We start from the raw sequence: 55648 nt of genomic DNA on the forward strand, positions 1-55648 counted from the left end.
AAACTCGTCCTCGTCCCTGTCGACGTGCTGGCTTGGGTGGCCGGGACCAATGTTCTCAGCGGTGGTCCGTCCGCTCCCCCCGGGGGGGGGGGGAGGGTGTGGGGGGCCGCGCGCGGCCCACCGGTTCCCAGGCGCTGTGTGAGGCGGGCCCGGATGCGGATTCGCCGTGCGCACGGTCCGTCACCGGGCGCCGCCGGGTACGGGCCGTGCCGTTGCGCGGAGCCGAATCAGGGTGGAAGGGTGGAGTCAGGCACCGGCTCGGGGGACGCCCGGGGCTCCGGGGAACCGGGGTGCGGGTGATGCCAGTGCCCCGTGCGGGCGCCGGCCCGCAGCGGGCCACGGCGGGAACGGGCCCGTCCCCACCCCCTGGAGGTCCCCGTGAACAGAGCCGGCGGTTGGGGAGACGATGTCTACCAGCCCGATGGATCCGAGGTCCAGGACGACGCCGGACTGCTCGACGCCGAGGACACCCTCGAGAACGACGGCGTCGACGATCCCCTCGACCGGGGCTGGTCCCCTCCCGAACGGCCGTGGGCCGTGGAGCACCGCGGAGTGACGGCGTCGGAGCGCAGGGCGGGCGAGACCCTGGACCAGCGGCTCGCCGAGGAGCTGCCCGAGACCGTCGCCTTTGACGGTGACGGTCTCGGCGACAGCGAGAGCACCGACGGCGAGCTCCTGGACAACGAGGTCGGCGCCGCGCGCTCCGGTCGGCTCGTGGCTCCCGACGAGGGGGCGCACGAGGACGAGGAGACCGCCCTGGTCGCCACGGACGTCGGCATCGACGGGGCGGCGGCCTCGGCCGAGGAGGCCGCCATGCATGTCGTCGACGAGGACAACCTGCCCGGCTGACGCCACTGTTTCCCGGCCGTTTCGGCCGTCCGGGCCGGCGGGGCCGATCACCTCGCACGTGCCGCACGTATCGCCCACGTCGCACGAGGAGCATCCATGCAGCAGGACAAGCACCCCGACTACCACCCCGTGGTCTTCCGCGACCGGGCGGCCGGATACGCGTTCCTGACCCGTTCCACCGCGACCAGCGAGCAGACGATCGAGTGGGACGACGGCGAGACCTACCCGGTCGTGGAGGTGGAAATCTCCTCGGAGAGCCACCCCTTTTACACGGGAAAGGCACGGACCGTGGACACGGAAGGACGCGTGGCCCGCTTCGAACGCCGCTACGGCGGTGAAAGTTCCGACTGAGCCGGTGACGGCGCCGGCGGCCGAACGGGGCACGGCCTCTTCGTCCGCGCCTCAGATCACGTTGAGCGCGGCCGCGCAGCCCACGCCGCCGAGCAGCATGAACCCTGGCATCAGTACCTTGATCTCCACCCAGCTGCCCGCCCGGAACCGCATCGCCTTCGGCGGACCGAGGGGGTACCAGCGCTTGCGTCCCACCGGTATGGGCCACAGGATCGGGCAGCCTGAGATGGTCAGGGCATCACCGATGTCGTGCACCAGCGCGCCCAGGACGATCGGCAGCCCCAGCCACAGGTACTCCTGGCCCGGTGCCGTGAACAGCCATGCGGCGCCGTTGCCCGGCTCGTCCAGGATGTCCGCGAGGATCCAGGCGCTGGTCGCGGCGAGCAGCCACACCAGGACATCGCTGCTGGCGCCCCGGGTCGCCCGCCACAGCAGGCCCTCGATGGCCAGCACCATGTGGACGAAGAGGAGCGCCAGCACCGCCCACCGGCCGCCCGTGATCGCGAGGACGGACGCGCCCCCTCCGATCAGGGCCGCCCACAGCCAGGTGTGGGTGAGGGTGCGGTGGCCACCGGAGCGGCGCGGGTCGCCCGGTTTCCGGGTGGCCTTGTAGACGGAGTACGAGAGCTTGTCGACGATTTCGCACAGTCCCCGGGACACCGGCCCGAAGGCCCGCGAGATCGTCGCCGCCTTGTGGTCCAGATCCGGGGCGAGGGCGGCGCCGGCGCATATCAGTGCGCCGACCAGAAGCACCGGCCAGGGCATCGGCTTTCCCGCGGCGGCCATCGCCGCGCCCACCCCTAGCCATGCCGCGGCACCCGACAGTGAGTGTGCTGGTCCCATCATCCCCGTGGCCCGCCCCGTTCTTCCTGTGCCGCTGTCCAGTTGACCGGGTGCGCTGCCACCCCTTCGGCGACACAGCGTAGCGTTCGCGATCTTCGTAACCGAATCCGATTCCCGCGCGGGGCCCGGCGGCAGGCAAGATGGGGGCGTGACCCTCATCGATCAGCTGCCGCCGACCGCCGACCCCGACGCCCTGTACGAAGCCTTCGAGTCGTGGGCCGGGGAGCGCGGTCTCACGCTCTATCCCCACCAGGAGGAGGCGCTGATCGAGGTGGTCTCCGGGGCGAACGTGATCGTCTCGACACCCACCGGCTCCGGCAAGAGCATGATCGCGGCCGCCGCGCACTTCGCCGCGCTGGCGCGGGACGAGGTCACCTTCTACACGGCGCCGATCAAGGCGCTGGTGTCGGAGAAGTTCTTCGAACTGTGCAAGATCTTCGGCACGGAGAACGTCGGCATGCTGACCGGCGACGCGTCCGTGAACGCCGATGCCCCGGTCATCTGCTGCACCGCCGAGGTGCTGGCGTCGATCGCGCTGCGCGACGGCAGGAACGCCGATGTCGGCCAGGTCGTCATGGACGAGTTCCACTTCTACGCGGAGCAGGACCGGGGCTGGGCCTGGCAGATTCCGTTGCTGGAACTGCCGCAGGCGCAGTTCGTGCTGATGTCGGCGACGCTCGGTGACGTCTCCTTCTTCGAGAAGGACCTCGCCCGCCGCACCGGCCGCCCCACGTCGGTGGTCCGTTCGGCGACCCGGCCGGTTCCGCTGTCCTACGAGTACCGCTACACGCCGCTCACCGAGACGCTCACGGACCTGCTGGCGGCCCGGCAGGCACCGGTCTACATCGTGCACTTCACGCAGGCCCAGGCGGTGGAGCGGGCGCAGGCGCTGATGAGCATCAACATGTGCACCCGCGAGGAGAAGGAAAAGATCGCCGATCTGATCGGCGGCTTCCGCTTCACCACCAAGTTCGGCCGCAACCTGTCCCGTTACGTGCGGCACGGCATCGGTGTGCACCACGCCGGCATGCTGCCCAAGTACCGGCGGCTGGTGGAGAAGCTCGCCCAGGCCGGTCTGCTGAAGGTCATCTGCGGTACGGACACGCTGGGCGTGGGGGTCAACGTCCCGATCCGCACGGTGCTGTTCACCGCCCTGACCAAGTACGACGGGAACCGGGTACGCACGCTGCGGGCCCGCGAGTTCCACCAGATCGCGGGCCGGGCCGGACGGGCCGGCTTCGACACCGAGGGGTTCGTCGTCGCGCAGGCCCCCGAGCACGTCGTCGAGAACGAGAAGGCGCTGGCCAAGGCGGGCGACGACCCGAAGAAGCGCCGCAAGGTGGTCCGCAAGAAGGCACCGGAGGGGTTCGTCGCCTGGTCGGAGCAGACCTTCGAGAAGCTCATCGGTTCCGATCCCGAGCCGCTGACCTCGCGTTTCCGGGTGACGCACACGATGCTGCTGTCGGTGATCGCCCGGCCCGGCAACGCCTTCGAGGCGATGCGGCACCTCCTCGAGGACAACCACGAGCCGCGCAAGCAGCAGCTCCGGCACATCCGGCGGGCGATCGCCATCCACCGTTCGCTGCTGGACGGCGGCATCGTCGAGAAGCTGGACAGCCCGGACGCCGAGGGGCGGATCGTCCGGCTCACCGTGGATCTGCAGCAGGACTTCGCGCTGAACCAGCCGCTGTCCACCTTCGCGCTGGCCGCGTTCGAGCTGCTGGACCCCGAGTCGCCGTCCTACGCGCTCGACATGGTGTCCGTGGTGGAGTCCACGCTGGACGACCCGCGCCAGATCCTCGCCGCACAGCAGAACAAGGCGCGCGGCGAGGCGGTCGCCCTGATGAAGGCGGACGGCGTCGAGTACGAGGAGCGCATGGAGCGCCTTCAGGACATCACGTACCCGAAGCCGTTGGAGGAGCTGCTCTTCCATGCGTACGACACCTACCGCAAGAGCCACCCGTGGGTCGGTGACCATCCGCTGTCGCCGAAGTCCGTGGTGCGGGACATGTACGAACGGGCCATGTCCTTCACCGAGTTGGTGTCCCATTACGAACTGGCCCGGACCGAGGGCATTGTGCTGCGCTACCTGGCCAGCGCCTACAAGGCCCTGGAGCACACCGTCCCGGACGATCTGAAGTCGGAGGATCTCCAGGATCTGATCGCCTGGCTGGGCGAGATGGTGCGTCAGGTCGACTCGAGTCTGCTGGACGAGTGGGAGCAGCTGGCCAACCCCGCGGAGATGACCGCCGAGGAGGCCCAGGAGAAGGCCGACCAGGTCAAGCCGGTCACCGCCAACGCGCGTGCCTTCCGTGTCCTGGTCCGCAACGCCATGTTCCGCCGTGTCGAACTGGCCGCGCTGGACCAGGTGGACGCGCTGGGCGAGCTGGACGCCGAGGCCGGCTGGGACGCCGGCGCCTGGGGCGAGGCGATGGACAAGTACTGGGACGAGTACGAGGAGCTCGGCACCGGCCCCGACGCCCGCGGTCCCAAGCTGCTGCTGATCGACGAGGAGCCGGACAACGCACTGTGGCGGGTCCGGCAGATCTTCGACGACCCGAACGGCGACCACGACTGGGGGGTCAGCGCCCAGGTCGACCTCACCGCCTCCGACGCGGAGGGCCGTGCGGTCCTCCGGGTCACCGCTGTCGGCCAGCTGTGAACGCGGGAGCAATGTGCCCATGACGAACCCGACCGAGAGCCTCGTCGCCCTGCTCGACCTGGAGCAGATCGAGGTCAACATTTTCCGTGGCCGCAGCCCGCAGGAGTCCCTGCAGCGGGTCTTCGGCGGCCAGGTGGCCGGCCAGGCGCTCGTCGCCGCGGGCCGTACCACGGAGGGCGACCGCCCCGTGCACTCGCTGCACGCGTACTTCCTGCGCCCCGGCCGGCCCGGGGTTCCGATCGTGTACCAGGTCGAACGGGTGCGGGACGGCCGGTCGTTCACGACCCGCCGGGTCACCGCCGTGCAGCAGGGCCGCACGATCTTCACTCTCACCGCCTCCTTCCACAAGCCTGAACAGGGGAGTTTCGAGCACCAGCTGCCGCCGGCCCGCGAGGTCCCGGATCCGGAGTCGCTGCCGACGGTCACGGAGGAGATCCGCGAGCATCTGGGCGAGCTGCCGGAGCAGTTGGAGCGGATGGCCCGCCGTCAGCCCTTCGACATCCGCTACGCGGACCGGCTGCGCTGGGACCCGGACGACGTCAAGAACGCCGAACCGCGCAGCGCCGTGTGGATGCGCGCGATGGGCCCGCTCGGCGACGATCCGCTGGTGCACACCTGCGCCCTGACCTACGCCAGTGACATGACGCTGCTGGACGCCGTCCGGCTCCCGGTGGAACCCCTGTGGGGTCCGCGCGGCTTCGACATGGCGTCACTCGACCACGCGATGTGGTTCCACCGCCCGTTCCGCGCGGACGAGTGGTTCCTGTACGACCAGGAGTCACCGATCGCCGTGGGCGGGCGCGGTCTGGCCCGGGGGCGGATCTACGACCGCGAGGGGCGGATGCTGGTCTCCGTCGTCCAGGAGGGACTGTTCCGGGCGCTGTAGGTCACCGGGCGGATCACCCGGGCCGACGGGACAGCGGGTCGTCGGCCCGGCGGGGCGGCCGTCGTCGGGCGCCCGGTCCACGGTTTGCGCCGCGCCACCGGGCGGGCAGCGCACGGAACGCCCCGCGTGGGCGCTCCGGCCCCCGGGGCGTCGGCCCCGCCGGTGCGGGGCGGCGAGGCTCAAAAGCCGGGTGGGGCGCCGGCCGGTGTTCGCGGGCCTGTGCCGGCAGCCGTGCCAGGTCCGCCTGGAGACGGGCGATCTCGTCGGGGTCCTGAGCGGTCATGAGGGTATCCGTGAGAACGGCTGCGGGTGGGCCCGGGACGCCGTGGGAGGGCCGCTCGGGGCAGAACCGGCTCAGGTGGTAACGCTCGTAGGGGTCCCCGACCACCTCGGCGACGTGCGGCGGGTCGAGCAGGGACGCGAGGGCTCCGGCGCGTGACCGCGGGTCGGCGGCCCTTCGGAGCACAACGGCCAGACGGCGGGTGCGCCAGTTACGGGCCCGCAGGTCGAGGCCGGTGTCGAGCTGTCCCCTGAGATTGCCGGGCGTGCGGCCTCTCAGCAGCACGGTGTTCTTCTCGTCCGCCGTGAACTGTCTCAGCTCCTCGGCGAGATGGAACCAGACCACGGCACGGTAGCGGTCGAGGCAGAACCCCGTGGGGACCAGCAGTCCCAGCCGGGCCAGGTGCGTGAACCGGTCCTTCGTCACCCCCATGAGCAGCGCGCCCTCTGTGGTGCCCACGGTCCTGACGCTCTCGCGCAGGGACTCCGGGTGACCCGGACGGGCCTGCAGCCGTTGGAGTTCGCCACAGTCGACGCGGCGGCCGGCGCCCCGTTCGCCGGAGGTGACGTGGATCCGGCCGAGGTCCACGGCGAGGTCGAACTCGCTCGGCTCGAGCCGAGCTCCCGTGCCGCGCGGCCTGCCGTGACCCAGGAACCGACGGTCGTGACGTCGTGCGTGACGGTGTTTTTGGACATGCTCGTCTCCCCCGTGGAGTGCGTGCGGCCGGCGACGTGTACGCCGCCCGGAGAAAAACGTAGCCGATCCGTCACCCTTCGTGACGATCCTGTGGATAACTCCGCGGGGGTCGACGGACGTGCAGGTCAGCCGCCCGTGGGGTCCTCGGGCTCCGGTCGGCGGGCGTCCACGTCCAGATGTTCGCCGACCCGGTTGACCAGCAGGGTCATCTCGTACGCGATCCGGCCGATGTCGGCCTCGGCCCCGCTGAGCACGCACAGGCAGCTGCCGGTGCCGGCCGCGGTGACGAAGAGCACCGCGTCGTCGAACTCGATCATCGTCTGGCGCATCCCACCCGCGCCGAAATGCTGTCCGGAACCCTTGGCCAGGCTGTGCAGTCCGGACGACACGGCGGCTAAGTACTCCGCGTCCTCGTTTCGCAGGCCCGTGCTCGTCCCGGTCACCAGTCCGTCGTTGGACAGGACCAGCGCGTGCCGTACCTCCTCGACTCTCTGGGTCAGGTCGTCCAGCAGCCAGTCGAGTCCCCGGTTTTGCGTCATGTCGCGAATCTCCCCCTTGCTCTGCCCCGTACGGATTCCTCCGCCAGCCTTCCCCACCACCGGGCGCCGGACAAGGAGGATAGGAGCCATGGGACAGAGGATGACCGACGAGGGATGGCGGGAGTTCGTCTCGTACGGAACCCGGACCGCCAAGCTTTCCACCGTGCGCGCCGACGGCAGTCCGCACGTGGCGCCGGTCTGGTTCGTGCTCGACGGGGACGACATCGTGTTCAACACCGGCGAGGCGACGGTGAAGGGACGCAACCTGGCCCGTGACGGGCGGGTCGCCCTGTGCGTCGACGACGACCGGCCGCCGTTCGCCTTCGTGGTGCTGCGGGGCCGGGCGCGGATCTCCGAGGACGCCGGGGACCTGGTGCGCTGGGCCACACGGATCGCCGCGCGGTACATGGGCGAGGACCGTGCCGCGGAGTTCGGGGAGCGCAACGGCGTACCGGGCGAACTCCTCGTCCGTGTCGCCGTCGAGAAGGTCCTGGCGGAGAAGAACGTCGCGGACTGACCGCCGGACCGGTGGCCGGATCCGGTGGCTCGGCGGCGCGCGGTCGCGTACGGATGACGGGGGTACGGGGGTACGGGGGGCGGGGGCGAGCCGCCGCGGGGTGCTGGGGTCCGGGCCGCCAGGTGGGGGATCATGCCGGGCATGAGCGACGACCACACACACGTCCAGGAGTTCTTCACCGCGCGCGCCGCCGACTGGGAACGCCGCTTCCCCGACGACGGTCCCGTCTACGCGGCCGCGATCGCCGGGCTCGGGCTGCGCGAGGGTGACCGGGTCCTCGACGCGGGCTGCGGCACCGGGCGTGCCCTGCCCCCGCTGCGTGCGGCCGTGGGTCCCTCCGGGACGGTCCTCGGTGCGGATCTGACCCCGGCCATGCTGCGGGAGGCCGCGCGGGCGGGACGGGACCGTGACGGCACGCTGCTGCTCACCGACGTCGCCGCACTGCCGCTGCGTCCGGGGTCGCTCGACGCCGTGTTCGCGGCGGGTCTGATCGCGCACCTGCCCCACCCGGCCGTGAATCTCGGGGAGCTGGCTCGGGTGGTGCGTCCCGGTGGGGTGCTCGCGTTGTTCCACCCGGTCGGCAGGGCGGCGCTCGCTGCCCGCCAGGGCCGCACGATCACGCCGGACGACCTCCGCGCGGAACCCAACCTCCGTCCGCTGCTGGCCGGTTCGGGCTGGCGCATGACGTCGTACACCGACGAGGACACACGGTTCCTGGCGCTGGCCGTCCGGGAGGGCTGACCTCGTCGGCCGGGCGTCGCCGTGTGATCCACGCGGTGGCGGGTCGGCGATCGGGGGGGTGATTCGCCCCGGCCGGGGTGGAGAACCGCAGGACCAGGACCAGGTACGGGTCCGGGGTCGTGGCAAAGGGCTCGGGGTCGGATTGGGGTGCGCGCCGGTGGACGAAGCCGACGGGGAGGCTGCGACGGCCGGGACGGACGAGGAAGCCGTCGCCGCCGCGGACGACGCGCTCCATGTGCTGACGACGGCGGCGCTGCTGACGCCGGCGAAGTTCCCGAGCGTGCTCGGCGACGACTCCCCGGAGGCGTGCGCTGCGCTCGGCCTCCCCCCGCTCGCCGACGGGTACGGGCTGGTGCTCGGCCAGGACGGCGAGGGCGCCCCGGCCGACGGCCCGGACGGGCAGCGGGCCGGCCACAGCGGCATTCGGCGGGCTCCGGCGGAGGCACATGCCTACGTCTCCTCGCCGCCCCCGCTCGGTCGGATCCGCTCGTCCTTCGCACCGGGCGACGCCCGCACGCTGCGTGCCGGCGGACCCGGCTGGTCCCTGGTGGCCAGGACCGACGACATGGCGTTCGTCCTGCTCGACGACGAACCCGGTGAGGTCCTCCCGGTGGGCAGGGGGCCGGAACTGCCGGGTCTCCTGGAGGGCCTGGACAGGATCGCCGTACGGCCGCTCCGAACCGCGCCCGGTAAGGGCGCCTGTCTCCGCATGAAGTGTGCGCCTGTCTCGCCGTAATGGAGTGAACCTCCATGCGCAGGCGCCGTTCCATAGGGCGCCAACCCATCGATGACGGCAGGGTGGGGCCCACACCATGGGGCAGCTTCGCGCTCGACGCTCCATACCGTGCCCTCTTCCGCTCCCCGTCCTTCCCGGAGGCCGTCACATGCGCCTGTCCCTCGGCGTTCCGTTGCTCGCCGTCGCCCTCGCGGCGGCGGCCCTCACCGCTCCGACTCCGGCCGACGCGGCCGGGGACGACCACTGTGCGCGCCAGGAGCGGGTGCGGGTGCCGGGCGCGGCCCACCAGCGCACCGCCTGTCTGGCCGATCTGACCACCACGGGACTGGCCGGCACTCCGTACACCGACATGGCGGACCAGGCGGGGCTGGCCGCGGCCGCCACCCGGTCGCCGTCCTCAGTGCCCGGCGTTCAGGTCGACGGATACTTCCCGGACTCCTCCCGCTTCAACACGACGCACGGCTGGGCGCACGACGCGCAGTTCGTGATCCGGCTGCCCGACCGGTGGAACGGCGGACTGGTCGTCACGGGCGCACCCGGCACCCGCAAGCAGTACGCGACCGACAAGGCCATCTCCGACCAGGTACTGGCCCAGGGATACGCGTACGCCTCGACGGACAAGGGCAACAACGGGGTCGACTTCTACCGTGACGGGGTCCGGCCCGGTGACGCGGTGGCCGAGTGGAACACCCGGACCACGCAGCTCGCCCGGGCGGCCCGGCGCGCCGTGGCCCACCGCTACGGACACGCCCCGCGCCGGACGTACATGACCGGCATCTCCAACGGCGGCTATCTCACCCGCTGGCAGCTGGAGAACCACCCGGAGCTGTACGACGGCGGCGTGGACTGGGAGGGCGCGCTGTGGACCGCCGGCGGGACCGGTCTGTTCACCACCCTGCCGGTGACGGTGGCCCGGATGCACGGCACGGCACGGGACGAGGACCTGCACGCGGCGGGCTTCGCACCGGGCTCCGAGTTCCTGTGGCCGTACCACGAGAAGGCCTACTGGGGTGTCACGCAGAAGATCTACCGCGCCGAGTTCGACCCGGCCTACGATCCCGCTTGCCCGGGGCCCTCGGCCGGGACCACGGTGGAACGGATCCTTGCGCCGTGCGCGTCCGACGCCACGTACGACTACGCCTCGCGTCCCGCCTCCGTGCACCGCGCCGCGGCCCGGGTGGCACTGACCGGGCGTATCGGCCGGCCGCTGATCACACTGCACGGTGACCTGGACGCGCTGCTGCCGAAGGCCGCCCACTCCGATGTGTACGCCCGCATGATCGACACGAGGGGCCGGGGGCCGCTGCACCGCTACTACACGGTGCAGGGCGGCACCCACGTCGACGGGCTGTACGACGCCCATCCGGACCGGCTTCGGCCGATCCTGCCCTGCTACCGCTCGGCGTTCGACACTCTGACCGCATGGGTGGAGCGCGGCGTCAGGCCGCCCGCGGACCGGACGATCGGCAGGCCCGCCGACGGTGACGTGGTCAACTCCTGCGCCCTGGACGGTGCCGGGGCGGCGGCGCGGTAGCAGCGCCCGGCAGGGGCCCGGTCCTCCGGGCCGGGCCCCTGTGTCTCAGCGGCCCAGCTCCTTGCGCGAAACGCGGCGCAGCCTGCTCCGCTGCGAGGGGTCCAGGGCGAGGTACGCGGCGGCCGGGACTCCCAGGATGATCAGGAGCGCCGCCCACCAGGGCAGCCAGATGAGCAGGATGAGCCCGGCCGCCACACCTCCTGCGGCGATCTTGGCGTTCTTCGACATGGTGTCGCCTCCTTCGCGGCCACTGCCGCTCTCTGTCGTGAAAACGGCCCCGCGCTCCCGGCGGTTCCGACCGCGCCCCTGAGACGTCCCTGAGGTTCGCCCCCTAGGGTTTCCCTCGGAGGGCCGTCGTCGGCTCGCCGGAGCTCGGCTCGCCGACTGCTGGGGACGGAGCACGACCGTGTGTCCATGGTGTCCCAGTTCACATCCCAGGCATACCCGGCCGACTGCGTCCGTGCTGTAACCTCGGCGATTCCGCCTCCACTAGTCAAGTTTGATGAATCAAGGATTCCGTGATCGCCGCGCAGACGACTCCCGTGCCTCCCTCCCCCGCCCGGTACGCCGACCTGGCCCGCTGCTCCGCCGTGTTCGTACCCGGTGACCCCGCCCGCACCGGCCGCATGGCCTTCTGGCGGCCCGACGGGTCGGCTCCCCCTGCCGTGGACACGGCACAGGTCGAGGACCTGACCGTCGTCGTGCCCGGCGGCGAGGGCGTGGCGGCGGTGGGCGTCCGTGCGGTCGTGCTGCCGTTGCGTGCCGCCCTGCCCGTCCTCACGCGCGCACGGGCCGGCGGTGACGGGCACCCGGCCGCCGTGTTCTGGGGTGCCGCCGCCCTGCACGCGCTGCGTCTGGTGGCGCGCGGACTGCTGCTGCCGGGACTGTCCCCGGCCGGCCACGACGCCTGGCGCGCGGGTCCGCTGGACGCGGAGGACGTCGAGGCGGTGCGCCGGCTCGCCGCCGCGATGCCGCCCCAGGCGCACGCCCGGCCGCTGAACCGCCCCGGACCCCTGCGGCTGCCCGACCCCGAACGGCTGCTGCGCGCCTTCCTCGACGCGGTCGCCGACACCCTGCCCCGCTCCCCCGCCGCGTCCCTGGTGACCGGCTCCCCCGCCTTCGCCGTGCCCGAGCCCCGGCACCTGCCCGAACTGCGCGACTGGGCCGCCGACGTGGCCGCGGGCCACGACGCGGGCGTACGCCTGTCACTGCGCATCGAGGTGCACGGCCTCACCGACGCGCCGGAGACCTGGGACGCACCGCAGACGCCGGGCGCCACGGACCACGCCGCCCATCCCACCGACGACAGCATCGGCGCCACGTTCCGGGCCGTGCTCCAGGTGCACGCCGTAAGCGATCCCGCGCTCGTCGCGGACGCCACCGACGTGTGGGCCGGGGCCGCGGAAGACCGGCACGGCCCGGTCGGTTCGGCCGGCCCGGACGACGGCTTCGGGCCGCGGGCCCGGATGGACACGCTGCTCGCGCTGCGCCGGGCCGCCCGGGCCTGGGCCCCGCTCACGCCCCTGCTGTCGGCGGCGGTGCCCGACGCGGTCGAACTCGCCGACGAGGAGGTCACCGAACTCCTCGGCACGGCGGCGAGGGCCCTCGCCGCCGCGGGCGTCGACGTGCACTGGCCCAAGGAGCTGACCCGCGAACTGACCACCCGCGCGGAGATCGGTCCCGCCGACGGGGAGCGGCCACCCGGCCGGGCGGGCTTCAAGGGTGCCTCCCGGCAACCGTCCTCCCTGTCGGCCGACGCACTGCTCGCCTTCGACTGGTCGTTCGCCCTGGGGGACCGGACGCTCACCCGCGCGGAGCTGGACCGGCTCGCGGAGACCAAGCGTCCCGTCGTACGGCTGCGTGACCAGTGGGTACTGATCGACCCCCAGGAGGTGGTCCGCGCCCGCGCGCGCCAGGACCACGAGGTCACGCCCGTCGACGCGCTCGGGGCGGCCCTGACCGGCTCGGTGGAGGTGGACGGCCGCCGGTTCGAGGTGCGGCCCACCGGCTGGCTGGCGGTCCTGCGGGACCGGCTCGCGGACCCCGAGTCCCAGGAGCCCGTCCCGCAGCCCGCGGCCCTCGCCGCCACGCTGCGGGACTACCAGCGGCGCGGGCTGAACTGGCTGGCCCACATGACGTCCGTGGGCCTGGGCTGCTGTCTCGCCGACGACATGGGCCTCGGCAAGACGATCACCCTGATCGCCCTGCATCTGCACCGGCAGTCCGACCCCGCGTCCGCCGGGCCCACCCTCGTGGTCTGCCCGACCTCCCTGATGGGCAACTGGCAGCGGGAGATCGAACGGTTCGCGCCGGGCACTCGGGTGCGCCGCTTCCACAGTGCGCGCCGCTCGCTGGACGGTCTGGCCGACGGCGAGTTCGTGCTCACCACGTACGGCACCATGCGTCTGGACGCTCCCCGGCTCGCCGAGGTGTCCTGGGGGATGGTCGTCGCCGACGAGGCGCAGCACGTGAAGAACCCGTACGCGGCGACGGCCCGGCAGCTGCGGTCCATCGGCGCACGCGCGCGCGTGGCGCTCACCGGCACTCCGGTGGAGAACAATCTGTCGGAGCTGTGGGCCGTCCTCGACTGGACGACGCCCGGCCTGCTGGGCCGGCTCGGCACCTTCCGCCGGCAGTACGCGGACGCCGTGGAGGGCGGACAGGACCCTGCCGCGGCGGAGCGGCTGGCCCGGCTGGTACGGCCGTTCCTGCTGCGCCGCCGCAAGGCGGACCCGGGGATCGCGCCCGAGCTGCCGCCGAAGACGGAGACCGATCACGCGGTGTCCCTCACACAGGAGCAGACTGCGCTGTACGAGGCCGTGGTGCGTGAGGCCCTGGCCGAGATCTCCGGCGCCTCCGGCGTCCTTGGGCCCGACGGCATGGCGCGGCGGGGAATGATCGTGAAGCTGCTGACCGGGCTGAAGCAGATCTGCAACCACCCGGCGCAGTTCCTCAAGGAGGAGCGTCCGGTGATCGCGGGACGGTCCGGGAAGCTCGAACTGCTCGACGAACTCCTCGACACCGTGCTCGCCGAACAGGCCTGTGTGCTGGTCTTCACGCAGTACGTGCAGATGGCGCGGCTGCTGGAGCGGCACCTCGCCGGGCGGGGTGTGCCGTCGCAGTTCCTGCACGGCGGCACGCCGGTCGCCGAGCGCGAGGCGATGGTGCGGCGCTTCCAGGACGGCGAGGTCCCGGTCTTCCTGCTGTCGCTCAAGGCGGCGGGCACGGGGCTGAACCTCACCCGTGCCGAGCATGTCGTGCACTACGACCGCTGGTGGAACCCCGCGGTGGAGGCGCAGGCCACGGACCGCGCGTACCGGATCGGACAGACCCGCCCGGTGCAGGTGCACCGGCTGATCGCCGAGGGCACCATCGAGGACCGCATCGCCGAACTGCTGGTCCGCAAGAGCGAGCTGGCGGACGCGGTGCTCGGCTCCGGCGAGACGGCGCTCACGGAGCTGACGGACACGGAACTGGCGGACCTGGTGGCACTGCGGAGGGGACAGCGATGACCCGGTACGACGGTGACGGAGCCGGCGGGGAAGACACCGACGACTGGTACGAGCCGGAGGGGGCCCGGGGGGACGGGACCGGCCCGGACGAAACCGGCCGGAAGGGGGCCGACGGCGGGGCCGGCGCGGAGCGGACGTTCGCCGCGCTGCCTCCCGCGCGGGGGCGTGGTTTCGCGCAGACCTGGTGGGGCCGGGCCTGGCTGACGGCGCTGGAGGGCACGGCGCTGGACGCCCAGCAGCTCGCGGCGGGCCGGCGGCTCGCCCGCGCGGGAGCGGTCGGTGCCGTGTCCGTACGACCGGGGCGGATCACGGCCGTGGTGCAGGACCGTGACCGCACGGCGCACCGCGCGGACGTGCTGTTGCAGGAACTGTCCGACGAACAGTGGGACCGCTTCCTGGACATGGCCGTCGAGCGGGCCGGGCATGTGGCGGCGCTGCTCGACCGGGAGATGCCCCCGCATCTGGTGGAGGACGCGGAGCTGGCCGGGGTCGAACTGCTGCCGGGCCTGGGCGATCTGGAACCGGAGTGCGGCTGCGGGGCATGGGACCACTGCGGTCACACGGCGGCGCTCTGCTATCAGGTGGCCCGGCTGCTGGACCAGGACCCGTTCGTCCTGCTCCTGGTACGGGGGCGCGGTGAACGCGTCCTGCTGGACGCGCTCCAGGCGCGTGGCGGGCCGTCACCCGCGTCCGCCTCCGGGGAGCGGTCCCGGCCGGAGGGCGTGGACGCGGCCGAGGCGTTCGCGGCCGGGGGCATCCGGCCCGCGCTGCCCGGCGTTCCCCCGCTCCCCGCGGAGCCGGGGGTCCCGCCGTCGCTGGACACGGACGAGCCTCCCGCCGCCGGGATCGACCCGTCCGCTCTGGAGTTCCTCGCCTCGCGGACGGCCGCGCAGGCCCGCCGTCTGCTGGCGGAGGCGCTCCGGGACGGGCATGAGCGGCAGCCGGTGGCGCCGGAGCCGACGGTGGCGCGGGACGCGGTGCGGCTGGCCGCCGGTGAGCCCCCGCGTGCCGTGACGGACCGGCTCGCCGACGGTTCGGGCCGTGGCCGGGAAGGGCTGGCGGTGGCGGTACGGGCCTGGCGCCAGGGCGGGGCGGCGGCGCTGGCCGTGCTCGACGAGGAGTGGGCGGGGGACGCCGAGGTCTTCGCACGCGCGCGTGCCGCCCTGCAGTCGGCCTGGGCCGAGAGCGACGAGGCACAGCGGCCGGTGTTCCGGGTCCGCGCCAACCGCTGGACCCTCGACGGCGGTCTGATCCAGCTGCGCCTCGGACGCGACGGCCGCTGGTGGCCGTACCGCAAGGAGCGTGGCCGTTGGGTCCCGGCCGGAGCCGCCGCCCAGGACCCGGCGACGGCCCTGGCCACAGCGGACACTGAGGCTCCGGCGGTGCCGGGTACGGAGACCTGGGCGGGCGCGGGGACGGATGCGGGGCGGTTCTCCGGGCCGTAGTCCTCCCGGAGGGCCGTGCCGCCGGCCTCGTACGTCCTCGTGCTTCCGCTCGGTTCAGCGGTGCAGCGCGGCCTCTCCCAGGGACGGCGGGAGCGATTCGAGGCCGCTCGGCAGGTTGCTGGGTACGTTGCTCGGCAGTTCGGTGGGCAGATCCGGCAGCTCGGTCGGCAGCAGGCTCTCCAGACCGCTGGGCAGCTCGCTCGGGAGGTCCGAGGGCAGTTCGGTGGGGAAGCCGGACGGCAGCAGGCTCTCCAGGTCACTGGGGAGTTCGGACGGGATGCCCGGGGACGGCTCCGGCGAGCCGTCGGTGCTGCTCCCGGTGGGCTGGTCGTCCGGCGAGTCGTCGTCTCCCGACGCCATCAGCACGATCATGGTGACGGCCACCACGGCCACGACCGTCGCGAGCACGATGAGCAGGAGATTCCGGCGCCCGCCGGGGCCGCGCCCCGAGCCGCCCCCGTCGTCGGGCGGGCCCGTCGGCGGAGGGGGACCCTGTGGCGGCGGTGCGCCGCCGTACGAGGGAGGTCCGAAGCCGCCGCCCGGAGGCGGCGTGTCGCCCGGCGTGCCGGGCGGCTGGGGCGGTACCGGTGGCGTGGCCATACCGACCATGGTCGCCTCGGACGCCCCTTTGTGCGAGCATCCCGCACGGAGTGCGCCATGGAGTCCGCCATCGGTTTCCGGGTCGGAGCCGAGGATCGGCGTCGGACATCGGCATCGGCCGGTCTCCGCGCGGTGCCGGACCGTCTCCGTCCGGTCACCGCGCGGTGAGGCACAGCCCCGGGAACTCAGCCCCGGGCACCCAGCAGGTGGTCCATCGCCAGCTGGTCGAGGCGCTCGAAGCCCATGCCGCGCGCGGCGGCCGTGTCGGCGTCGAAGTCCTCGAAGGCGGAACGGTCGCCGAGCAGCGCCTGGAGGCCGTCGGCCGCCGTGGGCTCGGCCAGCTGGTCCAGGCGGGCCGCGCGCAGCGCCTCCTGCACCTCGGGGTCGGAACGGAAGGCGGCCGCGCGGTCCTTGAGGATCAGGTAGTTGCGCATGCAGCCGGCCGCCGAGGCCCACACCCCGTCGAGGTCCTCGGTCCGCGGCGGCTTGAAGTCGAAGTGCTTCGGTCCGCTGTAGCCGGCCGATTCCAGCAGGTCCACCAGCCAGAACGCGGCACGCAGGTCACCGGCGCCGAACCGGAGGTCCTGGTCGTACTTGATGCCGGACTGGCCGTTGAGGTCGATGTGGAACAGCTTGCCGGCCCACAGTGCCTGCGCGATGCCGTGCGGGAAGTTCAGCCCGGCCATCTGTTCGTGGCCGACCTCGGGGTTGACGCCGTAGAGCTCGGGCCGCTCCAGGCGCTCGATGAACGCCAGGGCGTGGCCGACGGTGGGCAGCAGGATGTCGCCGCGCGGCTCGTTCGGCTTGGGTTCGATGGCGAAGCGGATGTCGTAGCCCTGGGCGGTGACGTACTCACCGAGCAGGTCGAAGGCCTCCTTCATCCGGTCCAGGGCGACCCGTACGTCCTTGGCGGCACCCGACTCGGCGCCCTCACGGCCGCCCCAGGCCACGTACACCTCGGCGCCGAGCTCGACCGCGAGGTCGATGTTGCGGACGGTCTTGCGCAGCGCGTAGCGGCGCACGTCCCGGTCGTTGGCGGTGAACGCGCCGTCCTTGAACACCGGGTGGGTGAACAGGTTGGTCGTCGCCATCGGCACCTTCATGCCGGTGGAGTCCAGCGCCTGCCTGAAGCGCTTGATGTGCCCCTCGCGCTCGCTGTCGCTCGAGCCGAACGGGATCAGGTCGTCGTCGTGGAAGGTGACGCCGTGGGCGCCCAGCTCGGACAGGCGCTGCACCGACTCGACCGGGTCGAGGGCACGTCGGGTGGCGTCACCGAACGGGTCCCGTCCCTGCCAGCCGACGGTCCACAGGCCGAAGGTGAACCTGTCCTCGGGGGTGGGCTGGTAGTTCATGCCGTGGCTCCTTGCTCGCTGAGACTATTTCGTCATGGCGATTTACAAATTAGTATGCAGCACCATCTCTGGGAAGATGGTCAGCCCACCGAGCCGTGCAAGAGGGAGAGATCGATGTCAGCAGCCGAGGGTCCGCTCGTCGTCGGCGTGGACACGTCCACCCAGTCCACCAAGGCGCTGGTCGTCGACGTGGCCACCGGACGGGTCGTCGCGAGCGGCCAGGCACCGCACACGGTGACCTCGGGGGCGGGCCGGGAGAGCGATCCGCGTCAGTGGTGGGAGGCCCTGACGGAGGCGCTGCACCAGTGCGGTCAGGCGGCACACGAGGCCGCTGCGGTGTCGATCGGCGGCCAGCAGCACGGGCTGGTCACCCTGGACGCGCGGGGCGAGCCGGTGCGCCCGGCACTGTTGTGGAACGACGTGCGCTCCGCGCCCCAGACCCATCGGCTGACCGAGGAACTGGGCGGCGCGAAGTTCTGGGCCGAGCGCACCGGAAGCGTGCCGGCCGCCTCCTTCACGGTCACCAAGTGGGCCTGGCTGGCGGAGCACGAGCCGGAGGCGGTCCGCGCCACCAGGGCCGTCCGGCTCCCCCACGACTATCTGACCGAGCGGCTCACCGGGCAGGGCACGACCGACCGCGGCGACGCCTCCGGCACCGGCTGGTGGGCGTCCGGGACCGAGGCGTACGACGAGGAGATCCTCGCGCACGTGGGGCTGGACCCGGTACTGCTCCCCCGTGTCGTGCGCCCCGGCGAGGTGGCCGGGACCGTGCGCGAGGGTCATGACCTGCCGTTCTCCAAGGGCACCCTGGTGGCGTGCGGCACCGGGGACAACGCGGCCGCCGCGCTGGGCCTCGGCGTACGGCCCGGCACGCCGGTGATGAGTCTCGGCACCTCGGGCACGGTGTACGCGGTGTCGCGGCGACGGCCCGCCGACCCGACCGGCACAGTGGCGGGCTTCGCCGACGCGCGCGGCGACTGGCTGCCGCTCGCCTGCACGCTCAACTGCACACTCGCCGTGGACCGGGTCGCGACGCTGCTGGGCCTGGACCGCGAGGCCGTCGAGTCGGGCGACGGCGTCACACTCCTGCCCTTCCTCGACGGCGAGCGCACCCCGAACCTGCCGAACGCCTCCGGTCTGCTGCACGGGCTGCGCCACGACACGACCGGCGGCCAGCTTCTCCAGGCCGCCTACGACGGTGCCGTGCACTCACTGCTGGGCGCGCTGGACCGCGTGGTCGACGAGGACGCGGACCCGTCGGCGCCCCTGCTGCTGATCGGCGGCGGCGCACGGGGCACCGCCTGGCAGCAGACCGTACGGCGGCTGTCGGGGCGGCCCGTGCAGGTGCCCGAGGCACGGGAGCTGGTCGCGCTGGGAGCGGCGGCACAGGCGGCCGGTCTGCTCACCGGCGAGGACCCGGCCGCGGTCGCCCGCCGCTGGGAAACGGCGGCGGGACCGGTGCTGGAGGCGGTGGAGCGGGACGAGGAGACGCTGGCCAGGATCGCCGGGGTACTCTCCGACGCGGCCCCGCTCCTGGAGCGCGGCACGGACACCGCCTGACGGCCAGGGCCTTTTCAGGACCGGGCCAGGACCGGTTCAGGACCCACTCACGACCGACCGGGAACAACCGAGCACGCCCCGGACCGACCGAGGACTGACGGAGGCATGAGCGCACCGCTGCACGAGGCCCGTCCGGCCGCTCCGGGGCGGGGCCTGCCTTCGGCCGGTCCCGGGCGCGCACTGCCCGACACCCAGCAGGGCATGCGCCGCCGCAACCTCTCGCGGGTCATGCACACCGTCAGCGCCGAGGGGCCCCTGTCCCGGGCCGCCGTCGCCTCGCGCATCGGCCTGACCAGGGCGGCGGTGTCCACCCTGGTCGACGAGCTGATCCGATCGGGCCTGCTGGAGGAGCTGGGCCCCGAACGGCCCGGACGCGTGGGCCGGCCGGGCTCGGCCCTCGCCGTCAGCGGGCGCGGTCCGTCCGGGATCGGCGCCGAGGTCGGCGTCGACCATCTCGCGGTCTGCGCGGTCGACCTGCGCGGGGAGGTCCGGACGCGGGCTGTGCGGCACGTCCCGAACCGCGGCCGTTCCCCCCAGGAGGTAACCGGGGAGCTGACCGCACTGCTGCTCCGGGCAGTCGCCGCGATCGAGGACGAGGGTCTGTGGCCGGCCGGGCTGGCCGTGGCCGTACCGGGCCTGGTGGCACGCGACGCGCGGACCGTCGTCCGCGCGCCGAACCTCGGCTGGCACGACACCGACCTCGGCGCCCTGCTCCCGGCACGGTTCCCGCTGACCGTGGCCAACGAGGCCAACTGCGGCGCGCTGGCCGAGCTCTGGCTCGGCGGCGACACCCCACGCGACTTCCTCCATGTGTCGGCCGAGATCGGCATCGGCGCCGCGGTGGTCGTGGACGGGCGGCTGCTGCTCGGAAACCGGGGCTTCGCGGGCGAGTTGGGTCATGTGCCGGTCCGGCCCGACGGCCCTCAGTGCGCGTGCGGCGGCCGCGGCTGCCTGGAGCAGTACGCCGGCGAGGAGGCCGTGCTGCACGCCGCCGGCCTGGAGCCCGGCGAAGACCGTGTGGGCCTGCTCGCGGGCCGCGCCGAGCAGGGCGACCCCGCCGTACGGCGTGCCCTGCACGACGCGGGAACGGCGCTGGGCATCGCACTGACCGGGGCGGTCAATCTCCTGGACCCCGAGAGTGTGGTCCTGGGCGGCGCGCTGTCCGGGCTCGCCCCCTGGCTGCTGCCCTCGCTCCGCTCCGAGCTGGCCCGGCGCACGGCGGGCCCGGCCTGCCCCGTCTCGGTGTCCGCCCTGGGCCCGGAGGGTCCCCTCCTGGGCGCGGCGCACTCGGTGATCCGGGGAGTCCTGGACGACCCGGCGTCCGTCGCCGAACCGGCATGAGCCCGCCGGGCGGGTCAGGCCGTCCACCGCTCACCATTCGCCGGCGGGCTTCCTCTTCCACCGCCTGCCGTCGTGGAGCCCCGGCCTCAGCCCCGCGTCCGCGCGGAACCCGATCGCCTGCGCACCGGTCGTAGGCCTGTGCGTCGCCGTCGCACGGGCTCCGGCGCTGCCGCGCTCATCGTGACTCCCCCGATGCCGGCCGGCCGCGCCGACTGCCGGCACCTGGGCGCGTGCGAGAGCCTGCGCGCGCATGCCTCCCGGTGAAACCCGACCGGCCGCGCTCTCTTCACCCTGGCGCGCGCAGGACGGGCTGGGACACACCGCCGTCGCCGGCTGCCCGGCCGCCGGTGATCCCGCGGCTAGTCCCCGCCGCCTCCGCCACCATCCCCGCCCCCGCCGTCACTCCCACCGCTGTCGCCGCCGTCACCGCCGTCCGAGCCCCAGCCGTCGCCGCCTCCGGGCTCGTTGTCGTCCCTCCCTCTCCCGAGGTTGCTGAACCAGGGACGGCCCCACCACTCGTCGTCGGCGACGAGCGGCTCGTCCCCGTCGACCGGGCGCCGCCCCGACCGGAACCGCGCCGACCCCGTCGTGTCCCCGATTCCGAAGGCGACGGCGAAGACCTGCGCCATGACGGCGTCCAGCGGGTCGGAGCTCTCGTGTCGCACAGGAGCCAGCGGCAGCAGTACCGTGTCCCGCTCCGGCACCGGCCAACTCGGGGGACGCGTGAGCAGGGCGACCGGCCGTTCGTCGCGCAGCAGCCACGAGCTCTCCGCGTTCTCCCGCCGCAGCACCCAGCGCCGGTCGGGAAGTCCCATCTCCACGGACCGCTTGGACTTGCGCCGCTTCTTCGTGAGCACGAGTTCCGCGGCAACCTCGCCGACGGTCGGGCGCAGGCCCTTGGACGGTTCAAAGCTGTCACGGTCGAAGCCGCGCGGCGCCCGGATCCGTACGACGGGAGCACCCGGTCCCCACACGTCCACGCGCACCAGCCGGCGGTCCACGGCGACAGTGATCCGTCCGGCGGGCCCCGCCGCGGACCGCCGCGCGATCCACAGCGGCACGCCTTCGGCGCGGGCCCGGGCCGCGAGAGCGGCCACCTGGTCGGGCCCGCCGCACCGCCGGACCGCCAGTTCCCCCAGCGTGCGGGCGAACTCCGCGGCCCGCCGTACCTTCACCGGCGTGCTCGTGCCGGTGACGCGGGTCACCGGGACTGCCCCGGCCCCGGCCGGCAGCCACGTCAGCGGGCGTTCCGCCCCGCCGCCCCCGAGCCAGTTCCCCCGCTGGAACGCCTCGGCCATGGCGCCGAGGTTCAGCTCGCTCAACGGCATGGTCCTGCCGCCCCTGCGCAGCCGGTCCCCGGAAAGCTCCACCGTCCGCGCCAGCGGATTCCACGACTGCTCCCCATAGAGCACCTGGCTCACCACAGCCCCCGTCCCCCTCATGCCTACGCGGTGGGCTCGGCGGAGCCCGAACCGCCCCCCGTCGGTCGCCGACGGCTAATTGCTGACAGCGAAGCGCATCAGGGCGTGCTCGTCGCCCTGCTTGACCTTCCCGGTCGTATTGATCACTTCGAGCTTCCACGTGCCACCGACCCGGATCGCCCTGGCCACGGCGCAGCCGTTGTCCTGGGTGAGCAGACTCGGCCAGATGTCGGCGACCTGCTGCGTGCTGCCCCCGCTCGCGTCGTAGACCTTGAAGCTGATGTTGCGCGCCTTCTGGAAGGAGGAGCCCTTCTTGTACGCGGCGGCGACGAACACGATCGACGTGATGTTGGGCGGGACCCGGGCGAACTCGACGGTCACCGTCTCGTCGTCCCCGTCGCCGTGTCCGGTCTGGTTGTCGCCGCTGTGGACCAGCGCGCCGTTGCCCAGGGGGTCGAGCGAGTCGAGACCCGCGAGGCGCACCGGGTCCCCGCCCTGCAGGGCAACGGCGATCAGGTCGAGGTCCGTGCCGGTCTTGCGGCGCAGTTTGCCCAGCACCCCGCCGCTGCTGCCGGCGGTCGGGTCCCAGGAGACCCCGATGGACAGATGGGTCACTCCGTCCAGGTCTGCCGGGCCGTCTTCCTTCGTGAGCGTGATCATGGGTGGGTCATCCTTCGTCAAGGCGGACTACGACACGCAAAGTGTGCCTGATACCCCGCATGCCCCCTGTGCCCGGCCCCGAGGAGCGCCCGGAGGGCCTCCGGCCGGTGTCCTCACCCGGTCCTCGCCCCTGTCCTCACCCCAGCCGCTCCTCGAGTTCCGCGCGGTCGGAGACGAACCAGAGCTGGTTGCCGCGGTTCGCCTCGCGCACGAAGTCGCGGAGGGCATCGCTGCCGGCCACATGAGAGGCGATGTCGCCGATGACCGCCAGACGGAGACGGTAGTTGACGAACTTCTGCACCACATCGCCGGCGACGCCCGAGCGCAGGGAGAAGAAGTCGTCCGCCACTCGCTCGACCGGGACAGCCACCATGTCCGCCCGACACCCCAGGGCATCACCGATCAGATCGAGAGCGGTCTCACCGCCGCTCAGCTTCGATCCGTCCTTGTCACACACCAGAACGGAGACTCCGTGCACGGTCACGAGGCGACTGACTGTCATGATGTGATCATATGCGGGAGGGTGCGTCGCCTCACTGATCGATTACAAAACGCCCAACTACTGGTTACTGCACGGTGAGCGAGTCACTATGAGGCCATGACACCGGCGCAGCGAGCCATGGAGCGACTTCGGACCTGGCCCGACCTCACCGTCTGCAAGGCAGGATGCGGTACCGGACAGGCTCTCCGTTCCGCCCGGGACGAGGTCGTCCACTTCCACTCGGGACGGGATGTCGACCTCCACCTCACCCGCCGCGCCATCCAGCGCTTCCGCTACGACCTCAGCGCCTCGACCGCGATCCAGCTGATACCGGGGTCGAACTGGGTGACGGTGCATCTGGACTGCGACACCGACATCGACCTGCTGCTGACCCTGGTGAGCGTCGCCCTCAAGGCCCACCAGGCCACCCCGCTCCCCTCCCCCGTGCCGACGGCCACCGGGTGCAACTTCCACCGGGTCACGGTGCTGCTGCGCGACCCGGTGACCGAACACTGAGAAGACGTCCGCCCCCTGACGGGGCGGATCAGGGGCCTCCACCCGCCCCCGGTGCCGGAACTCACGGCCGCAGACCGCTGACGATGTCCGCCGTCGCGGTCAGGCCGCTGTGGATGGCGGGGGCGATGTCCGAGCCGGCCAGACAGAACCCGAGCAGCAGGCAGACGATCCCGTGGGAGAGCTTCAGCCCGCCGTTGCGCAGGAAGATCACCGCCAGGATCGCGAGCAGCAGCACCACAGAGATGGAAATGGCCATCGTCAACCTCCTCCGCCACGTCCGCTTCGCGGCGTTCGGCCGCAAGTGTGGCGTAGCGGAGGGTTCGTCCGGGCGGTCGGCCTGTCCTCCGAACGTGTGGTGTCTGCGACGTACCGCAACCGGTACGCGTCCTGGCGCGGGAGGCGAGCGTCCTACCGCGGGCGGTACGCGTCGAGGAAGGATTGCAGTCCTGCGAGGTCGTCGGTGTTGAGATGGTCGACGTCCGCGGCGACCAGTTCGCCCCACAGGGCGTCCCGGGCGGGGCCCGGCAGGTCGGGGGTGGCCCAGAACCGTACCGCCTGGCCGCGCCCGTGTGCGGTGCCCACGATGGCGTGCAGCTTGCGGCGCTCGGCGTCGGGGAAGGCGCCGACGCCCCGCCAGGTGAAGTTGAGCGTCCAGTTGTCGCTGATCAGCGGAATCAGGGAGGAGCCGGCCGGGCCGCCGAGGTCGGCCGACCGGCCGTCGTAGAAGGCGTACCGCACCCGCTGGGCCTCCATGGGCGCACGGGCGGCCCGGTGGCCCGAGATGACAGCGGTGACCGGTCCGGGCAGCACCCGGCCGCCCGCGCAGGTGGTGAACAGGTGCCGGTACCGCCGGAGATGGCGGTGGAGCTCGAGGTAGGTGGACGCGCCCTCGGTCTTGATGTCGATGAGCAGCTGGAGCGGCTTGCGGTGCCCCCGGTACACCGACCCGTGGTGGGCCCGCACGCGGGCGGCGAGGGGGTCGAGGTAGAGGGACTCGAGGGTGCGGGACGGGTCGAGGTCCTCGGGGTCGTGGGCGACGAGGAGTTGGTCGCCGACGAGGTGGATGTCGGCCTCGACGCTGCCGAAGCGGTGGTCGAGGGCGTCGAGGAGGGGGCGCGGGTGCTCGTAGTCGTTGTGGGCGTGGGCCCGCCACAACGGCCGCGGCCGGCGCCCGTGTTCACCGGCCAGCGCCGGGGTGGCCGGCAGGGCGATCGAGGCCGCGAGGGCGGTGCCGAGGGTGGTGAGGGCTCTGCGACGGGTGGTGAGGGCCATGCTCCGCCTCCCTGGAATGGCGTACGGGGACCTCTGGAGTATGAGGTCCCCGCGGGCCCGAGGAGCAGTGCTGTGAAGCGAGTTGGCCGAGCCGCCGTCGCACGTTCACCTCCGGGAGCTGCCGGACGCACGGACGCACGGACGCACGGGAGAGCCCGCCCCGAGGGCGGGCTCTCCCGTGGGATGCGGCGGTACGGCCGGGTGCGTGACGCCGCGTCAGGGAGCCCGCAGGTCGACGAGTTCGGCCAGTGCCTCGCGGTGGGCGCCCGCCGTGCCGTAGGCGATCGAGTCGGCCTTGGCCCGCTTCAGGTACAGGTGGACCGGGTGCTCCCAGGTCATCCCGATGCCGCCGTGCAGTTGCAGCGCCTCCTCTGCGGCATGGACGGCGACCTGGCCCGCGTAGGCCTGCGCGACGGCGACGGCGACGGCCGCATCGGCGTCGTCACCCGCAGCCGCCACGCCGGCGACCGTCGCACCGGCGGCCAGCGCGTCCGCCGCATTGCGGGCCGCGGCACGGAGGTTGACGACCTCGAGCCACAGCTGGGCGAGCCGGTGCTTGAGCGCCTGAAAACCGCCCACCGGCCGGTTGAACTGCCTGCGGTCCTTCAGATAGCGAACGGTCTCCGTCAGCGACCAGTCCGCGAGACCGAGTTGTTCCGAGGTCAGCAGCCCGGCACCCGCGCGCAGAGCCCGCCGTACAGCAGGTTCCGCGTCGCCGACCCGGTGTCCCGGGGCACCGTCCAGGACGACGTGGGCGAGGGGGCGGGTCAGGTCCAGGGACGTCTGCCCGGTGACGGTGACGCCGGCGGCGTCGGCCTCGACGGCGTACAGCCCGCCGTCGTCCGCCGGGACGAGCAGCACGTCGGCCGCGTCCGCGTCCGCGATACCGGCCAGCTCGCCGTGCAGGACGCCGGCCGCCGCGCGGACGGCGGGAAAGGGCGCGGCGGGGGCGGTGTGCAGAGGGACGGCGAGGGCACCGATCCGGCGCGCGGACGCCAGCGAGGCGAGCACCTCGCCCCCTTCGGCACAGGCCAGCAGCGCCTCGGTGGCCACGACTGCGCTGGTCAGATAGGGCACGGGGGCGACGGCCCGGCCCAGCTCCTCCAGGACGACCGCGGCCTCCCGGTGCGTGGCGCCCTGGCCGCCGCGGTCCTCGGGCACCAGCAGCCCGGCGAGGCCCATGCCGTCGGCGAGCGCCTTCCACAGGGACAGGTCGTGCGGGGTGTCCGACTCGGTACGGGAGATCACCCGGGCCGCGTCGCAGTGGTCGGTGAGCAGGTCCCGGACGGCGGCGCGCAGCGCCTCCTCCTCCTCCGAGTACAGGAGACCGGACTGCGCGCTCACCGGATTCGCCGGGCTCACCGGGCCGGTCCTCGTGGGGCGCGTCGGGCGCGTCGTACTCATCGGGCCAGGTCCTTCCAGGCGACGTCCTTGTCGGTACGCGGCTCGGCCGGGAGGCCCAGGACGCGCTCGGCGACGATGTTCAGCAGGACCTCGCTGGTCCCGCCCTCGATGCTGTTGCCCTTGGAGCGGAGGTAGCGGTAGCCGGCCTCACGGCCGGTGAAGTCGACCAGTTCGGGGCGGCGCATGGTCCAGTCGTCGTACAACAGGCCCTCCGCCCCCAGAAGTTCCACTTCCAGGCCGCTGATCTGCTGGTTGAGGCGGGCGAAGCCCAGCTTCATCCCGGCGCCCTCCGGGCCGGGCTGGCCGGCGACGAGCTGCTGGCGCAGGCGTTCGCCGGTGATCCGGGCGACCTCGGCCTCCACCCAGAGCCCGAGCAGACGCTGATGCAGGTCGTGGGTGCGCAGTTCGGGACGTTCGCGCCAGGTCCTCGCGACCGGGCCGATCATGCCGCCCTCACGGGGCAGCCGCATGCCGCCGATGGCCACGCGCTCGTTGTTGAGCGTGGTCTGTGCGACCCGCCAGCCGTCACCGACGTCACCGAGCCGGCGGGAGTCGGGGATGCGGACGCCGGTGAGGAAGACCTCGTTGAACTCGGCCTCACCGGTGATCTGGCGCAGCGGCCGCACCTCGACACCGGGATCGGTCATGTCGCAGACGAAGTAGGTGATGCCCCGGTGCTTGGGCACGTCCGGATCGGTGCGGGCGATGAGGATGCCCCAGCGGGCGGCATGGGCACTGGAGGTCCACACCTTCTGCCCGTCGACCACCCAGCCGTCCCCGTCCACACGGACCGCGCGGGTGCCGAGGGCGGCCAGGTCGGACCCGGCGCCCGGCTCGCTGAACAGCTGGCACCAGACCTCCTCGCCGGTCCACAGCGGCCGCAGGAATCGGAGCCGCTGCTCCTCCGTACCGAACTGCAGAATCGTCGGCGCGGCCATGCCGAGGCCGATGCCGATGCGCCGCGGGTCGTTGTCGGGCGCCCCGGCGGCCTCCAGCTCGGCGTCCACGACGGCCTGGAGGGACCTCGGGGCGCCGAGCCCGCCGAGCCCTTCGGGGTAGTGCACCCAGGCGAGTCCCGCGTCGAAGCGGGCGCGCAGGAAGTCGAGGCGGCCGGTGGTGGCGGGCGGATGCGCGGCCAGCAATTCCCGGGTGCGCCGCCTCAGTTCGGTTACGTCGGTCATGCGGCGACTCCGTTCTTTGCTGCGGGCAGCACGGCGACACGTCCGGTGGTGACGCCGTCCGCGACCCGCTGCACGGCGTCTGCGGCGCCGGACAGCGGCACGCGCTCGCTCACCAGCGGCTTGACAACGCCCCGGGCGGCCAGCTCCAGGAGCTGCTCGTGGCAGTGCTGGACGAGCTTCGGGTTCCTGGTGTTGTAGAGGCCCCAGTGCAGGCCGAGGATCGAGTAGTTCTTCACCAGGGCGTGGTTCAGCGCCGCGCTGGGAATCGTGCCGCTCGCGAAGCCGACGACCACGATCCGGCCCTCGAACGCGACGACCTTGGTGGACTGGGTGTAGGCGTCCCCGCCGACCGGGTCGTAGATGACATCGGCGCCGCGGCCGCCGGTGGCCTGCTTCACCGCGGCGATGACGTCCTGCTCGCGCCGGTCGATCACCACGTCGCAGCCCAGCTCGCGGGCGACGGACACCTTGGCCCCGCCGCCGACCACTCCGATGACGGTGGCGCCGGCGGCCTTGCCCAGCTGCACGGCCGCGCTGCCGACGCCTCCCGCGGCGGCGTGCACGAGCAGGGTCTCGCCGGCCTCGAGACCGGCCCGGCGGTGCAGCCCGAACCAGCCTGTCTGGTAGCCGACGTGGAGGGCTGCGGCCTCGGCGTCGTCCAGCGCGTCCGGGGCGGAGCGCATTCCGGCGGCGTCCGCGACGGCGTACTCGGCGAAGCCGCCGTACGGCAGCGCGGGGCTGGCGAGCACCCGGCGCCCGTCCTCGGTCTCGCCGCAGATCTCCACGCCCGGGGTGAACGGCAGCGGCGGCCTGACCTGGTACTGGCCCCGGCACATCAGCGCGTCCGGAAAGTTGATGTTCGCGGCGCGCACCTTCAGCAGGACCTGGCCTTCACCGGGTGTCGGCCGCTCCACGTCCGCGAGGCGCATCACCTCGCCCGGCTCGCCGATCTCGTGCACCTGCCATGCCTGCATGCGGAGCCTCCACGGGACTGTGAACGTCGTGTTCGCCTGACCGGGTCCACCGCATACTAAGCGGTCGCTTGCCTCTAGGGAACCGTCTCGCACGTCACGGCCTTCCGCGCCCCGTCCGCCGGAGGGGGCGCCCCGTCCGTCAGGACCGCTTGGGACGTGCCCGTACGTGCATCCGCTCCCCCTGCGGGCCGAACAGGCTGAGGAACTCCACCGGCCCCTCCCCCGTCGACCCGAAGGCGTGCGGCACGTGCGTGTCGAACTCCGCGGCCTCCCCCGCCCTCAGCACCACGTCGCGCTCGCCCAGCACCAGGCGCAGCTTGCCGGACAGCACGTACAGCCACTCGTAGCCCTCGTGCGTACGGGGTTCGGGCTCGAACGTGCGCTGCGGTTCGAGCACCTTGTACGCCTGGAGTCCGCCGGGCTGGCGGGTGAGCGGCCAGTAGGTGCGACCGCCCTGCTGGAACGGCTTGGCGCGGATGCGCGGATCGCCGACCGGCGGCGCGCCGACCAGTTCGTCCAGCGCCACCTGATGGGCCTGCGCGATCGGCAGCAGCAGTTCGAGGCTGGGTTTGCGCAGGCCGGACTCGAGCCGCGAGAGGGTGCTCACGGAGATGCCGGTCGCCTCGGACAGCGCGGCGAGCGTCACCTCCCGCTCCTTCCTGATCCGCCGCAGCCGGGGACCCACATCCGCGAGAACGTCGTCGGTAGTCATACAGATATTGCAGGATCGGCAAAGATATTTGTCAATCCTGCAGTACTCGGGCGACGGTCGACGTGGAGGTGGTCAACATGACCGAGAAGAGTGGGAAGCCCCGCGACGGATTCGCGCACGGGACCGGCGGGACGGACGGCACCGGTACAGGCACCGGCTACGACGTGGTGGTCGTCGGAGGCGGCGCGGCCGGGCTGTCCGCCGCGCTGGTGCTCGGCCGGGCCCGGCTGCGGACCCTGGTCGTCGACTCGGGCGAGCCGCGCAACGCGCCCTCGCCCCACATGCAGGGTTACCTGTCGCGGGACGGGATGTCACCGGCCGCGTTCCTGGCCGCCGGCCGGGAGGAGATCGCGGGCTACGGCGTCGGACTGCTCGCGGGCCGGGTGACGGACGTGACCCGCACCGGCGGCGGTACCCGGCCCGGCACCGGTGGCGGCGGGGACTTCAGCGTGCTGCTGGACGACGGCCGGAGCGTCCGTGCGCGGCGCCTGATCGTCGCCACCGGGCTGAAGGACGAGCTGCCCGCGGTCCCCGGTGTCGCCGAACGGTTCGGGCGGGACGTGCTGCACTGCCCGTTCTGCCACGGCTGGGAGGTCCGCGATCAGCCCTTCGGGGTACTCGCATCGAGCGCCATGAGTGTGCACCAGGCGCTGATGGTGTCCCGGTGGTCCAAGGACGTCACCCTCTTCCTGCACACGGTCGCCGAGGAGGAGCTGTCCGACCAGGACCTGCGCCGGCTGGCCGCGGCCGGCGTCGACGTCGTGCCCGGCGAGGTCTCGGAGCTGGTGGTCGAGGACGACCGGCTCACCGGCGTCCGCCTCGCCGACGGCTCCGTCCACGCCCGCTCCGTGCTGTACGTCGGGCCACGTCCCGTGCCGCGGACGAGCCTGCTGGAGCGGCTCGGCGCCGAGCTGTCCGAGACCCCGTTCGGCGCGTACCCGGTGGTGGACCCGACGGGGCTGACCTCCGTACCGGGTGCCTGGGCGGCGGGCAACGCGATCGGCTTCGCCGAACAGGTCGTCCACGCGGCGAGCGGCGGATACCGCGCGGCGGCCGCGATCGTCGGGGATCTGCTGATGACGGACCTGGACGCCGCGGTGACCGGGTGATCCGCCACCGCTGATCCGCGGCGGCCGCGGCAGCCCGGGTGTGGGACGCGGGGGTCCGTAGCACCATGGCTGCATGCTGCTGTCCCGGCTGGCCCGTGTGTCGCAGGAGGTCGCCGCCGCTTCGGCGCGGTCCCGGAAGATCGCGCTGCTCGCCGAGCTGTTCCGGGACGCGGAGGCGGACGACGTACCCGTCGTCATCCCGTATCTGGCGGGCAGGCTGCCGCAGGGCAGGATCGGCGTGGGCCGGAAGACGCTGAGCCGGCCGGTCGCCCCGGCGGAGCAGCCGACCCTGACCGTCCGCGCCGTCGACGCCCTGCTCGGCCGGCTCGCCAAGGTGTCCGGACCCGGTTCGCAGGCCGAGCGGGCCCTGCTGGTCGGGGAACTGCTGGGCGCGGCGACCGAGGAGGAACAGCGGTTCCTGCTCGGTCTGCTCACCGGCGAGGTCCGGCAGGGGGCTCTGGACGCGGTCGCCGTGGAGGGACTGGCGCGGGCGACCGGGGCACCGTCGGCGGAGGTGCGGCGGGCGGTGATGCTGGCGGGCTCGCTGCAGACGGTGGCCGGGGCGCTGCTGGCGGACGGCCCCGAGACGCTGGAGCGGTTCCGTCTCACCGTGGGACGCCCCGTGCTGCCGATGCTGGCGCACAGCGCCTCCTCGGTCGCCGAGGCGGTGGAGAAGCTGGGGGCGGCGGCGGTCGAGGAGAAGCTGGACGGCATCCGCGTCCAGGTGCACCGCGACGGCGACACGGTGCGCGTACACACCCGCACCCTGGACGACATCACCGACCGGCTGCCCGAAGTGACGGCAGCGGCACGGGCGTTGCCGGGCGAGCGGTTCATCCTGGACGGGGAGGTCATCTCGTTCGACGCGCGGGGGCGGCCCCGTACGTTCCAGGAGACCGCCGGGCGGGTCGGTTCCCGGTCGGACGTGGCCACGGCGGCCCGGGACGTGCCCGTCGCCCCCGTCTTCTTCGACGCGCTGTCCGTCGAGGGCCGTGACCTGCTGGATCTTCCCTTCGCCGAGCGGCACGCCGAGCTGGCCCGGCTGGTGCCGGAGCCCATGCGGGTACGGCGCGCGCTGATGTCCGGGCCCGAGGACGTACGGGCGGCGGAGGACTTCCTCGCCGACACGCTGGCGCGCGGTCACGAGGGCGTCGTGGTCAAGGGACTCGACACCCCCTACAGCGCAGGGCGGCGCGGCGCGTCCTGGCTGAAGGTCAAGCCCGTGCACACGCTCGACCTGGTGGTGCTGGCGGCCGAGTGGGGTCATGGCCGCCGTACCGGCAAGCTGTCCAACCTGCACCTGGGTGCCCGTACCGCCGACGGCGGCTTCGTGATGCTCGGCAAGACCTTCAAGGGCATGACCGACACCATGCTGACCTGGCAGACCGAACGGCTGCGCGAACTCGCCGTCGGCACCGGCACGAGCGGCACGAGCGCGTACGTCGTCACCGTGCGCCCGGAGCTCGTCGTGGAGATCGCCTACGACGGCCTCCAGCGCTCCACCCGCTACCCGGCCGGCGTCACCCTCCGTTTCGCCCGGGTGGTCCGCTACCGCGAGGACAAGCGGCCGGACGAGGCGGACACCGTGGAGTCCCTGCTCGCCGCGCACCCCGGGCTACGGCCGTGACCGGCACCCGGAGCGCCGGCCTTCTGGTGTTCCGGCACACCGATCACGGGCTCGAGGTATTGCTCGGTCATATGGGCGGCCCGTTCTTCGCCCGCCGGGACGCCGGCGCGTGGACCGTGCCGAAGGGCGAGTACGACGCCGGTGAGACGGCCTGGGACGCGGCGCGCCGGGAGTTCCGGGAGGAGCTGGGGCTGCCGCCGCCCGACGGGGAGGCCGTGCCGCTCGGCGAGGTCCGGCAGTCGGGCGGCAAGACCGTCACGGCCTGGGCGGTCGAGGGCGACCTCGACCCGGCCGCCGTCGTGCCCGGCACCTTCCGGATGGAGTGGCCGCCGAAGTCGGGGCGGACGCGGGAGTTCCCGGAGCTGGACCGGGTGGAGTGGCTTCCCCTGGACCGGGCGCGGGAGCTGGTCGTCTCCGCCCAGACGGCGTTTCTCGACCGCTTGGCGGAGCACTCGTCCTGAGGAAGCCTCCCGCGTTGCGACGCCCACCGCCGCGCGGGAGGGTCGACATGCACGCCCCGTCCCCAGGGAGGCCAGCCATGCCCATCGCAACGGTGAATCCGGCGAACGGCGAGACGCTCAGGACGTACGAGGCCATGGGCGAGGAGGAGACCGAGCGCCGGCTCCAACTCGCGGAGGCCACGTTCCGCACGTACCGGACGACGACGTTCGAGGAGCGCGCCCGCCTGCTGCACCGGGCCGCCGAGCTCCTCGACGAGGACCGGCACAGCATCGCCGAGGTGATGACCACCGAGATGGGCAAGCCGGTCGGGCAGTCCCGCGCGGAGGCCGCCAAGTGCGCCAGGGCGATGCGCTGGTACGCCGACCACGCCGCGGGCCTTCTCGCCGACGAGGAGCCCGACGCGTCCGACGTGAAGGACTCCGGCGGCTCCCGGGCTCTGGTGCGTTACCGGCCGCTCGGCCCGGTGCTCGCCGTGATGCCGTGGAACTTCCCGCTGTGGCAGGTCGTACGGTTCGCCGCGCCCGCGCTGATGGCGGGCAACGTGGGCCTGCTCAAGCACGCCTCGAACGTGCCGCAGACCGCTCTGTACCTGGAGGACCTGTTCCACCGGGCGGGCTTTTCCGAGGGCTGCTTCCAGACCCTGCTCATCGGCTCCGCCGCCGTCGACGCGATCCTGCGGGACGAACGCGTCAGGGCGGCCACCCTCACCGGCAGCGAGCCCGCCGGACGCGCGGTGGCCGCCACCGCCGGGGAGATGATCAAGAAGACGGTGCTGGAGCTGGGCGGCAGCGACCCGTTCGTCGTGATGCCGTCCGCCGACCTGGACCGGGCCGCCGAGGTCGCGGTCACCGCGCGGGTGCAGAACAACGGGCAGTCCTGCATCGCCGCCAAACGCTTCATCGTGCACACCGACGTCTACGACGCCTTCGCCGAGCGCTTCACCCGGGGCATGCGGGCGCTGACGACCGGCGACCCCATGGACGAGGCGACGGACGTCGGTCCGCTCTCCAGCGAGCAGGGCCGAAAGGATCTGGCGGAGCTGGTCGACGACGCCGTACGGTCGGGGGCCCGCGTGCTGTGCGGCGGTGAGCTGCCGGACGGGCCCGGCTGGTACTACCCGCCGACCGTCCTGGCCGGGATCACCCGCGCCATGCGCGTCCACCGGGAGGAGGCCTTCGGCCCGGTCGCCACGCTGTACCGGGCGGCGGACCTGGACGAGGCGGTGCTGATCGCCAACGACTCCCCGTTCGGCCTGAGTTCCAACGTCTGGACGCGTGACGAGGCCGAGGTCGACCGCTTCGTCCGCGATCTGGAGGCGGGCGGCGTCTTCGTGAACGGGATGACGGCGTCCCATCCGGCGCTCCCGTTCGGCGGGGTCAAGCGCTCCGGTTACGGACGTGAGCTGTCCGGGCACGGAATCCGCGAGTTCTGCAACATCACCACGGTTTGGCACGGTGCGTGACGCCCCCGCGGCTACGATCCGGTCTGTGAACCGCGAAGTGACTCTGCCTCTGATCGTCGACGACCGCGGTACCTTGCAGGTCTCCGCGGCGGACGTGAGCAAATTGCTGCGCACGGTGGGCGGCCGGTGGCTGCACCTCGTGGAGTCCGGCGACGACCGGCTCGACGAGGACACGGTCGCCGCGCTCACCATCGAACTGGCGAAGCTGGCCGACCGGATCGACGTGGCGTGCATCGCCCACAGCAGCGGGAGCAGGGCTTAGGGTGCGGGCGGCGGTCGTCGGTCGTCGGCCGCGTGTTCAGACCGGCCGGAGCAGTGTCCTCCAGAACAGCGACTCGTAGCTCTGCAGCAGGTGACCGTACCGCCGCGCCAGGCTCTCGTCGAGACGGCCCGTGTCCAGGCCGTCCTGGACCGCTTCCGCCGCCACCCGGTCCAGGTCGGGGGCCGGTTCGGCGAAGAGGTCGAAGAACGCGCAGGCCTCGTCGGTGAAGCCGTAGCGCGTGCGCAGCGCCTGGGCGATGGTGGCGCAGTAGCCGCCCCAGGCCGAGAAGTTGGCGGTCACGGAGAGGACGGCGTCGGCCGGTGCCGCGTTGAGGGCCAGCCAGGCGACGTAGGCGGGATAGGTCTGGCAGCCGGGCAGGGGGCCGTACGAGGCCGCCCGCTCCCGGTCCACGCCACAGGCCGCGGCGAAGGCGTCCAGCCGCGCCGCCGCCAGATCCTCGCCCTCGGCGAGGGCGGTGAAGTACGCGGCGGCCCTCGGCTGGTCCGCGGAGCGGTCCGCCAGGTGCTGGAAGGCACGGCGGTCGGCGGGGATCACCCAGCTCTGTTCCAGGGCGAGCGCGGCCAGGGTGTCCCGGCCTGCCTCACCTCGGGCGATCAGCGGTACGAGGGGGTTGGACCGGGGGTCCGGGGCCAGTTCCCGCGTGATCGTCTCCAGCAGTTCCCGGGCCGTGCGCGTCATCGCGGTCTCCGTCACGTCGGTCGGCCGGTCCGTGGGGCGACCGGCTCCCCCACCATGGTCCCCCAGGAGCCGGGCGGACGTCACCCGAAACGACACGGCACCCGAGGTCCGGGGTGCGGCAGCCCGACGACACGGCAGCCCGGGGCGTGAGCCACGCCGCCGGGCTGCCCCCCGCTCCCCGCCCCCAGCCGCCCGCGTCCGCACCTAGCGGATGGGCATGCCCGACAGGGTGCGGGCGATGACCAGGCGCTGGATCTCGCTCGTGCCCTCAAAAATGGTGTAGATCGCGGCGTCGCGGTGCATGCGCTCCACCGGGTACTCGCGTGTGTAGCCGTTGCCGCCGAGGATCTGTATCGCCTGGGCGGTGACCGTCTTGGCGGTCTCGCTGGCGTACAGCTTGGACATCGAGCCCTCGGCCGCCGTGAACGGCTTGCCGTTCACCGCCATCCAGGAGGCACGCCACACCAGGAGGCGGGCGGCGTCGATCTGGGTGCGCATGTCGGCCAGCTGGAAGGCGACGCCCTGGTTGTCGATGATCGGGCGGCCGAACTGCTCGCGGGTCTGCGCGTACTCCAGGGCGACCTCGTAGGCGGCACGGGCGGTGCCGACCGCCATGGCGCCGACCGCCGGGCGGGAGGCCTCGAAGGTGGCCATCGCGGCGTTCTTCACCCTCTCCCCGCCCTGCTTGGCGCGCTCCCGGGCGCGGGCGAGGCGCTCGTCGAGCTTCTCCTTGCCGCCGAGCAGGCAGGAGCCGGGCACGCGGACGTTGTCCAGGATCACCTCGGCGGTGTGCGAGGCACGGATGCCGTGCTTCTTGAACTTCTGGCCCTGGGAGCAGCCGGGGGTGTTCGGCGGGATGATGAACGAGGCGTGGCCCTTGGAGCCGAGCTCCGGGTCGACGACCGCGACGACGACGTGGACGTTGGCGATGCCGCCGTTGGTCGCCCAGGTCTTGGTGCCGTTGATCACCCACTCGTCCTTGGCCTCGTCGTACACGGCACGCGTGCGCAGGGAGGCGACGTCGGAGCCGGCGTCGGGCTCGGAGGAGCAGAAGGCGGCGACCTTGACGTCGCTCGCGTCGCCGTACATCTGGGGGATCCAGGTGCCGATCTGTTCCTCGGTGCCGTTGGCCAGGACCCCGACGGCCGCGAGACCGGTGCCGACGATCGACAGGGCGATGCCTGCGTCGCCCCAGAACAGTTCCTCCATCGCCATGGGGATGCCGAGGCCGGTGGCGTCGAAGTACTGCTGGGCGTAGAAGTCGAGCGAGTAGATGCCGACCTTGGCCGCCTCCTGGATGACCGGCCAGGGAGTCTCCTCGCGCTCGTCCCACTCGGCGGCCGCGGGGCGGATCACATCGGCGGCGAAGCCGTGGAGCCAGTCCCGGACTTCCTTCTGTTCATCGTTGAGCTCCATGGTGAACTCGGCCATGTCCCCTCCAGCGGCGACGCACGTGCGTGTTACTTGCGGTAACCAAAGTCTGTTACCGGCAAGTAGGAAAAGTCAACTCCCCGACCCTCCCGACATCCCGTCCGCCGCTGGTCACACCGTCAGTGTTAGTTTGCGCAGGCGTCACCGAATCAGCAGGGGTGGGGAGAGAGCATGGACACCACACAGCGGACCGATCAGCAGAGGTCCGCCGACCGCCGCCGGCGCGAGCTGCTGGAGGCCGCCGACCGGGTGGTGCTGCGCGACGGCCCGCACGCCTCGATGAACGCGATCGCCGCCGAGGCGGGCATCACCAAACCGATCCTCTACCGGCACTTCGGCGACAAGGGAGGACTGTACGCCGCCCTCGCCCAGCGGCACACCGACGCCCTGCTGGCCTCGCTGCGGGCAGCGCTGGACGCCCCGGCGGACCGGCGGGAACGGGTCGAGAACACCCTGGACACCTATCTCGCGGCGATCGAGCTGCGCCCCCAGGTGTACCGGTTCCTGATGCACCCGGCGGAGGGTTCGCCCGGCGACCAGGGCTTCGACGTCGGCAAGCACTCGGCACCGCTGCTGCGGCGCATGGGCGAGGAACTGGCCCAGGTCATCGAGGAGCGACTGGACCTCGGCCCCGGCAGCCAGCAACTGGCCCGCGTGTGGGGGCACGGGATCGTCGGCATGATGCACGCGGCCGGCGACTGGTGGCTCGGCGAACGGCCGTGCTCCCGTGCCGAGTTGGTGCGCAGCCTGGCCGACCTGTTGTGGGGCCGGCTGGCGGCGGCGGGCGACCGGGTCGGCGGGCCCGGGTTCTGAGCCCCGGTCCTGCCGCCCGCTCCGGAGGACCTGCCCCCTTCACCCCTCTCCTTCCACTTGCTCCACTCGCTCTGCTTGTTTCCCTCAGTCCCGCCCGCTCCAGGAGGCCCTCCGCGCCTGGCGGGTGAGTCTGCGCCGGCGCCAGCCGGTCAGGCGGTCGGCGTAGACGCGGCCCTCCAGGTGGTCGTACTCGTGCTGCAGGCACCGGGCGAAGAAACCCGTGCCGTGCACGGTGACCGGGGAGCCGGTCACCGTGCGGCCCTCGACGACCGCGTGGTCATGACGTTCCGTCCCGGCCTCCAGGCCCGGCAGCGACAGACAGCCCTCCGGGCCGCGCACCACCACGCCGTCCGTCTCGACCAGCCGCGGGTTGACCACATGTCCCAGATGACGGACGTCCTCGTCGTCCGGGCAGTCGTACACGAACACCCGCAGCGGCACGCCGACCTGGTTGGCGGCCAGGCCCACACCCTGCGCGGCGTACATCGTCGCGAACAAGTCCTCCACGAGGCGGGCCAGTTCCGGACCGAAGTCGGTCACCTCCTCGCAGGGCGCGTGCAGCACCGGGTCGCCGAGCAGCGTGAGGGGCCGGACACGACCGTGGACACCGGGGATGGAACCGTCTCGCATGGCGGTCAGAGTACGGTCCTAGCAGCAACGCCCGTCTCATGGGTGGTGACGTGGTTCTGGAGTGCGAATGGATCTCGATAGGCTGAGGTTCACACCACGTGGCCGTCAGCCACAGGCGCGGCGCGTACGCAAGGAGGATCGAGACTTGATGGCAGGCAACTCGGACCCGCTCACGCCGCGGGCCAAGCTGGCCGTGACCGCCGGCAAGGCGGTCGCAGCGGCCTCCCGCGCCGCGGGACGCGGCAGCGGTTCGGTGATCGGCGGCCGGGTCGCGCTCAAACTCGACCCCGATCTCCTCGCCCGGCTCGCCCAGAACCTGGACTGCATCCTGGTGTCGGCGACCAACGGCAAGACCACCACCACCCGGCTCATCGCGGAGGCCCTGCGGGCCGCCGGACCGGTCGTGTCCAACGCCCTCGGCGCCAACATGCCCGCGGGCATCACCTCGGCGCTCGCGGGCGGCTCGGAGTCGAAGTTCGGCGTCATCGAGGTCGACGAGAAGTACCTCGCCGGCGTCGCCCGCGACACCGACCCCAAGTGCATCGCCCTGCTCAACCTCTCCCGCGACCAGCTCGACCGGGCCGGCGAGACCCGGATGCTCGCGGAGAACTGGCGCGAGGGCCTGGCCGGCTCCAAGGCGGTCGTCGTCGCCAACTGCGACGACCCGCTGGTCGTGTGGGCCGCGTCCTCCTCCCCCAACGTGATCTGGGTCGCCGCGGGCCAGATGTGGAAGGACGACGCCTGGTCCTGCCCGTCCTGCGGCGGCGTGATGCAGCGCCCCGGCGACGACTGGTTCTGCGGCGAGTGCGGCTTCCGCCGGCCCACCCCGAGCTGGGCGCTCTCCGGCGACCACGTCCTCGACCCGCACGGCTCCGCCTGGCCGATCCACCTCCAGCTGCCGGGCCGCGCCAACAAGGCCAACGCCGCGAGCTCCGCGGCCGTCGCCGCGGTGTTCGGGGTGCCCCCGCAGGTCGCTCTGGAGCGCATGTACCAGGTGCAGGCCGTCGCCGGCCGGTACGATGTCGTGCAGCACCAGGGCCGTGACCTGCGGCTGCTGCTCGCCAAGAACCCCGCGGGCTGGCTGGAGACGTTCTCTCTCATCGACCCGCCGCCCACCCCGGTGATCCTGTCGGTGAACGCCCGCTCCGCCGACGGGACCGACACCTCCTGGCTGTGGGACGTCGACTACACCCGGCTGACCGGCCACCCGATCGTCGTCCTCGGCGACCGGAAGCTGGACCTCGCGGTGCGGCTCGAGGTCGCGAACCAGCAGTTCCAGGTCTGCGAGGACCTCGACCAGGCGCTCCAGCAGTGCCCGCCCGGCCGGATCGAGGTCATCGCCAACTACACCGCGTTCCAGGACCTGCGCCGCCGCGTCGGCAACTGACGCCGGCGACGCATCGCGACGTACTCACAAGGACAGTGACTTCATGAGCGACAACGGTCTGCGGATCGTATGGATCTACCCCGACCTGCTGAGCACCTACGGTGACCAGGGCAATGTGCTCGTCGTGGAGCGCCGGGCCCGGCAGCGCGGCCTCGACGTGGCCCGGCTCGACGTGCGCAGCGACCAGCCGATCCCGACGTCCGGCGACATCTACCTGATCGGCGGCGGTGAGGACCGCCCGCAGCGGCTCGCGGCCGAACGGCTGCGCCGGGACGGCGGCCTGCACCGGGCGGTGGGGAACGGCGCGATCGTGTTCTCCGTGTGCGCCGGCTACCAGATCCTCGGCCACGAGTTCATCAACGACCTCGGCCAGCGGGAGCCCGGCCTCGGCCTGCTCGACGTCGTCTCGGTCCGCGGCGAGGGTGCGCGGTGCGTCGGCGACGTGCTGGGCGACATCGACCCGCCGCTGGGTCTGCCGCCGCTGACCGGTTTCGAGAACCACCAGGGCGTCACCCACCTCGGTCCGACGGCCCGCCCGCTCGCCCGGGTGCGTTTCGGCAACGGCAACGGCACGGGGGACGGCACCGAGGGCGCCTACAACGACACCGTGTTCGGCACGTACATGCACGGCCCGGTGCTGGCCCGCAACCCGCAGATCGCGGATCTGATGCTGAAGCTGGCGCTCGACGTCAACGCGCTGCCGCCGACCGACGACCACTGGTACGAGGCGCTGCGGGGCGAGCGCATCTCGGCCTCGCAGCAGCCCGCGTAGACCCTGCGGCCCCCTTGCTGCCCCGTCGGACGGGCCGGCGCCCCCGGCCCGTCTGACGGCTGGTCCGCACAGGTGAGCGCGGTCGTCCAGCAGGCGGACGCGTTCTTCGGTCCCGCCCCCCGGTGCCGCTAGGGTGGCGGGGATCGAGCCGGACGACGCGGTCCGGTTCCGGCCCACGGCTAGAAGGTTGTTTCGGGCTATGCGTATTGGTGTCCTCACGTCCGGCGGCGACTGCCCCGGCCTGAACGCCGTCATCCGCTCCGTAGTGCACCGTGCCGTCGTCGACCACGGCGACGAGGTCATCGGCTTCCGGGACGGCTGGAAGGGCCTCCTGGAGGGCGACTACCTCAAGCTCGACCTCGACGCGGTGGGGGGCATCCTCTCCCGCGGCGGCACCATCCTCGGTTCCTCCCGGGTACGTCCCGAGCATCTGCGGGACGGCGTGGCACGGGCCAAGGGGCACGTCCAGGAGCTCGGCCTCGACGCGATCATCCCGATCGGCGGTGAGGGCACCCTGAAGGCGGCCCGGCTGCTGTCGGACAACGGCCTGCCGATAGTGGGCGTGCCCAAGACCATCGACAACGACATCGCCGTCACCGACGTCACCTTCGGTTTCGACACGGCCGTCGGTGTGGCGACCGAGGCGCTGGACCGGCTGAAGACGACCGCCGAGTCCCACCAGCGGGTGCTCATCGTGGAGGTCATGGGCCGTCACACCGGCTGGATCGCCCTGCACTCCGGCATGGCGGCCGGCGCGCACGCGATCGTCGTGCCGGAGCGGCCCTTCGACATCGAGGAGCTGACCGCGAAGGTCGGCGCGCGGTTCTCGGCGGGCAAGCGGTTCGCCATCGTGGTCGCCGCGGAGGGCGCCAAGCCGCGGGCCGGAAGCATGGACTTCGACGAGGGCGGCAAGGACGTCTACGGCCATGAGCGGTTCGCCGGGATCGCGCGGCAGCTCTCCGTCGAACTGGAGGCGCGGCTCGGCAAGGAGGCACGTCCGGTGATCCTCGGACACACCCAGCGCGGCGGGACCCCGACCGCGTACGACAGGGTGCTGGCCACCCGGTTCGGCTGGCACGCCGTTCAGGCCGTGCACCGCGGGGAGTTCGGACGGATGACCGCGCTGCGCGGGACGGAGATCGTGACGGTGCCGCTGGCCGAGGCCGTCGAGACGCTGAAGACGGTGCCCGAGGACCGCTACGCCGAGTCGGAGTGTGTCCTGTAGCACCTGCCGCCCGTCGTCGTTCCGGCAACCGCCGGACGAAGCCGCCCCCGGCCGCAGCCGCGGCCGGGGGCGGTTCTAGTCTGGTGCGGACAGACGGCGCACAATCCCCACGAAACGGAGCCGGCGGATGGATCACAGCGGGCACGGCACGACCATGGATCTGCCGCCGTTCACGCTGGGGCGAGGGCTCGCCTGGTCGGCGGACCCCTTCTTCCTCGTCGCCTGCCTGCTGGGACTGGCGCTGTACGGCTGGGCGGTCGTGCGCCTGACGCGGCGCGGCGACAAGTGGCCGGTGGGACGGACGGTGTCGTTCGTCCTCGGCGTGCTGAGCATCGGCCTCATGATGTGCACCGGACTGAACGACTACGGCATGGTCATGTTCAGCGTGCACATGGTGCAGCACATGGTCATCAGCATGGTGTCGCCCATCCTGCTCCTGCTCGGCGCCCCGATCACACTGGCGCTGCGCGCCCTGCCGCCGGCCGCCCGCGGCAGCAAAGGGCCGCGCGAACTGCTGCTGATGCTGCTGCACAGCCGCTACATGCGGGTCGTCACCCACCCGGTGTTCACCATCCCGATGTTCATCGCGAGCCTGTACGGGCTGTACTTCACCCCGCTGTTCGACTTCCTGATGGGCTCCCGGGTGGGGCACATCGCGATGATGGTGCACTTCCTCGCGGTCGGTCTGGTGTTCTTCTGGCCGATCATGGGCGTGGACCCGGGCCCGCACCGGCCGGGCCATCTGATGCGGATGCTGGAGCTGTTCGCGGGCATGCCGTTCCACGCGTTCTTCGGCATCGCGCTGATGATGGCGTCCGCGCCGATGGTGACGAGCTTCCAGAACCCTCCGGGCTCCCTGGGCATCGACGCGCTGTCCGACCAGAACGCGGCCGGCGGTATCGCCTGGGCGTTCAGCGAGGTCCCGTCCGTGCTGGTGCTGATCGCGCTGCTGTTCCAGTGGTACGCCTCGGACCAGCGGCAGGCCAAGCGCACCGACCGGGCCGCGGACCGCGACGGGGACAAGGAACTCGAGGCGTACAACGCCTATCTGGCCTCCTTGCACACCACCGGGAAATGAACCCCTTTCGGTCACTTTCCCTCCTCTTCTCTCCCCGTCGCTCACTTTCTCCCCGATTCACCTGAGAGGTGCCACCGTTCGGTAGCATGAGCCGCCAGGGGCGAGCCGCCGGGGGGAAGCGGTCATGGCACTGCGCGCGTCGTCGTCGGGAGCGGGTCGGGTCGTCGCCGGCCGTTATGTGCTGCTGCACCGGCTGGGCCGGGGCGGTATGGGGCATGTCTGGCTGGCCCATGACCAGAGACTCACCTGTGAGGTCGCCCTCAAGGAGATCGTGTTCCACGATCCGGCCGAGCCCGGCCAGGAGCGGGAGACCCGGGTCGCCCGTGCCCGCGCGGAGGCCCGGCACGCGGCCGGCCTGCGTGATCACCCGCATGTGGTGACCGTGCACGACGTCATGGAGCACGAGGGCCTGCCGTGGATCGTCATGGAGTACGTGGCGGACGCCGTCGACCTGCGGGAGCTGGTCGCCCGGCGCGGCGCGCTCGCTCCCGCCGAGTGCGCCCGGATCGGGCTGGCCGTACTGGACGCGCTGACCACCGGTCACGAGCGGGGCGTGCTGCACCGGGACGTGAAGCCGGCGAACATCCTGCTCGCCCCGGACCGCACCGGCGCGCCGCACGGACGGGTCCTGCTCACCGACTACGGCGTCTCCGTGCAGCCTGACACCGGTGAGACGCGGTACACCATGGCGTCCGGGGTGGTCGGCACCGCCGGCTGGCTGGCCCCGGAGCGCGCCACCGGGAGTCCGGCGACACCGGCCGCCGACCTGTTCTCCCTGGGCTGCACGCTGTACCACGGCGTCGAAGGGCGCGGCCCCTTCGAGCGGGAGTCACCGCTCGCGTCGATCGCGGCGGTCGTCACCGAGGAGCCGCGCCGGCCGGTGCGGGCGGGTGCCCTGGAGCCGGTGCTGCGGGGCCTGCTCGAGAAGGATCCCCGGCGGCGCACGTCCGCGCGGGTGCTGGAGGCGGAGCTGTCGCGACTCGTCACGTCCCAGTCGCAGTCGTACGCCCGGCCGCACACCGACCTCGGCTCCCAGCCGCCCTGGGCCACGCCGGCCCTGCCCGCGGGCTCCCCGGGCCCCGCGGGCACCACAGGGCCGACGGGCACCACAGCGTCCACGGGAGCCGCTGAGGGCGTGGATCCTGCGGGACGTACGGCGCCCGCAGGACCGGTGGGACGCACGGCGTCCGTGACCGCCCCCGCCCACCAGCGTCCGCGCCGCCCCGTCCTGCGGGCAGCCGTCGGGCTCGGCGTGGTGCTGGCCCTGGGCGGTGCCTGGTACGCGCTGGCCGACCGGACGGGCGGCGGCGGGACGGCGACGACGCCGTACGGGGATGCCGTGGGGCTCGCCGCCCCGCTCGAGCGGGGCGACTGCGTGCGTGCCGTCTGGCCCGGCGGCCGCCGGTTCGCCGGCGTGCCCCGGCTCAGCGTCGAACCGGCCTGCGCGGGCGCGGCGGGCCGGGAGGTCGACGGGCAGGTCGTGGGGTTCGTCGGGACCGCCTCCGCCGAGGAGGCGCGGGAACTGGGTCCGGCCCGGTGCGAGGAGGCGACGCGGGAGTTCCGCGGGCGTATGGCCGCGGTGCTCCCCCTCGCCGTCGTACCCGTCCCGGACGGGTTCGAGGAGACCGGGCGGCGCACCGCCTGTCTGGTCCTGGGTGCGCGGGGGCCGGTGTACGGGCCGCTCGGCGACCGGCGCCCGTTCGGCACGGCGTTCGCCGACACCGTGCCGATGCAGCGCCGGGACTGCCTGGACACGCGTCCGGGGCGTCAGGCCCTTCTGGTGCCGTGCGGTGGCCGGTACGAGGAACAGGTCCTCGGGTTCACCCGACTGGGCGAGGACGTCACCCTCACCGAGGCGCGCACACGGTCGGACGCGGCCTGCGCCCGTGACGTGCCGCCGCGTGACTACGGCTTCGACCCGTCCGTCCACGAAGCCGGGTCGTGGACCGGCGAGCTGTCCTGGGATACGGGCGTACATGTCGTCGTGTGCACGGTAAAGCGGCAGAACGGGGGCACCATGGAGGGAACCGAACCATGAGGAGGGTGTCGCGATGCCCGGTTCCAGCAACGGTTCCACCTCTACGAAGACCATGGGAGTACTCACCGTCGGCGGGCTCGTCGCCGTGACGGCCTACACGGTGGCGCTCGGCAGCAATGGATGGCTGTGGTTCGGCTGGGTCGTCCTGGGGCTGATCACCCTCGCCATGATCACCACACGCAGCGCCTGAGCCGCCGGACAGGCCCTGCCCGGCGGGCGGCTCACTTCGGTGTGAGCCGGCCCGCCAGGTGCACGCCCGGCTGGTACTTCGGCAGCCGGACGGTGATTCTCATGCCGGCGCCGACCGCGGTCTCGATGACGAGGCCGTAGTCGTCGCCGTACACCTGGCGGAGCCGGTCGTCGACGTTGGACAGACCGATGCCGCCCGTGTGGTCGACCTCGCGGGCGAGGATGCGGCGCAGCAGGCCGGGGTCCATCCCGGCGCCGTCGTCCTCGATCACGACGAGGGCTTCGGCACCGGTGTCCTGTGCGGTGATCTGGATGTGGCACTTGTCGGCCTTGCCCTCGAGGCCGTGCTTGACGGCGTTCTCGACCAGGGGCTGCAGGCAGAGGAAGGGCAGGGCGACCGGGAGCACCTCGGGGGCGATCTGCAGGGTGACGGAGAGGCGGTCGCCGAAGCGGGCCCGGACCAGCGCCAGGTAGTGGTCGATGGCGTGGAGCTCGTCGGCGAGGGTGGTGAAGTCGCCGTGCCGGCGGAACGAGTAGCGGGTGAAGTCGGCGAACTCCAGCAGCAGCTCGCGGGCCCGCTCGGGATCGGTGCGCACGAACGAGGCGATCACGGCGAGTGAGTTGAAAATGAAGTGCGGGGATATCTGCGCCCGCAGCGCTCTGATCTCGGCCTCGATGAGGCGGGTGCGGGACTGGTCGAGGTCGGCGAGTTCGAGCTGGACGGAGACCCAGCGGGCGACCTCTGCGGCAGCCCGGACCAGGACCGCGGACTCGCGGGGCGCGCAGGCGACGAGGGTTCCGTGCACCCGGTCGTCGACGGTGAGCGGGGCGACGACGGCCCAGCGCACCGCGCAGTCGGGGGTGTCGCAGGTGAGCGGGAAGGCCTCGCCGCGTCCGGACTCGAGGGGGCCCGCCAGACGTTCCATGATCTCGGTGCGGTGATGGGCGCCGGCGCCGTCCCAGACGAGGACCTGTTCCCGGTCGGTGAGGCACAGGGCGTCGGTGCCGAGCAGGGAGCGCAGTTTGCGGGCGGACCGGCCGGCGGTCTCCTCGGTCAGTCCGGCGCGGAGCGGGGGTGTGGCCAGGGACGCGGTGTGCAGGGTCTCGAAGGTGGCGTGCTCGACGGGGGTGCCGAGGCCGGCCAGGCCGGGCGGCCGTGCGGTGCGCCGGCCGAGCCAGAAGCCGGCGGCCAGCAGGGGCAGGACGGCGACGCACAGGCCCGCCAGGAATCCGCTCACTGGGACACCTCCGTCCGTAGTTCCTCCGGCAGGTGGAACCGGGCGAGCACCGCCGCCGTTCCGGGCGGCACCCGGCCGGGGGTGGCCAGGGAGACCAGGATCATGGTGAGGAAGCCCACCGGCACCGACCACAGGGCGGGCCAGGCGAGCAGCGCGTGCCAGGCGCCTTGGCCCGGGTAGCCGGCCATGGTCGCGGCGACGGCGAGGAAGGCGGAGCCGCCGCCGACCAGCATGCCGGCCGCCGCGCCGGGCGGGGTGAGCCGGCGCCACCAGATGCCGAGGACGAGCAGCGGGCAGAACGAGGAGGCCGACACGGCGAAGGCGAGCCCCACGGCGTCGGCCACCGGCAACCCGCCGACCAGGACGCTGGCCAGGAGCGGGACGGCCATGGCGAGTACCGTGCCGAGCCTGAAGTGCCGTACACCGCGCGAGGGCAGGACGTCCTGGGTGATCACGCCGGCCACGGCCATGGTCAGCCCCGAGGCCGTGGACAGGAACGCGGCGAAGGCGCCCCCGGCGACCAGCGCGCCGAGCAGGTCGCCGCCCACTCCCCCGAACATGCGGCCGGGCAGCAGGAGCACGGCGGCGTCCGCGTCGCCGGTGAGGGTCAGTTCGGGGGCGTACAGGCGGCCGAGGGCTCCGTAGACCGGAGGCAGCAGGTAGAAGGCGCCGATCAGACCGAGCACGGCGACGGTGGTGCGGCGGGCGGCGACACCGTGCGGACTGGTGTAGTAGCGGACCACCACGTGCGGCAGGCCCATGGTGCCGAAGAAGGTGGCGAGGATCAGTCCGTACGTGGCGTACAGCGGGCGTTCCTCACGGGACTCGGCGCGGGAGGGCGAGAGGGCGTCGTCGGCGCCGCGTCCCGCGGCCGGGACCTCGGACCCCTCGGCGAAGGTCAGCCGGGTACCGCCGTCGACGCGGTGGGTGCCGGCGGGCAGGTGGACCTCGGTGCCGTCGTGTTCGCGGCCGTCGACGGTGCCGTCCACGGTGACGGCCAGCGGGTCGGCGATTCTCAGGTCGACGGTGTCGTCGACGCGGACGACACGCTGTTCGCGGAAGGCGGCGGGTTCGTCGAAGGCGTGGCTGGGCGCCCCGTCGCTCTGCCAGGCGAGGACCAGGAACAGTCCGGGCACGAGCAGGGCGGTGAGCTTGAGCCAGTACTGGAAGGCCTGCACGAAGGTGATGCTGCGCATGCCGCCGGCAGCGACGATGACGGTGACCACGACGGCGACGATCACTCCGCCGAGCCAGTCGGGGGCGCCGGTCAGCACGGTCAGGGTGAGCCCCGCGCCCTGGAGCTGGGGCAGCAGGTACAGCCAGCCGACGCCGACGACGAAGGCGCCCGCGAGCCGCCGCACGGCGTGCGAGGCGAGGCGGGCCTCGGCGAAGTCGGGCAGTGTGTAGGCGCCGGAGCGGCGCAGCGGTGCGGCGACGAACAACAGCAGGACCAGATAGCCGGCGGTGTAGCCGACCGGGTACCAGAGCATGTCGGGGCCCTGGACCAGGACCAGGCCCGCGATGCCGAGGAAGGACGCGGCGGAGAGGTACTCGCCGCTGATGGCGGCTGCGTTCAGGCGGGGGCCGACCGTGCGGGAGGCGACGTAGAAGTCGGAGGTGGTGCGGGAGATGCGCAGGCCGAAGGCGCCGACGAGGATGGTCGCCAGGACGACGAGGGCCACGGCGGGTACGGCGTAACTGGAGTTCACGGCGCCTGCGTTTCCTCAGCGGTCCTCGACGAGCCGCACGAAGTCGCGTTCGTTGCGTTCGGCGCGGCGTACGTACCAGCGGGCGAGCAGGACCAGCGGCGGGTAGAGCCCGAAGCCGAGTACCGCCCACTCCAGCCGGCGGGCGTCCGGGGCGGCCGCGAAGACCAGCGGGAGCGGTCCGACGAGCAGGACGAGGACCGCGAACACGGTCAGTCCGGTGCGCAGTTGGATGCGCATCAGGGAGCGGACATAGGTGTGGCCGAGGGTGGTCTGCTCGTCGATCTCGGTGCGCGGGCGGTAGTAACCGGAGGAGCGGCGGGTGCGGCGGGGCGGGCCGGTGACGACCACCCTGCGTTCGGTCGCGTCCTGGGGCATGTCCTCTCCCCTCAGCCCGTGGTCCGGCGCATCAGCAGGTCCCGCAGTTCACGGGTGTGCCGCCGGCTGACCTGGAGCTCCTCGGATCCGATCAGGACGCTCACGGTGCCGGTGCCGAGGCGGAGTTCCCCGATGTGGCGCAGGGCGACGAGATGGCGGCGGTGGATGCGGACGAAGCCGCGTGAGCGCCAGCGTTCCTCCAGGGTGGACAGCGGTATGCGGACGAGGTGACTGCCGCGGTCGGTGTGCAGGCGGGCGTAGTCGCCCTGGGCCTCCACGTGCGTGATGTCGTCGACCGCGACGAAGCGGGTCACGCCGCCGAGTTCGACGGCTATGTGGTCCGGGTCGGGTTCGTGCACGGGGATGCGCGGGGTGCTGTCGCGCTGTTCGGCGGCGCGCAGTTCGACGACGCGACGGACCGCTTCGGCCAGCCGCTCCGTGCGGACGGGCTTGAGGACGTAGTCGACGGCCTTGAGGTCGAACGCCTGCACGGCGAAGTCCTCGTGGGCGGTGACGAACACGACCAGCGGCGGCCGGGCGAAGCCGCCGAGCAGCCGGGCGAGGTCGAGTCCGTCGAGGCCGGGCATCTGGATGTCGAGGAAGACGACGTCGACGGCCTCGGGTCCGTCGGGCCCCGACTCCAGCGCGCGGTTGATGCGGCGCAGCGCCTCGGTCGCGTCGCCGGCTCCCTCGGCACTGCCGATGCGGGGGTCCGCGTGCAGCAGGTAGAGCAGTTCCTCCAGCGAGGGGCGTTCGTCGTCGACGGCGAGGGCGCGCAGCATGAAGGTGGAGTCTAGGGGGGATTTCCACGTCTGGACATGGCCCGGACGTGGGCCTTCCCGTCGGACGACGAGGGCCTGCCGGTGCTGGTTACAGTGCGGGTATGAGCAGCAGACCGGCGCCGTTCGACGAGTTGGACCGACAGATCGTCATCGCGCTGATGGCGAACGCCCGGACGTCCTTCGCCGAGATCGGCGCGGCGGTCGGCCTGTCGTCGACGGCGGTCAAGCGCCGGGTGGACCGTCTGCGCGAGACGGGGGTGATCACCGGGTTCACGGCGACGGTGCGGCCGTCGGCGCTGGGCTGGCGCACGGAGGCGTACGTCGAGGTGTACTGCGAGGGGGCGGCGCCGCCCCGGCGGCTGGCGGAGGTGGTGCGCAACCACCCGGAGATCGCCGCGGCGATGACGGTGACCGGGGGCGCCGACGCGCTGCTGCATCTGCGGGCGCGGGACGTGGAGCACTTCGAGGAGGTGCTGGAGCGGATCCGTGCGGAGCCGTTCATCCGGAAGACGATCAGCGTGATGGTGCTGTCCCATCTGATCCCGGAGAGTCCGGAGGCGGGCGCGAGCCAGCCGGCTCCGTAGCGCCCACGGCTTTCGCGCGAGGCGCAGCAGACGTGCGTGGAGCAGGGGGAACACGCAGCATTGCTGCGTGAGTGCGCACCTCATGTTCCTTGTCGTCCGGACCGGTCGCTTTCTACCGTGGACACACCCCTGATGACACCGCGTGGAAGCGGAGGCACCCCTCTGTGACCGACACCCGTGTGCCGTCCCGACGGCGCTACCTCGTCTGCGATCCCGGACATTTCGCCGTGCGGTACGCGATCAACCCCTGGATGCGTCCCGACCCTCCCGTCGACCTCGCCCTGGCCCAGCGGCAGTGGCACACGCTGGTCGACGTCTACCGCGCCCACGGTCATACCGTGGAGAGCGTGAAACCGGTACCCGGCCTGCCCGACATGGTGTTCGCCGCGAACGCGGCGGCCGTCGTCGGGGGCCGTGTCCTCGGCTCCCTGTTCCTGGCGCCCGAGCGGCGCCCCGAGTCCGTGCCGTACGAGACCTGGTTCAAGGCGGAGGGCTTCGACGTCCACCGTCCCGAGTCGGTGTGCGAGGGCGAGGGCGACCTGGTTGCGGCCGGGCGCTGGATCCTCGCCGGCACCGGTTTCCGCACCACCCGCGAGGCGCATCACGAGGCGCAGGAGTTCTTCGGGGTGCCCGTGATCGGCCTGACGCTGGTCGATCCGTACTTCTACCACCTGGACACGGCACTGTTCGCACTGGACGAGGAGAACATCGCGTACTACCCGGAGGCGTTCTCGCCGGGGAGCCGCGAGGTGCTGGCCCGGCTGTATCCGGACGCGGTGACCGCGACCCGCGAGGACGCGATGGCCTTCGGTCTGAACTCCGTCTCCGACGGACGTCATGTGTTCGTCTCACCGGGGGCGACGGCCCTTGCCGCGCGGCTCGCCGAGCGCGGTTACGTTCCCGTTCCCGTCGACCTGTCCGAGTTCCACAAGGCAGGCGGCGGGATCAAGTGCTGCACTCAGGAGATCCGCTCATGACCGCTGCCGCCCGTACCCGTTCGTCCGCCGAGCTGATCGGTGCGGAGGAGCCGGTCCTCGCGCACAACTACCACCCGCTGCCCGTGGTCGTCGCCCGCGCGCAGGGCGCGTGGGTGGAGGACGTGGAGGGCCGCCGCTACCTCGACATGCTGGCCGGCTACTCGGCGCTCAACTTCGGCCACCGCCATCCCGCGCTGACCGAGGCGGCGCACCGCCAGCTGGACCGGCTCACGCTGACCTCGCGTGCCTTCCACAACGACCGGCTCGCCGAGTTCGCCGAGCGGCTGGCCGCGCTGACCGGGCTGGACATGGTGCTGCCCATGAACACCGGCGCGGAGGCGGTGGAGAGCGCGGTGAAGGTGGCCCGCAAGTGGGCCTACGACGTGAAGGGCGTCCCGGCCGGCAAGGCGACGATCGTGGTCGCCGCGGACAACTTCCACGGCCGGACGACGACCATCGTCAGCTTCTCGACGGACGAGACCGCCCGCGCCGGCTTCGGGCCCTTCACCCCGGGCTTCCGGGTCGTCCCGTACAACGACCTGGCGGCGCTGGAGGCGGCGGTCGACGAGACGACGGCCGCGGTGCTGATCGAGCCGATCCAGGGCGAGGCGGGGGTGAACATCCCCGACGACGGCTATCTGGCGGGCGTACGGGGGCTGACGCGCCGCGCGGGGTGCCTGTTCGTCGCGGACGAGATCCAGTCGGGACTCGGCCGTACGGGACACACGCTGGCCGTGGACCACGAGTCGGTCGTCCCGGACATGGTGCTGCTCGGCAAGGCGCTGGGCGGCGGCATCGTCCCGGTGTCGGCGGTGGTGGCCCGGCGCGAGGTGCTCGGGGTGCTGCACCCCGGGGAGCACGGCTCGACGTTCGGCGGCAATCCGCTGGCCGCGGCCGTCGGCACGGCGGTGGTGGAACTTCTGGAGACGGGCGAGTTCCAGCGCCGGGCGGCGGAACTTGGCGTGGTGCTGCGCGGCGGGCTGGAATCGCTGGTCGGCCGGGGCGTCGTGGGTTTCCGCTCGCGCGGGCTGTGGGCGGGTGTCGACGTCGACCCGGCGCTCGGCACCGGCCGTGAGGTCGGTGAGCGGCTGATGCGGGAGGGAATCCTGGTCAAGGACACCCACGGGTCCACCATCCGGCTGGCCCCGCCGCTCACCATCCGGGGCGAGGAACTCCAAGACGCGCTGGAAACGCTGGGGAAGGTGTTGGGCCAGGGCCGCTGACCCGGTCGGCCCGTTCCCCGCCCGGGGAGGCGGGGAGCGGGCCGAGGGGCGGTCGGCCCGCCCGGTCCGCCCGGCCCGCTCCCCGTCCGTCCGGCTGTTTTCACCGGTCCCCATCTTCACCCGGGAAGCCCGCTGCCCGGTTCCCGGGTGAAGATGGGGACAAGAGGTGGTAGACCACTCGCAGCGACAGAGAGGTCGGCCGTGGGCGGACACGTGGGCAAACACGGGGAGCAGGACGTTGCCCGGCAGCGGTTCGACGTGGCCGACGCCGCTCCCCTGCTGCTCGATCCGCAGGGTGTGGTGACGAACTGGACCGGTCCGGCCGAGCGGCTGCTGGGGTACACGGCGGCCGAGGCGGTGGGCGGGAAGCTGTCCGATCTGCTGACCGCCCAGGACGCCGAGCGGGTGCCGGATCTGGTCGGGCGCTGCCGGTCCGACGACGGCTGGGCCGGCCTGATGACGGCCCGGCACCGGGACGGACACGCGGTCCCCCTCATGGTCAGGGTGCTGCGGACCGTGGAGCCGCGTGGCCGCTCGTCCCTGCTGGTGCTGCTGTCGGAGCTGGCCGGCTCCTCCGGCTGGGACATGAGCCGCACGATGCTGGAGCAGATGGTCTCCGGATCGGCGATCGGGCTCGCGATCGTGGACACGGACCTGCGGTTCGTGTGGTCGAACACCGCGCTCGAGCAGTTCGGCGGCGGTCCCGCGCAGCGGCGGCTGGGCCTGCGGTTCGCCGATGTCCAGCCCGGACTGGACGCCGAGGCCGTCGAGGCGCGGATGCGTTACGTCCTGGAGACCGGCGAGTCGGTGGTCGGCTTCGAACACGTCGGTCAGGCCCGTTCGGCGCCGCTGCGGGAAACCGCGCACATGCTGTCGTTCACCCGGCTCGACGACGACCGGGGCCACCCGATGGGCGTCTACTACAGCGTCGTCGACATCACCGACCGGCACCGCGCGCGCCGGCGCCTCGCGCTGCTCGACCGGGCCGGCCGGCACATCGGCCGCACCCTGGACGTCATGCACACCGCGCAGGAGCTGGCCGACGTCGCCGTCCCGGACCTCGCGGACTTCGTGACCGTGGACCTTCTCGAGACGGTGCTGCGGGGCGCCGAGCTCCCACCGGGACCGCTCACGGAGACGGACAGGGTGCCGCTGCTCCGCGCGGGCCACCGGTCCGTGTACGAGGATCTGCCGCGCACGGTCCGGGACATCGGCGTGCCGGTCTCCTATCTGCCCGGTTCACCGCCGGTCCGCTGCCTGACCACGGGCAGGACCTGGCGTCAGGAGCAGCTCGACCCGCTCGCCCTGGGATGGATCGAGAGCAGGCCCGGCCGCCGGGCGGCCACGTTCCTGGAGCTGGGGCTGCAGAGTGTGATGATCGTGCCGATCCGTGCCCGGGGTGTCACCCTGGGCATCACCGGGTTCTTCCGGCGCCGCCGGGACCCCTTCGGTGAGGACGACACGAACCTCGCCGAGGACCTCGTCTCGCGCGCCGCCGTCTGTGTGGACAACGCCCGGCGCTACACCAGGGAGCGGAACGCGGCGCTCGTGCTGCAGCGCAGCCTGCTGCCCCACCGGCTCCCGGAGCAGGACGCCGTCGAGGTGGCCGCGTGCTACCGCCCGGCCGACGAACTGACCGGTCTGGGCGGCGACTGGTACGACCTGATCCCGCTGTCGGGGGCCCGTGTCGCCCTCGTCGTCGGCGAGGTCCCCGGGCACGGCATCGACGCCGCCGCCGCGATGGGCCGGCTGCGGACCGCCGTACGGACCCTGGCCGCGCTGGATCTGCCCCCCGAGGAGGTACTGGGGCATCTGGACGACCTGGTGTCGCAGTCGGCGTGCGAGGGGGAGAGCGAGCCTGCGGCGGCCTACGGCCAGCCCGTGGGGTCCGGTTGCCTGTACATCGTCTACGACCCGGTCGACGGGCGGTGCGCGATGGCCGCCGCGGGCCATCCCGCGCCCGTCCTGGTGGCGCCCGACGGCTCGGTGGGCTTCGTCGAACTGCCGGCGGGGCCTGCGCTCGGCGTGGGCGGTCCGCCGTTCGAGGCGGTGGAGCTGACCCTGACGGAGGGCAGCACGGTCGTCCTGCACACCGACGGTCTGCTGGCCGGTGTCCCCGGCAGGAACGGAACCGGGGACGCCGACCCCGGCCGGGAGCGGCTGCGGCAGGCGCTGCAAGCGGCTCCGGATTCCCTGGACCAGCGGTGCCGGGCCGTGGTGGACGCCTTGGTACCCACCCGCCCGTACGACGACGTGGCCATGCTGCTGGCCCGTACCCGGCTCCTGGACGCCGGCCAGGTGGCGGTCTGGGACCTGCCGGCGGATCCGGCCGTGGTGGCCGAGGCCCGCAGAACGGCCACCCGGCAGCTGGGCCGCTGGGGTCTGGACGAGCTGGTCTTCACCGCGGAGCTGGTGGTCAGCGAACTGGTCACCAACGCCATCCGGCACGCCGCCGGCCCCGTCCGGCTGCGGTTGATCCGGGAGCGGGCACTGGTCTGCGAGGTGTTCGACGGCGGGGCGACCACGCCCCATCTGCGTCATCCCCGCGCCATGGACGAGGGCGGGCGCGGGCTGTTGCTGGTCTCGCAGCTCGCCCAGCGGTGGGGCACCCGTTTCGTTCCCGACGGGAAGGTCATCTGGGCCGAGATGTCGCTGACCGGCCCGGACGACCTCCCCGTCGATTGACGCCGCCGGCATCGCACGCCTCCCGAGCGACCACCTCACTCTGCCCATTTCGCCCACTATGTGAAAAACTGACGCCATTCCGGCGCAGAGGCAGTGGTCATGACACAAACGGCGATCGACTACGCGGCGGTGTACCGGGCCCTGCCCGGCATGGTGGCGATCCTCACCCCGGGTCTCGTGTACGCGGACGTCAACGAGGCCTTCGCCGAGGGGATCGGGAGGTGCCGTGAGGAACTGCTGGGCCGCTACATGTTCGACGTCTTCCCGGAGAACCCGGACAATCCCGACTCCTCCGGTGCGCGCAACCTGCACGCCTCGCTGCTGCGCGTCGTGGCCACCGGCGAGCGCGACGCCTTGGCCCTGCAGCGCTACGACGTGGAGAGCCGGGAGTACCCCGGCGAGTGGGAGGAGCGCTACTGGAGCCCGGTGAACACGCCGGTGCTGGGCAGCGACGGCAGTGTGGTCCTGGTCGTGCACCGGATCGAGGAGGTCACCGAGCTGATGCGGGCCCGCCACCGTGCCGGCGTCGACCAGGGCCGGGCCCTGGAGGCCGAGCTGTACACACGCGCCCGCGAACTGCAGGAGCTCAACAACCGCCTGCGCCAGGCGCACGCCCGGGAGCGGCAGGTGGCGCTGGTGCTGCAGGAAGCGATGCTGCCCGCCCCTCGGCAGGTGGGCCACCATCGGGCCGCCGTGCGCTACCGGCCCGCGGTGGGCTCGCTCAACGTCTGCGGGGACTGGTACGACCTGGTCGACCTGGTGGGCGGCCACCGCATCGGCGTGTCCGTGGGTGACGTGGTCGGGCACGGGCTCGAGGCGGCCGGGGTCATGGGCCAGCTGCGCAGCGCGCTCACCGCCGCCTCGCGGGTCGCGGCGGGGCCCGCCGAGGCCCTGGACGTCGTGGGGCGCTACGCGCACGTGGTCGACGGCGCCGAGTCCGCGACCGTGGTCACCACCTTCGTCGACTTCGACCGGCACACCATCGCGTACAGCAGCGCCGGCCATCTCCCACCCGTGCTGGTCCACCGCGACGGGCGGGTGGAGTTCCTCGACCGGGCCACCGATCCCCCGCTCGACGCCCTCCCCGAACCGGCCCCGAGGCCCGAGGCGACGACCACGTTCACGCCGGGGTCGACCCTTGTGCTCTACACCGACGGTCTGGTCGAACGGCGCCGGGAGGACATCGACGCCGGACTGTTGCGCCTCTCCGAGTCGCTGCGCCGCCACCGGGCGCGGGATCCGGAGTCGCTGGCGGACACCGTGCTGCTGGAGCTGCTGCCGCCCGGCGGCGCCACCGACGACACCGCGCTGATCGTCGTCCGCCTGTGACGGTTCGCGGCCCCGCGTTCACGCCGCCCGGCGCGTGCGGTGACGGTTCGCGTCGCGTCCGGCAGGGACGGTTCAGCCGGTGGTGGGCCTGTGCCGTCGAGCCGGGTCAGCCGGTCCGCGTTGCGCCGGTCCTCCTCGTCCCGGCCGGCCACCGGGGCGAACCGGGCGTCGAGGAATCCCCCTCAGCCGCGGCTCGGACGTGAGCCGCAGCCCGAACGCCGGCACGTTGGCGTCGTTCCAGCGGCGCGCGCCGTCCGCCGTGCAGGCGTCCGTGCACAGGGCTGCCCCTGCGCCCGGAACCCTGTTGGCCGCGATCGAGGCACCCGTGCCGGTCCAGCAGCACACCACCGCCTGGTCCGCGGTCCCGTCGGCGACGTCGCGGGCGGCCGCCTCGGAGCAGAAAGCCCACCGCGCAGCGCTTCCGGGACTCGGGGCACCGTGCACGCGCACCTCGTGGCCGTGCTCGCGCAGTTCGGCGAGCAGGGCGCGGGCCGCGG

At 72.7% G+C, this 55648-nt stretch carries 52 protein-coding genes and 1 pseudogene (1 of these 53 only partly in view); 30 read left to right on the forward strand and 23 right to left on the reverse strand.

The window, feature by feature from the left end:
- The first annotated feature begins 378 nt into the window (after nucleotides 1–378).
- On the forward strand, nucleotides 379–849 hold the full coding sequence (locus ACFWVE_RS01510; RefSeq protein WP_384007150.1) for a DUF5709 domain-containing protein: 471 nt from the start codon (nucleotides 379–381) through the stop codon (nucleotides 847–849).
- Between the two features lie 96 nt (nucleotides 850–945).
- A complete protein-coding gene (locus tag ACFWVE_RS01515; RefSeq protein ID WP_384007152.1) occupies nucleotides 946–1200 on the forward strand; it encodes a type B 50S ribosomal protein L31 in 255 nt (84 codons plus the stop codon).
- Nucleotides 1201–1251: 51 nt separating this feature from the next.
- Here ACFWVE_RS01515 and ACFWVE_RS01520 read toward each other — a convergent pair whose 3' ends face one another.
- The gene (locus ACFWVE_RS01520; protein ID WP_384007154.1) at nucleotides 1252–2046 is read right to left on the reverse strand and encodes a metal-dependent hydrolase; all 795 of its coding nucleotides are present in this window, start codon (nucleotides 2044–2046) and stop codon (nucleotides 1252–1254) included.
- Between the two features lie 145 nt (nucleotides 2047–2191).
- Between ACFWVE_RS01520 and ACFWVE_RS01525 the strand changes: the two genes are divergently transcribed.
- Both ACFWVE_RS01525 and ACFWVE_RS01530 read left to right on the forward strand, forming a co-directional pair.
- Nucleotides 2192–4705 carry a DEAD/DEAH box helicase gene (locus tag ACFWVE_RS01525; protein WP_384007156.1) on the forward strand — a complete coding sequence of 838 codons (2514 nt, stop codon included), beginning with the start codon at nucleotides 2192–2194 and terminating at the stop codon, nucleotides 4703–4705.
- 19 nt (nucleotides 4706–4724) lie between these two features.
- Nucleotides 4725–5591 (forward strand): acyl-CoA thioesterase, encoded by an 867-nt coding sequence (locus tag ACFWVE_RS01530; protein ID WP_384007158.1) that lies wholly within the window; start codon nucleotides 4725–4727, stop codon nucleotides 5589–5591.
- Nucleotides 5592–5604: 13 nt separating this feature from the next.
- On the opposite strand, the gene ACFWVE_RS01535 is transcribed toward ACFWVE_RS01530, so the two are convergent.
- Together ACFWVE_RS01535 and ACFWVE_RS01540 are read right to left on the reverse strand one after the other, a co-directional pair.
- Nucleotides 5605–6459, reverse strand: coding sequence for a DUF6397 family protein (locus ACFWVE_RS01535; RefSeq protein ID WP_384007160.1), 855 nt, complete (start codon nucleotides 6457–6459; stop codon nucleotides 5605–5607).
- A gap of 233 nt (nucleotides 6460–6692) precedes the next feature.
- The gene (locus ACFWVE_RS01540) at nucleotides 6693–7106 is read right to left on the reverse strand and encodes a roadblock/LC7 domain-containing protein (RefSeq protein ID WP_384007162.1); all 414 of its coding nucleotides are present in this window, start codon (nucleotides 7104–7106) and stop codon (nucleotides 6693–6695) included.
- 88 nt (nucleotides 7107–7194) lie between these two features.
- Between ACFWVE_RS01540 and ACFWVE_RS01545 the strand changes: the two genes are divergently transcribed.
- The 4 genes from ACFWVE_RS01545 (at nucleotide 7195) to ACFWVE_RS01560 (ending at nucleotide 10634) form a co-directional block, all read left to right on the forward strand.
- Nucleotides 7195–7623 (forward strand): PPOX class F420-dependent oxidoreductase, encoded by a 429-nt coding sequence (locus tag ACFWVE_RS01545; protein WP_384007164.1) that lies wholly within the window; start codon nucleotides 7195–7197, stop codon nucleotides 7621–7623.
- Nucleotides 7624–7764: 141 nt separating this feature from the next.
- Nucleotides 7765–8364, forward strand: a complete 600-nt coding sequence (locus ACFWVE_RS01550) for a class I SAM-dependent methyltransferase (protein WP_384007166.1) — start codon at nucleotides 7765–7767, stop codon at nucleotides 8362–8364.
- 157 nt (nucleotides 8365–8521) lie between these two features.
- Nucleotides 8522–9100 (forward strand): hypothetical protein, encoded by a 579-nt coding sequence (locus ACFWVE_RS01555; RefSeq protein ID WP_384007168.1) that lies wholly within the window; start codon nucleotides 8522–8524, stop codon nucleotides 9098–9100.
- A 148-nt stretch (nucleotides 9101–9248) separates the two neighbouring features.
- Entirely contained in the window at nucleotides 9249–10634 is a 1386-nt protein-coding gene (locus tag ACFWVE_RS01560) for a tannase/feruloyl esterase family alpha/beta hydrolase (protein WP_384007170.1), read from the forward strand.
- Between the two features lie 45 nt (nucleotides 10635–10679).
- On the opposite strand, the gene ACFWVE_RS01565 is transcribed toward ACFWVE_RS01560, so the two are convergent.
- Nucleotides 10680–10862, reverse strand: coding sequence for a hypothetical protein (locus ACFWVE_RS01565; protein ID WP_266075280.1), 183 nt, complete (start codon nucleotides 10860–10862; stop codon nucleotides 10680–10682).
- Between the two features lie 398 nt (nucleotides 10863–11260).
- Between ACFWVE_RS01565 and ACFWVE_RS01570 the strand changes: the two genes are divergently transcribed.
- Nucleotides 11261–14146, forward strand: coding sequence for a DEAD/DEAH box helicase (locus ACFWVE_RS01570; protein ID WP_384007336.1), 2886 nt, complete (start codon nucleotides 11261–11263; stop codon nucleotides 14144–14146).
- Nucleotides 14143–15591, forward strand: a complete 1449-nt coding sequence (locus ACFWVE_RS01575) for an SWF or SNF family helicase (protein ID WP_384007173.1) — start codon at nucleotides 14143–14145, stop codon at nucleotides 15589–15591. The genes ACFWVE_RS01570 and ACFWVE_RS01575 overlap by 4 nt, the downstream gene beginning before the upstream one ends.
- Before the next feature lie 54 nt (nucleotides 15592–15645).
- Here the strand turns inward: ACFWVE_RS01575 and ACFWVE_RS01580 are convergent, their stop codons facing one another.
- Nucleotides 15646–16191, reverse strand: coding sequence for a hypothetical protein (locus ACFWVE_RS01580; RefSeq protein ID WP_384007175.1), 546 nt, complete (start codon nucleotides 16189–16191; stop codon nucleotides 15646–15648).
- 185 nt (nucleotides 16192–16376) lie between these two features.
- The gene (gene xylA / locus ACFWVE_RS01585; RefSeq protein ID WP_384007177.1) at nucleotides 16377–17543 is read right to left on the reverse strand and encodes a xylose isomerase; all 1167 of its coding nucleotides are present in this window, start codon (nucleotides 17541–17543) and stop codon (nucleotides 16377–16379) included.
- A gap of 114 nt (nucleotides 17544–17657) precedes the next feature.
- Here xylA and xylB point away from each other — a divergent pair, with 114 nt between their 5' ends.
- Together xylB and ACFWVE_RS01595 are read left to right on the forward strand one after the other, a co-directional pair.
- Entirely contained in the window at nucleotides 17658–19103 is a 1446-nt protein-coding gene (gene xylB, locus ACFWVE_RS01590) for a xylulokinase (protein WP_384007179.1), read from the forward strand.
- A gap of 105 nt (nucleotides 19104–19208) precedes the next feature.
- Entirely contained in the window at nucleotides 19209–20444 is a 1236-nt protein-coding gene (locus ACFWVE_RS01595) for an ROK family protein (protein ID WP_384007181.1), read from the forward strand.
- A gap of 359 nt (nucleotides 20445–20803) precedes the next feature.
- Here ACFWVE_RS01595 and ACFWVE_RS01600 read toward each other — a convergent pair whose 3' ends face one another.
- The 3 genes from ACFWVE_RS01600 to ACFWVE_RS01610 all read right to left on the reverse strand — a co-directional run bounded on the left by ACFWVE_RS01600 (nucleotide 20804) and on the right by ACFWVE_RS01610 (nucleotide 23027).
- On the reverse strand, nucleotides 20804–21865 hold the full coding sequence (locus ACFWVE_RS01600; RefSeq protein ID WP_384007182.1) for a hypothetical protein: 1062 nt from the start codon (nucleotides 21863–21865) through the stop codon (nucleotides 20804–20806).
- A gap of 75 nt (nucleotides 21866–21940) precedes the next feature.
- The gene (locus ACFWVE_RS01605; RefSeq protein ID WP_266075295.1) at nucleotides 21941–22525 is read right to left on the reverse strand and encodes a TerD family protein; all 585 of its coding nucleotides are present in this window, start codon (nucleotides 22523–22525) and stop codon (nucleotides 21941–21943) included.
- 136 nt (nucleotides 22526–22661) lie between these two features.
- Nucleotides 22662–23027 carry a DUF4180 domain-containing protein gene (locus ACFWVE_RS01610; RefSeq protein WP_384007184.1) on the reverse strand — a complete coding sequence of 122 codons (366 nt, stop codon included), beginning with the start codon at nucleotides 23025–23027 and terminating at the stop codon, nucleotides 22662–22664.
- Nucleotides 23028–23123: 96 nt separating this feature from the next.
- Here ACFWVE_RS01610 and ACFWVE_RS01615 point away from each other — a divergent pair, with 96 nt between their 5' ends.
- Nucleotides 23124–23522 (forward strand): luciferase family protein, encoded by a 399-nt coding sequence (locus ACFWVE_RS01615; protein ID WP_384007186.1) that lies wholly within the window; start codon nucleotides 23124–23126, stop codon nucleotides 23520–23522.
- Nucleotides 23523–23583: 61 nt separating this feature from the next.
- Here the strand turns inward: ACFWVE_RS01615 and ACFWVE_RS01620 are convergent, their stop codons facing one another.
- The 6 genes from ACFWVE_RS01620 to ACFWVE_RS01645 form a co-directional block, all read right to left on the reverse strand.
- Nucleotides 23584–23778 (reverse strand): hypothetical protein, encoded by a 195-nt coding sequence (locus ACFWVE_RS01620; RefSeq protein WP_257853257.1) that lies wholly within the window; start codon nucleotides 23776–23778, stop codon nucleotides 23584–23586.
- A gap of 152 nt (nucleotides 23779–23930) precedes the next feature.
- On the reverse strand, nucleotides 23931–24794 hold the full coding sequence (locus tag ACFWVE_RS01625) for a phosphatidylinositol-specific phospholipase C/glycerophosphodiester phosphodiesterase family protein (protein ID WP_384007188.1): 864 nt from the start codon (nucleotides 24792–24794) through the stop codon (nucleotides 23931–23933).
- A gap of 216 nt (nucleotides 24795–25010) precedes the next feature.
- Nucleotides 25011–26138: an acyl-CoA dehydrogenase family protein gene (locus tag ACFWVE_RS01630; RefSeq protein WP_384007338.1), complete on the reverse strand. Its 1128-nt coding sequence runs from the start codon at nucleotides 26136–26138 to the stop codon at nucleotides 25011–25013.
- Nucleotides 26139–26194: 56 nt separating this feature from the next.
- Nucleotides 26195–27379, reverse strand: a complete 1185-nt coding sequence (locus ACFWVE_RS01635) for an acyl-CoA dehydrogenase family protein (protein ID WP_384007190.1) — start codon at nucleotides 27377–27379, stop codon at nucleotides 26195–26197.
- The gene (locus ACFWVE_RS01640; protein WP_384007192.1) at nucleotides 27376–28353 is read right to left on the reverse strand and encodes an NADPH:quinone oxidoreductase family protein; all 978 of its coding nucleotides are present in this window, start codon (nucleotides 28351–28353) and stop codon (nucleotides 27376–27378) included. Before ACFWVE_RS01640 ends, ACFWVE_RS01635 begins: the two co-directional genes overlap by 4 nt.
- A 139-nt stretch (nucleotides 28354–28492) precedes the next feature.
- Nucleotides 28493–29065, reverse strand: coding sequence for a helix-turn-helix domain-containing protein (locus ACFWVE_RS01645; protein ID WP_384007194.1), 573 nt, complete (start codon nucleotides 29063–29065; stop codon nucleotides 28493–28495).
- A gap of 77 nt (nucleotides 29066–29142) precedes the next feature.
- On the opposite strand from ACFWVE_RS01645, the gene ACFWVE_RS01650 reads away from it, so the two are divergent.
- The 5 genes from ACFWVE_RS01650 (at nucleotide 29143) to ACFWVE_RS01670 (ending at nucleotide 33987) form a co-directional block, all read left to right on the forward strand.
- Nucleotides 29143–30174: an NAD(P)/FAD-dependent oxidoreductase gene (locus ACFWVE_RS01650; protein WP_384007196.1), complete on the forward strand. Its 1032-nt coding sequence runs from the start codon at nucleotides 29143–29145 to the stop codon at nucleotides 30172–30174.
- Nucleotides 30175–30247: 73 nt separating this feature from the next.
- On the forward strand, nucleotides 30248–31801 hold the full coding sequence (locus tag ACFWVE_RS01655; RefSeq protein ID WP_384007198.1) for an ATP-dependent DNA ligase: 1554 nt from the start codon (nucleotides 30248–30250) through the stop codon (nucleotides 31799–31801).
- Complete coding sequence (locus ACFWVE_RS01660; RefSeq protein WP_384007200.1) at nucleotides 31798–32262, forward strand: NUDIX domain-containing protein; 465 nt, start codon at nucleotides 31798–31800, stop codon at nucleotides 32260–32262. The genes ACFWVE_RS01655 and ACFWVE_RS01660 overlap by 4 nt, the downstream gene beginning before the upstream one ends.
- Nucleotides 32263–32339: 77 nt before the next feature.
- Nucleotides 32340–33725, forward strand: a complete 1386-nt coding sequence (locus tag ACFWVE_RS01665; protein ID WP_384007202.1) for an NADP-dependent succinic semialdehyde dehydrogenase — start codon at nucleotides 32340–32342, stop codon at nucleotides 33723–33725.
- Nucleotides 33726–33750: 25 nt separating this feature from the next.
- Nucleotides 33751–33987 (forward strand): DUF6213 family protein, encoded by a 237-nt coding sequence (locus ACFWVE_RS01670; protein WP_384007204.1) that lies wholly within the window; start codon nucleotides 33751–33753, stop codon nucleotides 33985–33987.
- A 36-nt stretch (nucleotides 33988–34023) separates the two neighbouring features.
- Here the strand turns inward: ACFWVE_RS01670 and ACFWVE_RS01675 are convergent, their stop codons facing one another.
- A complete protein-coding gene (locus tag ACFWVE_RS01675) occupies nucleotides 34024–34686 on the reverse strand; it encodes a transcriptional regulator (protein ID WP_384007206.1) in 663 nt (220 codons plus the stop codon).
- A gap of 204 nt (nucleotides 34687–34890) precedes the next feature.
- Nucleotides 34891–36117 (reverse strand): acyl-CoA dehydrogenase family protein, encoded by a 1227-nt coding sequence (locus ACFWVE_RS01680; protein ID WP_384007208.1) that lies wholly within the window; start codon nucleotides 36115–36117, stop codon nucleotides 34891–34893.
- Between the two features lie 171 nt (nucleotides 36118–36288).
- On the opposite strand from ACFWVE_RS01680, the gene ACFWVE_RS01685 reads away from it, so the two are divergent.
- Complete coding sequence (locus ACFWVE_RS01685) at nucleotides 36289–36930, forward strand: TetR family transcriptional regulator (RefSeq protein ID WP_332425963.1); 642 nt, start codon at nucleotides 36289–36291, stop codon at nucleotides 36928–36930.
- Nucleotides 36931–37014: 84 nt separating this feature from the next.
- Here the strand turns inward: ACFWVE_RS01685 and def are convergent, their stop codons facing one another.
- Nucleotides 37015–37560, reverse strand: a complete 546-nt coding sequence (gene def / locus ACFWVE_RS01690) for a peptide deformylase (protein WP_384007210.1) — start codon at nucleotides 37558–37560, stop codon at nucleotides 37015–37017.
- A gap of 148 nt (nucleotides 37561–37708) precedes the next feature.
- Between def and ACFWVE_RS01695 the strand changes: the two genes are divergently transcribed.
- From ACFWVE_RS01695 to ACFWVE_RS01720, 6 genes are all read left to right on the forward strand, one after another.
- A complete protein-coding gene (locus ACFWVE_RS01695) occupies nucleotides 37709–38947 on the forward strand; it encodes a MurT ligase domain-containing protein (RefSeq protein ID WP_383809457.1) in 1239 nt (412 codons plus the stop codon).
- Between the two features lie 43 nt (nucleotides 38948–38990).
- On the forward strand, nucleotides 38991–39719 hold the full coding sequence (locus tag ACFWVE_RS01700) for a type 1 glutamine amidotransferase (protein WP_384007212.1): 729 nt from the start codon (nucleotides 38991–38993) through the stop codon (nucleotides 39717–39719).
- A 199-nt stretch (nucleotides 39720–39918) separates the two neighbouring features.
- Nucleotides 39919–40944, forward strand: a complete 1026-nt coding sequence (locus ACFWVE_RS01705) for a 6-phosphofructokinase (protein ID WP_384007214.1) — start codon at nucleotides 39919–39921, stop codon at nucleotides 40942–40944.
- A gap of 127 nt (nucleotides 40945–41071) precedes the next feature.
- The gene (locus ACFWVE_RS01710) at nucleotides 41072–42022 is read left to right on the forward strand and encodes a cytochrome c oxidase assembly protein (protein WP_384007216.1); all 951 of its coding nucleotides are present in this window, start codon (nucleotides 41072–41074) and stop codon (nucleotides 42020–42022) included.
- A 124-nt stretch (nucleotides 42023–42146) separates the two neighbouring features.
- Nucleotides 42147–44060: a protein kinase gene (locus ACFWVE_RS01715; protein ID WP_384007218.1), complete on the forward strand. Its 1914-nt coding sequence runs from the start codon at nucleotides 42147–42149 to the stop codon at nucleotides 44058–44060.
- A 13-nt stretch (nucleotides 44061–44073) separates the two neighbouring features.
- On the forward strand, nucleotides 44074–44250 hold the full coding sequence (locus tag ACFWVE_RS01720) for a hypothetical protein (protein ID WP_384007220.1): 177 nt from the start codon (nucleotides 44074–44076) through the stop codon (nucleotides 44248–44250).
- A 31-nt stretch (nucleotides 44251–44281) separates the two neighbouring features.
- On the opposite strand, the gene ACFWVE_RS01725 is transcribed toward ACFWVE_RS01720, so the two are convergent.
- The 4 genes from ACFWVE_RS01725 to ACFWVE_RS01740 are packed head-to-tail and all read right to left on the reverse strand — an operon-like array spanning nucleotide 44282 to nucleotide 48353.
- The gene (locus tag ACFWVE_RS01725; protein WP_384007222.1) at nucleotides 44282–45487 is read right to left on the reverse strand and encodes a sensor histidine kinase; all 1206 of its coding nucleotides are present in this window, start codon (nucleotides 45485–45487) and stop codon (nucleotides 44282–44284) included.
- Complete coding sequence (locus ACFWVE_RS01730) at nucleotides 45484–47196, reverse strand: cation acetate symporter (protein ID WP_384007224.1); 1713 nt, start codon at nucleotides 47194–47196, stop codon at nucleotides 45484–45486. Before ACFWVE_RS01730 ends, ACFWVE_RS01725 begins: the two co-directional genes overlap by 4 nt.
- 15 nt (nucleotides 47197–47211) lie before the next feature.
- The gene (locus ACFWVE_RS01735) at nucleotides 47212–47571 is read right to left on the reverse strand and encodes a hypothetical protein (protein WP_384007226.1); all 360 of its coding nucleotides are present in this window, start codon (nucleotides 47569–47571) and stop codon (nucleotides 47212–47214) included.
- 11 nt (nucleotides 47572–47582) lie between these two features.
- Entirely contained in the window at nucleotides 47583–48353 is a 771-nt protein-coding gene (locus tag ACFWVE_RS01740) for a LytR/AlgR family response regulator transcription factor (RefSeq protein WP_384007228.1), read from the reverse strand.
- Between the two features lie 101 nt (nucleotides 48354–48454).
- On the opposite strand from ACFWVE_RS01740, the gene ACFWVE_RS01745 reads away from it, so the two are divergent.
- The 5 genes from ACFWVE_RS01745 to ACFWVE_RS01765 all read left to right on the forward strand — a co-directional run bounded on the left by ACFWVE_RS01745 (nucleotide 48455) and on the right by ACFWVE_RS01765 (nucleotide 55151).
- Nucleotides 48455–48937: an Lrp/AsnC family transcriptional regulator gene (locus ACFWVE_RS01745; RefSeq protein ID WP_384007230.1), complete on the forward strand. Its 483-nt coding sequence runs from the start codon at nucleotides 48455–48457 to the stop codon at nucleotides 48935–48937.
- Between the two features lie 164 nt (nucleotides 48938–49101).
- Entirely contained in the window at nucleotides 49102–49914 is an 813-nt protein-coding gene (gene ddaH, locus ACFWVE_RS01750) for a dimethylargininase (protein ID WP_384007231.1), read from the forward strand.
- The gene (rocD, locus tag ACFWVE_RS01755; protein ID WP_384007233.1) at nucleotides 49911–51137 is read left to right on the forward strand and encodes an ornithine--oxo-acid transaminase; all 1227 of its coding nucleotides are present in this window, start codon (nucleotides 49911–49913) and stop codon (nucleotides 51135–51137) included. The genes ddaH and rocD overlap by 4 nt, the downstream gene beginning before the upstream one ends.
- A gap of 213 nt (nucleotides 51138–51350) precedes the next feature.
- On the forward strand, nucleotides 51351–53822 hold the full coding sequence (locus ACFWVE_RS01760; protein ID WP_384007340.1) for a SpoIIE family protein phosphatase: 2472 nt from the start codon (nucleotides 51351–51353) through the stop codon (nucleotides 53820–53822).
- A gap of 99 nt (nucleotides 53823–53921) precedes the next feature.
- Nucleotides 53922–55151, forward strand: a complete 1230-nt coding sequence (locus ACFWVE_RS01765; RefSeq protein ID WP_384007235.1) for a PP2C family protein-serine/threonine phosphatase — start codon at nucleotides 53922–53924, stop codon at nucleotides 55149–55151.
- Between the two features lie 95 nt (nucleotides 55152–55246).
- Here ACFWVE_RS01765 and ACFWVE_RS01770 read toward each other — a convergent pair.
- Nucleotides 55247–55648, reverse strand: a pseudogene (locus tag ACFWVE_RS01770) (RpiB/LacA/LacB family sugar-phosphate isomerase) (its annotated part continues 34 nt past the right edge of the window); the annotation flags it as partial.

The organism is Streptomyces sp. NPDC058632 (assembly GCF_042717095.1).
In the GTDB taxonomy this organism is placed as follows: Bacteria; Actinomycetota; Actinomycetes; order Streptomycetales; family Streptomycetaceae; genus Streptomyces.

Excerpts from the sequence above, each read along its gene's own strand:
- ACFWVE_RS01565 (WP_266075280.1), bottom strand. The coding sequence starts at position 10,862 with ATGTCGAAGAACGCCAAGATCGCCGCAGGAGGTGTGGCGGCCGGGCTC.
- ACFWVE_RS01580 (WP_384007175.1), bottom strand. The coding sequence starts at position 16,191 with ATGGCCACGCCACCGGTACCGCCCCAGCCGCCCGGCACGCCGGGCGAC.
- rocD (WP_384007233.1), top strand. The coding sequence starts at position 49,911 with ATGACCGCTGCCGCCCGTACCCGTTCGTCCGCCGAGCTGATCGGTGCG.
- ACFWVE_RS01545 (WP_384007164.1), top strand. The coding sequence starts at position 7,195 with ATGGGACAGAGGATGACCGACGAGGGATGGCGGGAGTTCGTCTCGTAC.
- ACFWVE_RS01595 (WP_384007181.1), top strand. The coding sequence starts at position 19,209 with ATGAGCGCACCGCTGCACGAGGCCCGTCCGGCCGCTCCGGGGCGGGGC.
- ACFWVE_RS01685 (WP_332425963.1), top strand. The coding sequence starts at position 36,289 with ATGGACACCACACAGCGGACCGATCAGCAGAGGTCCGCCGACCGCCGC.
- ACFWVE_RS01570 (WP_384007336.1), top strand. The coding sequence starts at position 11,261 with ATGGCCTTCTGGCGGCCCGACGGGTCGGCTCCCCCTGCCGTGGACACG.
- ACFWVE_RS01715 (WP_384007218.1), top strand. The coding sequence starts at position 42,147 with ATGGCACTGCGCGCGTCGTCGTCGGGAGCGGGTCGGGTCGTCGCCGGC.
- ACFWVE_RS01645 (WP_384007194.1), bottom strand. The coding sequence starts at position 29,065 with ATGACTACCGACGACGTTCTCGCGGATGTGGGTCCCCGGCTGCGGCGG.
- ACFWVE_RS01575 (WP_384007173.1), top strand. The coding sequence starts at position 14,143 with ATGACCCGGTACGACGGTGACGGAGCCGGCGGGGAAGACACCGACGAC.
- ACFWVE_RS01610 (WP_384007184.1), bottom strand. The coding sequence starts at position 23,027 with ATGACAGTCAGTCGCCTCGTGACCGTGCACGGAGTCTCCGTTCTGGTG.
- ACFWVE_RS01605 (WP_266075295.1), bottom strand. The coding sequence starts at position 22,525 with ATGATCACGCTCACGAAGGAAGACGGCCCGGCAGACCTGGACGGAGTG.
- ACFWVE_RS01700 (WP_384007212.1), top strand. The coding sequence starts at position 38,991 with ATGAGCGACAACGGTCTGCGGATCGTATGGATCTACCCCGACCTGCTG.
- ACFWVE_RS01735 (WP_384007226.1), bottom strand. The coding sequence starts at position 47,571 with ATGCCCCAGGACGCGACCGAACGCAGGGTGGTCGTCACCGGCCCGCCC.
- ACFWVE_RS01635 (WP_384007190.1), bottom strand. The coding sequence starts at position 27,379 with ATGACCGACGTAACCGAACTGAGGCGGCGCACCCGGGAATTGCTGGCC.
- ACFWVE_RS01515 (WP_384007152.1), top strand. The coding sequence starts at position 946 with ATGCAGCAGGACAAGCACCCCGACTACCACCCCGTGGTCTTCCGCGAC.
- ACFWVE_RS01650 (WP_384007196.1), top strand. The coding sequence starts at position 29,143 with ATGACCGAGAAGAGTGGGAAGCCCCGCGACGGATTCGCGCACGGGACC.
- ACFWVE_RS01530 (WP_384007158.1), top strand. The coding sequence starts at position 4,725 with ATGACGAACCCGACCGAGAGCCTCGTCGCCCTGCTCGACCTGGAGCAG.
- ACFWVE_RS01540 (WP_384007162.1), bottom strand. The coding sequence starts at position 7,106 with ATGACGCAAAACCGGGGACTCGACTGGCTGCTGGACGACCTGACCCAG.
- xylA (WP_384007177.1), bottom strand. The coding sequence starts at position 17,543 with ATGAACTACCAGCCCACCCCCGAGGACAGGTTCACCTTCGGCCTGTGG.
- def (WP_384007210.1), bottom strand. The coding sequence starts at position 37,560 with ATGCGAGACGGTTCCATCCCCGGTGTCCACGGTCGTGTCCGGCCCCTC.
- ACFWVE_RS01655 (WP_384007198.1), top strand. The coding sequence starts at position 30,248 with ATGCTGCTGTCCCGGCTGGCCCGTGTGTCGCAGGAGGTCGCCGCCGCT.
- ACFWVE_RS01520 (WP_384007154.1), bottom strand. The coding sequence starts at position 2,046 with ATGATGGGACCAGCACACTCACTGTCGGGTGCCGCGGCATGGCTAGGG.
- ACFWVE_RS01740 (WP_384007228.1), bottom strand. The coding sequence starts at position 48,353 with ATGCTGCGCGCCCTCGCCGTCGACGACGAACGCCCCTCGCTGGAGGAA.
- ACFWVE_RS01560 (WP_384007170.1), top strand. The coding sequence starts at position 9,249 with ATGCGCCTGTCCCTCGGCGTTCCGTTGCTCGCCGTCGCCCTCGCGGCG.
- ACFWVE_RS01550 (WP_384007166.1), top strand. The coding sequence starts at position 7,765 with ATGAGCGACGACCACACACACGTCCAGGAGTTCTTCACCGCGCGCGCC.
- ACFWVE_RS01720 (WP_384007220.1), top strand. The coding sequence starts at position 44,074 with ATGCCCGGTTCCAGCAACGGTTCCACCTCTACGAAGACCATGGGAGTA.
- ACFWVE_RS01620 (WP_257853257.1), bottom strand. The coding sequence starts at position 23,778 with ATGGCCATTTCCATCTCTGTGGTGCTGCTGCTCGCGATCCTGGCGGTG.
- ACFWVE_RS01680 (WP_384007208.1), bottom strand. The coding sequence starts at position 36,117 with ATGGCCGAGTTCACCATGGAGCTCAACGATGAACAGAAGGAAGTCCGG.
- ACFWVE_RS01695 (WP_383809457.1), top strand. The coding sequence starts at position 37,709 with ATGGCAGGCAACTCGGACCCGCTCACGCCGCGGGCCAAGCTGGCCGTG.
- ACFWVE_RS01765 (WP_384007235.1), top strand. The coding sequence starts at position 53,922 with ATGACACAAACGGCGATCGACTACGCGGCGGTGTACCGGGCCCTGCCC.
- ACFWVE_RS01615 (WP_384007186.1), top strand. The coding sequence starts at position 23,124 with ATGACACCGGCGCAGCGAGCCATGGAGCGACTTCGGACCTGGCCCGAC.
- ACFWVE_RS01640 (WP_384007192.1), bottom strand. The coding sequence starts at position 28,353 with ATGCAGGCATGGCAGGTGCACGAGATCGGCGAGCCGGGCGAGGTGATG.
- ACFWVE_RS01675 (WP_384007206.1), bottom strand. The coding sequence starts at position 34,686 with ATGACGCGCACGGCCCGGGAACTGCTGGAGACGATCACGCGGGAACTG.
- xylB (WP_384007179.1), top strand. The coding sequence starts at position 17,658 with ATGTCAGCAGCCGAGGGTCCGCTCGTCGTCGGCGTGGACACGTCCACC.
- ACFWVE_RS01710 (WP_384007216.1), top strand. The coding sequence starts at position 41,072 with ATGGATCACAGCGGGCACGGCACGACCATGGATCTGCCGCCGTTCACG.
- ACFWVE_RS01665 (WP_384007202.1), top strand. The coding sequence starts at position 32,340 with ATGCCCATCGCAACGGTGAATCCGGCGAACGGCGAGACGCTCAGGACG.
- ACFWVE_RS01745 (WP_384007230.1), top strand. The coding sequence starts at position 48,455 with ATGAGCAGCAGACCGGCGCCGTTCGACGAGTTGGACCGACAGATCGTC.
- ACFWVE_RS01705 (WP_384007214.1), top strand. The coding sequence starts at position 39,919 with ATGCGTATTGGTGTCCTCACGTCCGGCGGCGACTGCCCCGGCCTGAAC.
- ACFWVE_RS01625 (WP_384007188.1), bottom strand. The coding sequence starts at position 24,794 with ATGGCCCTCACCACCCGTCGCAGAGCCCTCACCACCCTCGGCACCGCC.